The following is a 43,398-nucleotide window of genomic DNA, read 5'->3' on the forward strand; positions in this document are numbered from 1 at the left end:
CGCGACAGCGCGGCCCAAAGGGCTGGGTAATCTCCTACACAGGTGAGCGTGATCCCCTTTAGGAGCGGCCTCGCGCCGCGATGGGCTGCAAAGCAGCCCCCGGCAATCTCAAGCTTTGTTCAGTTTCCTGAGAAACACCGTCATCTCTTTCTCGGCCTGCTTGTCCCCATGCGCCTGCGCCGCCTCGATCCCCTCCTCCCAGGCCTTGCGCGCCCCAGCCACATCCCCCTGCAACTGATACGCCTTGCCCAGCAGCTTCCACGCCGCCGAATACTTCGGGTCCTGTTGCACGCAACTGGCCAGATGCAGCGCCGCTTCGGCGCCGTTGCCTTCGTCCAGCCAGGCTTTGCCCAGGCCGAAACGTAGCAGTGGGTTATCCACACCCTTGGCCAGCATCTTTTCCAGCGACTCGCGCATGGGGTTTCTCCTCAGAAGAAGCTCAGGCCGACGTGGAACAGCTTCTCCACATCGCGGATATGCTTTTTATCCACAACGAACAGGATCACATGGTCGCCTGACTCGATCAGCGTGTCGTCGTGGGCAATCAGCACCTCGTCCTCGCGGATGATCGCGCCAATGGTAGTGCCTGGCGGCAGGGCGATGTCCTCGATGGCCTTGCCCACCACTTTGCTCGACTTCGCGTCACCATGGGCCACTGCCTCGATGGCCTCGGCCGCACCGCGGCGCAGCGAGTGTACGCTGACGATATCACCGCGACGCACGTGGGCCAGCAAGGTGCCGATGGTGGCCAGCTGTGGGCTGATTGCGATGTCGATCTCGCCGCCCTGCACCAGGTCCACGTAGGCCGGGTTGTTGATGATGGTCATCACCTTGCGCGCACCCAGGCGCTTGGCCAGCAGCGATGACATGATGTTGGCCTCGTCGTCGTTGGTCAGGGCCAGGAAGATGTCGGCGTCGGCGATATTCTCTTCGAGCATCAGGTCCCGGTCCGAGGCGCTGCCCTGCAACACCACGGTGCTTTCGAGGGTGTCGGAAAGCTGGCGGCAGCGCGCCGGATTCATCTCGATGATCTTTACCTGGTAGCGGCTCTCGATGGCCTCGGCCAGGCGCTCGCCAATCTGTCCGCCACCGGCGATGACTACCCGCTTGTTGGTCTCGTCGATGCGCCGCAGTTCGCCCATCACGGCGCGGATATCCTTGCGCGCGGCAATGAAGAACACTTCGTCGTCGGCCTCTATCACCGTGTCGCCACGCGGCGTAATCGGTCGGTCGCGGCGGAAGATCGCCGCCACGCGGGTATCGACGTTCGGCATGTGGGCGCGGATCTGGCGCAGTTGCTGACCCACGAGCGGGCCGCCGTAGTAAGCCTTGACCGCCACCAGTTGAGCCTTGCCCTCGGCGAAGTCGATCACTTGCAGGGAGCCGGGGTGCTCGATCAGCCGCTTGATGTAGTTGGTCACCACCTGTTCGGGGCTGATCAGCACGTCCACAGGGATGTGGTCGTTGTCGAACAGCTCTTCGCGTGTGAGGTAGGCCGATTCGCGCACCCGGGCGATTTTGGTCGGGGTGTGGAACAGCGAATAGGCGACCTGGCAGGCCACCATGTTGGTCTCGTCGCTGTTGGTCACGGCCACCAGCATGTCGGCGTCGTCGGCCCCGGCCTGGCGCAGAACCGTCGGCAGTGAGCCGCGGCCTTGCACGGTGCGGATGTCCAGGCGATCGCCCAGGCCACGCAGACGGTCGCCATCGGTGTCGACCACGGTGATGTCGTTGGCCTCGCTGGCCAGGTGTTCTGCCAGCGTACCGCCCACCTGCCCTGCGCCGAGGATGATGATCTTCATCGGCTATTCCCTACCTTCTTGTTCTTATCCGCGCGAAGCGGCGATCTTGATCAGCTTGGCATAGTAGAAACCGTCGTGGCCGCCTTCCTGGGCCAGCAACTGGCGGCCATGCGGTTGGCGCAGGCCGGCGTCGGTGGCCAGGTCAAGCTCGCGGGCACCGGGGGTGCGGGCGAGAAACGCGTCGATCACTTCGGTGTTCTCCGTCGGCAGGCTCGAACAGGTGGCATACAGCAGCATGCCGCCCACTTCCAGGGTTGGCCACAGGGCATCGAGTAGTTCACCTTGCAATGCGGCCAGGGCCGGGATGTCCTCGGCCTGGCGGGTCAGCTTGATGTCCGGGTGACGACGAATAACCCCGGTGGCTGAACAGGGTGCGTCCAGCAAAATGCGTTGGAACGCCTTGCCATCCCACCAGCTGGCGGTGTCGCGGGCGTCGCAGGCGATCAGTTCGGCGTCCAGTTGCAGACGCTCGAGGTTCTCACGCACGCGTGTCAGGCGCTTGGCTTCCAGGTCGATGGCAACCAGATGCGCCAGGCCCGGTTCTGCTTCGAGCAAGTGGCACGTCTTGCCGCCAGGGGCACAGCAGGCGTCGAGCACGCGTTGGCCGGGAGCCAGTTCCAACAGGTCGGCAGACAGCTGCGCAGCTTCGTCCTGCACACTCACCCAGCCTTCTGCGAAGCCAGGCAGGCTGCGCACGTCGCAGGCTTCGGCGAGCACGATGCCGTCACGGCTGAACGAGCAGGCGCGGGCTTCGATAGCGGCCTCGGCCAGCAGCGCCAGGTAGGCGTCGCGGCTATGCTGGCGTCGGTTGACCCGCAGGATCATCGGCGGGTGGGCGTTGTTGGCCGCGCAAATGGCCTCCCATTGCTCGGGCCAGAAGGCCTTGAGAGACTTCTGCAGCCAACGTGGGTGGGCGGTGCGTACCACTGGGTCGCGCTGCATGTCGGCGAGCAGTGCTTCACCCTCGCGCTGGGCGCGGCGCAGCACGGCGTTGAGCAGGCCCTTGGCCCATGGCTTCTTCAGCTTGTCAGCGCAGCCGACGGTTTCGCCGATGGCCGCGTGCACGGGAATGCGGGTGTAGAACAACTGGTACAGACCCACCAGCAGCAACGCCTGAACATCGGCGTCAGCCGCTTTGAACGGCTTTTGCAGCAGTTGCGCGGCCAGCAGGTCCAGGCGCGGCTGCCAGCGGGCGGTGCCGAAGGCCAGGTCCTGGGTGAGGCCACGGTCGCGCTCATCGACCTTGTCCAGTTGCGCCGGCAATGAGCTGTTCAGCGAGGCCTTGCCGCTGAGCACAGCGGCAAGGGCACGGGCGGCGGCCAGGCGTGGGTTCATTGGCCGAGCACCTTGCCACTGGCGAACTTCTCGCGGCGGCTGTTGAACAGGTCGCTGAAGGCCAGGGCCTTGCCGCCAGGCAGTTGCAGACGGGTCAGGCTCAGGGCGCCCTCGCCACAGGCGACGACCAAGCCGTCCTTGCTGGCAGACAGGATCTCGCCCGGGGTGCCCTGGCCTGTGGACAAGTCGGCAGCCAGCACCTTCACGCTTTCACCGTCGAGGCTGCTATGGCACACCGGCCACGGGTTGAAGGCGCGCACCAGGCGCTCCAGCTCCACGGCCGGACGGCTCCAGTCGAGACGCGCTTCGTCCTTGTTCAGCTTGTGGGCGTAAGTGGCCAGAGCATCGTCCTGGACTTCGCCTTGCAGCGAACCCTCGGCAAGACCGGCGATGGCCTGTACCACGGCACTAGGGCCCATGGTCGCGAGGCGGTCGTGCAACGTGCCGCCGGTATCGTCGGCGTTGATCGGGGTGATCACCTTGAGCAACATGGGGCCGGTGTCCAGGCCCGCTTCCATGCGCATTACGGTTACGCCGCTCTCGGCGTCGCCGGCCTCCACGGCGCGCTGGATCGGCGCAGCACCGCGCCAACGCGGCAGCAGCGAGGCGTGGCTGTTGATGCAGCCCAGGCGCGGGATATCCAGCACCACCTGGGGCAGGATCAGGCCGTAGGCCACCACCACCATCAGGTCGGGCTTGAGTGCGGCAAGTTCGGCCTGAGCATCGACATTGCGCAGGGTCTGCGGCTGGTACACCGGGATGTCGTGGGCCACGGCCAGCGCCTTGACGGCGCTTGGCATGAGTTTCTGGCCACGTCCGGCGGGACGGTCCGGCTGGGTGTAGACGGCCACGATCTCGTACGGGCTGTCTAGCAGGGCCTTGAGGTGTTCGGCGGCAAACTCTGGAGTGCCTGCAAAGACGATGCGCATGGAGTTCTCGCTGCAAAAAGAAAAAGGCTTGCCGGAGCAAGCCTTTGGAAGGGGGCGATCAGGCTTGCTGGCGGTGCTGCTTTTCCAGCTTCTTCTTGATCCGGTCGCGTTTGAGTTGAGACAGGTAGTCGACGAACAGCTTGCCGTTCAGGTGATCGAACTCGTGCTGCACGCACACCGCCAACAGGCCTTCGCATTCCAGCTCGTAAGGCTTGCCGTCGCGGTCCTGGGCCTTGACCCGTACGCGCAGCGGGCGATCGACGTTCTCATAGAACCCCGGCACCGACAGGCAGCCTTCCTGGTACTGGCCCATGTCGTCGGTCAGTTCCTCGACCGTGGGGTTGATGAAGACGCGCGGTTCGCTGCGGTCTTCGCTCAGGTCCATGACCACCACCTGCTGGTGGACGTTCACCTGGGTGGCGGCCAGGCCAATGCCAGGAGCTTCGTACATGGTTTCGAACATGTCGTCGATCAGCTGGCGCAGGGCGTCGTCGAACACCGTGACCGGTTTGGCAATGGTGCGCAGGCGCGGATCGGGGAATTCGAGGATGTTCAAGATGGCCATAGGCGTCAGGCAGTCACTGTGCGGTCGGTTGAAAACTGAGCACACATAATAAAGGTAAACGCTTGGCAAGGCACCTGTGAAAGCTCGGCTAGGGTGTGAGAGGACCGTTCATAGCCCATTCGATGGACAGGTTTTCAAAGCGTTATCAACACAGTTATCCACAGCTTGTGCCGCAGGAGTGGCCGCTGTGCGATCAAGGAAGATGCCTATGCCAGCACACCATTCGTCGCCTTGCGCGCCAGCCGAACTGGAAGCGCGATTGCGTCTACATCGCCTGCCAGAAGTCGGTCTGCGGCGTTTCAACACCCTCATACACGCCTTCGGCAGTGCTTCGTCGGCCCTCAGCGCGCCGGCCAGCGCATGGCGTTCACTCGGTATACCGGCAGCCAGTATAGACGCCCGGCGCAGTGCGCAAGTGCGAGACGGTGCATTGGCTGCGATGGCCTGGATAGAGCGCCCGGGCCAGCATTTATTGATGTGGGACGGCCCTGGCTACCCACCTTTGCTGGGTGAAATCGACGATCTGCCACCCTTGTTGTTCGTGGCAGGCGACCCCTCATTACTGGAGCGTCCACAGTTGGCGATCGTTGGCAGCCGGCGTGCGTCACCCCCGGCACTGGACACCGCTGGCGCCTTCGCGCGACACCTCGCCCAGGCCGGCTTCACCATCACCAGCGGGCTCGCTCTGGGTGTGGATGGTGCCGCTCATCGGGGCGCCCTGAGCGCCGGTGGGCACACCATCGGGGTGCTCGGCACCGGCTTGCAAAAACTTTATCCACAGCGCCACCGTGACCTTGCGCGAGCGATGATCGACAGCGGCAGCGCGTTGGTTTCGGAGTACCCGCTCGATGCCGGGCCGCTGGCCGGCAACTTCCCTCGGCGTAACCGCATCATCAGCGGCATGTCCCTGGGTGTGCTGGTGGTCGAGGCGAGCCTGGCCAGCGGTTCGTTGATCACCGCCCGACTGGCAGCCGAGCAAGGGCGCGAGGTGTATGCGATTCCCGGGTCCATCCACCACCCCGGCGCCAAGGGCTGCCACCAGTTGATTCGTGACGGTGCACTGCTGGTCGAAAGCATCGAGCAGATCCTCGAAAGCCTGCGCGGCTGGCAGAACCTGCCAGCCGCGGCTGTGGACAACCCTGGCCATCCCCTGCTCGCGCTGTTGCACGCTGCCCCACAGACCAGCGAAGGCCTGGCTCACAGCAGTGGTCAGCCGCTGGCCCAGGTGCTGGCCAGCCTCACCGAACTGGAGCTTGAAGGGCGGGTCAGCAATGAAGGTGGACGTTGGTTTGCCAGGGCCGGCTAAGTACACTGCGCGCACGGTGTTTAAATGCGGAGAGACGCAAAATGGTGAGCAGTTTTCGTGTGCAACAAGCCGCACGTGAGATCCGGGCGGGCGCAGTCATCGCCTACCCAACGGAAGCGGTCTGGGGCCTGGGCTGCGACCCGTGGAACGAAGACGCGGTGTATCGCCTGTTGGCGCTAAAGTCGCGGCCTGTGGATAAAGGCCTGATTCTGGTCGCCGACAACATTCGCCAGTTCGATTTCTTGTTCGAGGACTTTCCCGAGGACTGGATCGAGCGCATGAGTGCTACCTGGCCAGGCCCCAACACCTGGCTGGTACCGCACCAGGACCTGTTGCCCGAGTGGGTGACTGGCCAGCACGACACCGTGGCGCTGCGGGTCAGCGATCACCCCCAGGTACGCGAGCTATGTGCATTGGTCGGGCCGCTGATCTCTACTTCCTGCAACCCCGGCGGGCGACCGGCGGCGAAAAGCCGCTTGCGGGTCGAGCAGTATTTCCATGGTCAGCTGGACATGGTGCTCGGCGGTGCGTTGGGCGGGCGCAAGAACCCGAGCTTGATTCGCAACCTGGCGACCGGTGAGGTTGTGCGACCGGGTTGATACTTATCCACAGTTCTGGACAGGGAGCGCTGAAAGGCGCGCCCTACAAGCTTTTACGTTTGTGCTTCAACCGGCTGACCGCCCCGAATGGGGATAAGAACAAGCCCAAAAAATAAAGGCCGCGTAAGCGGCCAAAGGGTAAGGATGCACTCGCCCGGATAACTTGAAACTCAGCCGGCGCACCAGCACAACCTCAGCTCAAAGAGCTACGCTTGCGAACCGGCTTGGTCAAGCTAGGAACCTTACTCTCGCAAACTCAAGGCAGCAAAACAGTCGACCCCACCGTGCGCCGCGCCGACAGCTCGCTCTGCGCCTTGGCCGCTTCGCTCAGCGGATACCGCTGCTGGATATCCACCACCAGCTTGCCACTGGCGATCATCGCGAACAGGTCATCGGCCATGGCCTGGGTGTTCTCGGCGTTGTTGGCGTAGGTCGCCAGCGTTGGCCGGGTGACGTACAGCGAGCCCTTCTGCGACAGGATGCCGAGGTTGACCCCAGTCACCGCGCCAGAGGCGTTGCCAAAGCTCACCATTAGCCCACGGGGTTTCAGGCAGTCTAGCGAGGTGAGCCAGGTATCGGCGCCAACGCCGTCATACACCACCGGGCATTTCTGGCCGTCGGTCAGTTCCAGCACACGCTTGGCGACGTCTTCACGGCTGTAGTCGATTGTGGCCCAGGCACCCAGCGCCTTGGCGCGCTCGGCTTTCTCGGGCGAGCTGACGGTACCGATCAGTTTCGCGCCGAGGGCCTTGGCCCACTGGCAGGCCAACGATCCGACGCCGCCGGCCGCTGCGTGGAACAGGATGAAGTCGCCCGGTTGCACCGCGTAGGTCTGCTTGAGCAGGTACTGGGTGGTCAGGCCCTTGAGCATCACCGCCGCTGCCTGCTCGAAGCTGATGCTGTCGGGCAGCTTGACCAGACTGGCCTCAGGCAGCGTGTGGACTTCGCTATAGGCGCCCAGCGGGCCGCCAGCGTGGGCCACACGGTCGCCCACCTTCAGACGGGTGACGCCCTCGCCCACCGCTTCGACGACCCCAGCGGCCTCGGTGCCCAGACCCGACGGCAGTGCGGGCGGTGCGTACAGCCCGCTGCGGAAATAGGTATCGATGAAGTTCAGGCCAATCGCATGGTTGCGCACACGCACCTGTTGCGGACCGGGTGGCGCCGGATCGAAGTCCACGAGCTGCAGTACTTCCGGGCCACCATGCTGGTTGAACTGGATTCGCTTGGCCATCACTCACTCCTGTCGTCGGCATTGGAAAGGCCTTCTATCGGACGCCTTTGCTTGATCGCCGTCAACTGCGGCGCGGGGTTTGCCGGTGGTATGCTGTGCGGCGAATTTTCCACGCTCCGTCCAGGTGATCCGATGACCAGCCGCACCGAGGCCGTAAAAGCCTACCTGCTCGACCTGCAAGACCGCATCTGTACAGCCCTCGAACACGAGGACGGCGGCGCCCGCTTCGTCGAGGACGCTTGGGTGCGTGAAGCGGGCGGCGGCGGGCGTACCCGGGTGATCGGTGACGGCAAGGTGATCGAGAAAGGCGGCGTGAACTTCAGTCACGTGTTCGGCGCAGGCCTGCCCCCTTCGGCCAGCGCGCACCGCCCGGAGCTGGCGGGGCGTGGTTTCGAGGCTCTGGGCGTGTCGCTGGTGATCCACCCGCACAACCCGCATGTGCCGACGTCCCACGCCAATGTGCGGTTCTTCATTGCCGAAAAAGAGGGTGAAGAGGCGGTGTGGTGGTTCGGCGGCGGCTTCGACCTGACCCCGTACTATGGCCATGAAGAGGACTGTGTGCACTGGCACCGCGTTGCCGAGCAGGCCTGCGCGCCGTTCGGCGCCGACGTGTACCCGCGCTACAAGGCCTGGTGCGATCGCTACTTCCACCTCAAGCACCGTGGCGAGCCGCGTGGCATTGGCGGGCTGTTCTTCGATGACCTGAACGAATGGGACTTCGACACCTGCTTCGCCTTCATCCGCGCCATCGGCGATGCCTATGTCGAGGCTTACCTGCCGATCGTCCAGCGCCGCAAAGATACCCCGTATACCCCGCAACAGCGCGAATTCCAGGAATACCGGCGCGGGCGCTACGTGGAATTCAACCTGGTCTATGACCGTGGCACCTTGTTCGGCTTGCAGTCCGGGGGGCGTACCGAGTCGATCCTGATGTCGCTGCCGCCGCAGGTCCGTTGGGGCTACGACTGGAAGGCCGAACCCGGCAGCGAGGAAGCGCGCCTGACTGAATACTTCCTGCAAGATCGCGACTGGCTGGCCCAGTAAGCCTGTGGATAACCAAGGAGTCGTCATGGACCAGTACGTCGTTTTCGGCAATCCCATTGGCCACAGCAAGTCGCCGTTGATCCACCGCTTGTTCGCCGAGCAGACCGGCGAGCAGCTTGAGTACGCCACGCTGCTGGCGCCGCTGGATGATTTCAGCGATTGTGCCCGGGGCTTCTTCAAGCAAGGCAGCGGTGCCAACGTCACCGTGCCGTTCAAGGAAGAGGCCTATCGCCTGTGTGACAGCCTCACCCCGCGGGCGCAGCGGGCAGGCGCTGTGAACACCCTGAGCAAGTTGGCCGACGGCACGCTGCAAGGCGACAACACCGATGGCGCGGGGCTGGTGCGCGACCTGACGGTGAACGCTGGGGTGTCGCTGGCCGGCAAGCGCATTCTGATTCTGGGTGCCGGCGGCGCGGTGCGCGGTGTGCTGGAGCCGATCCTGGCGCACCGACCGCAATCGCTGGTGATCGCCAACCGCACGGTGGAAAAAGCCGAGCAACTGGCGCGTGAGTTCGATGCCTTGGGGCCGGTGGTGGCCAGCGGGTTTGCCTGGTTGCAGGAACCGGTCGATGTGATCATCAACGCCACCTCGGCGAGCCTGTCCGGTGAGCTGCCGCCGATCGCCGACAGCTTGGTTGAGGCCGGGCGTACGGTGTGCTACGACATGATGTATGCCAAGACGCCTACGCCGTTTTGCGAATGGGCGACCCGGCTGGGTGCGGCCAAGGTGCTCGATGGGCTGGGGATGCTGGCCGAGCAGGCGGCTGAAGCGTTCTTCATCTGGCGCGGGGTGCGGCCTGAAACCGGGCCGGTGCTGGATGAGCTGCGCCGGCAGCTAGCGCGCGCCTAAGCAGACTTCTCAGGGCCGCTGTGCGGCCCTTCGCGAGCGGTCTCGATCAATCTGTAAAACGGATCGGGCAACCTTGCACCCCTTCCAGCTTCTGCAACTCTTCCACCACCTGCGCGCGTGCGCCCTGCAGCGTCAGGCTGCCGCCTTGGCGCATCAAGCGTCGCGCCTCGCGGTGCAGCATGTCCACGCCCGAGTAATCGATGAAGTTCACCTGCCGCGCATCGATCACCACATGTGGCCCCTCGCAACGCTGCAAACATACCTGCAAGTAATGTGCGGCGCCGAAGAAGATCGATCCACCCACGCGCAGCACATCCGCCTGCCCTTCCCGGCTCTGCTGCACCCGTGGCCGCGAGGTGCGCTTGAGGTAGAAGAACAGCGACGCCAGCACTCCGGCGTAGATCGCCGTTTGCAGCTCCAGTAGCAGGGTCGCGGCGGCGGTCAGTGCCATCACCACGAACTCCGAACGGCTGACCCGGAACAACGCGCGGATGCCGCGATGGTCGACCAGCCCCCAGCAGATCAGCAGGATGCTACCGGCCATCGCCGGGAGCGGCAGGTGGGCGATCAGCCCGGCGCCGACCAGCGCGAACAGCGCCACCCACAGTGCCGAGAACACCCCGGCCAGCGGAGAGCGTGCCCCGGCTTCCAAGCTAAGGCCCGAGCGGGTGAAGGACCCAGCGGACAGGTAGCCGGAAAAAAACGCCCCGGCGATATTCGACAGGCCCTGTGCGCGGATTTCCTGATCTGGATCGATCAGCTGTTCCGAACGCGCCGACAATGAGCGCGCGATCGACAGGCTCGTCACCAGCCCCAGCATACCCACCGCCACCGCGCTGGGCAGCAGGCGCAGTATCAGTTCCAGGTCCAGCAACGGCAGCGGGCTGAACGGCGGAAGCTGGCCGGTGAACGCCGCCACCCTGGGCACATGGCCGAAGTAACCCGGCAACAACCAGGCCCCCAGGCTTACCAGCAGCAAGCTGATCAACAGGCTCGGCCAGCGTGGACGCCAGAGCTTGAGGGCGACGCCGATCACCAGCGTGGCCAGGCCCAGCGCAAGCGACGGCAGGTCCACTTCGCCGACATGCCCGACCAGGTCCTGCACGGTTTTGAGCGCTGTGGCCTGGCTTGGCAGGTCCAGGCCCAGCAGATTGGGCAGTTGGCCAAGGGCGATGACGATCGCTGCGCCAAGGGTGAAGCCGAGCACTACCGAATGCGAGACGAAATTGACCAAGGCCCCGAAGCGCAGTAGCCCCAGCAGCAGTTGGAAGGCGCCGCCCAGCAAGGTCAGCAGCAGCACCAGCGTCACATAGTCGGCGCTGCCGGACACCGCCAGCGGGCTGATGCTGGCGTAGAGCACGATGGAGATGGCCGCCGTTGGCCCGCAGATCAGGTGCCAGGACGAGCCCCACAGGCAGGCGATCAGCACCGGCACGATGGCGGCGTACAGGCCGTATTCGGCGGGCAGGCCGGCGATCAGCGCGTAGGCGATCGATTGTGGCAGGGCCAGGATGGCGCCGCTCAGACCCACCAGCAGATCCTGGCGCAGGCTGCGGCCCGATTGACGGGGGAGCCAGGTGAGGAAGGGCAGCAGGTGGTCTAGACGTGGCATGGGTGTTCCTGGTTCGAGATCGCAGGCGAGGGCTCTGCCCTCGTTTCGCGGCACAAGGCCGCTCTCATAGAACTACACATAACTTGTTGATTTAGAAGGAATCTGTTGGAGCGGGCTTGCCCGCGAACACCGGCAAAGCCGGTGCCATCCACCGAGTCGCCTGCTTCGCGGGCAAGTCGGGGCGCCGAACCGCCGCTCCCACAGGGTACGCGGAGCGCTTGCGAAATCAGTTCTCTNTAATGCGCACACCTGTAGGAGGCCTAGCAGACGAAACTCAGATTTTGGCTTTTACTGCCGCTGTTGCATCGCCATCGGCCTTGGTCGTCACCCCGGCCAGCCAACCCTCCAGTACCTGTGGGTGCGCCTTGACCCAGGCCTTGGCCGCGTCGTCGAAACTCACTTTTTTATCCACAACCTCGGCCATGATGGCGTTTTCCATGTCCAGGGTGAACGTCAGGTTGCCCAGCAGCTTGGCGGCATTCGGGCAGGCTTGTGGATAACCCTTGCGGGTCAGGGTGTACACCTCACCCTGGCTGCCGAACCACTGCTCGCCGCCGGTCAGGTAGTGCATCTTCAGCTTCACGTTCATCGGGTGCGGGGTCCAGCCCAGGAACGTGATGAACTGCTGTTTCTTCACTGCCCGGTCCACCTGCGTCAGCATCGCCTGCTCACTGGACTCCACCAGCTTCCACTGGCCCAGCCCGAACTGATTGTTGTCGATGATCTCTTTCAACGATAGGTTGGCCGGCGCGCCGGAGCCGATACCGTAGAGCTTTTTGTCGAACTGTGCGGCGTATTTTTGTAGGTCGGCGAAGTCCTTCACCCCGGCGTCCCACACATAGTCCGGTACCGCGAGGGTGAATTCGGTACCCTTCAGATTGCGCGACAAGCGCTGCACATCGCCGGTGGCGACGAACTTGTCATGGAAGCCCTGCTGCGCCGGCATCCAGTTGCCGAGAAAAGCATCTACCCGGCCGTCTTTAAGGCCGCCATAGATGATCGGTACGGCGAGGCTGTCGACCTTCACCTGATAGCCCAGGCTTTCCAGAAGCAGGCGGGCTATGGCGTTGGTGCTGGCGATATCGCTCCAGCCGGGGTCGGCCAGCTTCACGGTGCTGCATTGCGCGTCGCTGTCGGCGGCATGGGCGGTGCCCAGGCCCAGGGCCAGGGCGATCACTGCGGTGGAGAACTTCTGCATGGCGGCCTCTCTGCTCAATCCAGGGGTGCGGGCTGTGGATAACGTGCCTTGCGCTCGAGGTCATCGAGATCGATATGGTTGCGCATGTACTGTTGGCTGGCGTCCACCAACGGTTGATGGTCCCAGCTTTTCAGCTTGCCGATGGCCAGTGCCTCGGCCACCAGGCGGCGGCGCCGTTGGCTTGCCAACACCTGCTGGCGCAGGCTGGGGATATCCCAGCGCTGGCGTGCCTCATCGACAAATGCCTGCAGCAGCGCCTGGTGGTCTGGGCTGCCGGTGAGGTTCTCCCGCTCGTGCGGGTCGCGGCTCAGGTCGAAGAGTAGGCATGGGTCGTCCTCGCTGTACACGAACTTGTAGGCGCCACGGCGGATCATCATCAGCGGGCCGAGCGTCCCCTCGGCCATGTACTCGCCAATCACCTCGTCATGCCCGCCCTGCCCTTGCATGTGACCGAGCAGCGAGCGGCCATCCAGGTGCAGTTGTTTATCCACAGCGCCGCCGGCCAGTTCCACCAGGGTGGGCAGCAGGTCGCAGGTGGACACGTTGGCGCTGACCCGCGCGGGTCTGAAGTGTTGCGGCGCGTGCACCAGCAGCGGCACCCGGGCCGACATCTCGAACCAGTGCATCTTGTACCAGAGCCCACGCTCGCCGAGCATGTCGCCGTGGTCGCCGGAGAACACGATCAGCGTATCGTCAGCCAGGCTGCATTCTTCGAGAGTGCGCAGCAACTGGCCGATGTTGTCGTCGATGTAGCTGCAGGCACCGAAGTAGGCGCGGCGGGCGTCGCGGATTTTATCCACAGGCAGGGCCTTGTCCCACAAGTCGTAGACCTTGAGCAGGCGTTTTGAATGCGGGTCTTGCTGGTGCTGGGGGATTTCGTCGCACGGTAGTGGAATATCCACAGCCTCGTACAAGTCCCAGTAGTGTTGGGGAATGCTGTACGGGTCATGGGGATGGGTCATCGACACGGTCAGGCAGAATGGCCGGTCATCGCCTTGGCGCACGTGGTCGTACAGGTACTGGCGAGCCTTGAACACCACCTCCTCGTCGAAATCCAGTTGGTTGGTGCGCACGCAGGGCCCGGCTTGCAGCACCGACGACATGTTGTGGTACCAGCTCGGGCGCACGTGTGGCTCATCCCAGCTCACCGCCCAGCCATAGTCGGCCGGGTAGATGTCGCTGGTCAGACGTTCTTCGTAGCCGTGCAACTGGTCGGGGCCGCAGAAGTGCATCTTGCCCGACAGCGCCGTGCGGTAGCCGAGGCGACGCAGGTAGTGGGCATAGGTGGGCACGTCGGCGGGAAAGTCGGCGGCATTGTCGTAGGCGCCGATGCGGCTTGGCAGTTGGCCGCTGACCAGGGTGAAGCGCGACGGCGCGCACAGGGGGCTGTTGCAGTAGGCGGCGTCAAATACTACCGCCTGCTCGGCAAGCCGGGCCAGATTAGGCATCTTGATCGGTGACGGGGCGTAGATCGGCAGCAGCGGCGCGGCCATCTGGTCGGCCATGATGAACAGGATGTTGGGTCGCTTCACTGGTGTGCCTTCCATCTTCGATTGTTATGGGGAGTGCTTGCAATCGAGCATGCTGCTGTGGATAAAGGCGGTAAAGCCCATGCCGGGCAATGAGTGGGATTAGCCCAGCTTATGTATGACCACCTCGCTGACTTGTCGCTCGACACCGTGCGCGTATTCGAAGCCGCCGCCCGCCTGCGTGGTTTCACCGCCGCTGCGCTCGAACTGGGCACCACACAGCCGGCGGTGAGCCAGCAGGTCAAGCGCCTGGAAGTGCAATTGGGTACCCGGCTGTTCGACCGCATCTACCGAGGCATCGAGCTGACCGAGGCAGGCCAGGTGCTGTTCGAGCAGGTGCAACAAGGCTTGCAGGCCCTGGACGAAGGGGTGGCGCAGGTCAGTGGGCGTGGCCAGCGCGAGGTATTGCAGGTGGCCACTGATTTCGCCTTCGCCGCGTTCTGGTTGATGCCCAGGCTGCAACGTTTTCACGCAGCCTATCCGCACGTGGATGTGAGTCTGGTGACCGGTGAGCGCAGCCAGGGCATGTTGCGCCCGGACATCGACGTGGCGGTGCTGTTCGGCGATGGGCGCTTTCACCAAGGTGAGCCCCGATGGCTGTTCGACGAAGAGGTGTTTCCCGTCTGCAGCCCGCGTCTGATCCGTGACAAACCCTTGTCAGCCGTGGCCTTGCAACGGTTGCCGTTGCTCCATCTGAAGGGCGAGCAGGCCAGCCGCTGGTTCGACTGGGCTGGGGTGTTTCGAGGGCTGGGTGTGGATAGCCCGCCGCCTGCCGGACAACTGCGGTTCGACAACTACACTCTGCTGATCCAGGCGGCAATCGCCGGACAAGGCGTGGCGATTGGCTGGGCACACCTGGTAGACGGCTTGGTTGAGCAAGGGCTGTTGTGCCGCCCGCTGGAGGGCAGTTTGCGCTCGACACGCGGGTATTACGCGGTGCTGCCGCCGCGTAAGCGGCGCGGGGCGTTGATCGAGCGGTTCGTGGATTGGCTGGAGCAGGAGCGTGGGTCGTAACTGGGGTTGCTGCGCAACCCACCGTCGGGACCGCGCCAGACTTTTCATGTGGGAGCGAGCTTGTCCGCGAAGCAGACAACGCCGATGCTAAGGCAAAACGCTGTCTAAACAGGAGCCACCGTGCAAAGGATCAAGGGTTACCACGCCCACGTGTACTACGACGCATCGACCATGGAGCAGGCCCGCGAGCTGTGCGAAGAGGCGACGCGGCTGTTTGGCGTGAGCATGGGGCGTATGCACCAGAAACCGGTCGGCCCGCACCCGGACTGGAGCTGTCAGCTGGCCTTCGGCCCGGAGTTGGTGGGCGTGGTGTTGCCGTGGCTGGCGCTGTATCGCAAAGGGCTGGTGGTGTTCTTGCACCCGCTGACGGGCGATGAGTTGGCCGATCACCGCGACCATGCGATCTGGATGGGCGCGGTCAGGCCGCTGGACCTGTCGATTTTTGCAGGTTAGGCCTACACCGGCCAGCCAGTTGCTTTGCGATGCTTCGCGGGCAAGCCCGCTTCCACAGAGGCGCGCCTAGCTTCAAGCTGGCGCTGCACGCGTGGGAGCGGGCTGGCGCTGCTAGCGCCGCGCGCCGCGCACACCTTCAGCCAGCGCCGAGCACAGGCTCAGCACGTCGTCGACAGCCTGGTCAGCGTCCTTGGCCTGGGCGATCTTGTCGACCAGCGCCGAACCCACCACCACGCCATCGGCCAGGCGCGCGATGGCCGCCGCTTGCTCGGGCGTACGGATACCAAAACCGACACTCACCGGCAGGTCGGTGTGGCGGCGCAGCCGGGTGATCGCTTCGGTTACCTGTTCGGTCGTTGCCGAGCCTGCACCGGTGACGCCTGCCACCGACACGTAGTAGACGAACCCGGAGCTACGCTCCAGCACACGCGGCAGTCGCGCGTCGTCAGTGGTCGGGGTGGTCAGACGGATGAAGTCGATACCAACGGCCTGGGCCGGGGTCGCCAGCTCGGCGTCGTGCTCCGGCGGCAGGTCGACGATGATCAGGCCATCGACGCCAGCGGCTTGCGCCTCGGCGACGAACGCTTGCACACCGAAACGGTGGATCGGGTTGTAGTAACCCATCAGCACGATCGGCGTGGTCTGGTTGTCGACGCGGAATTCACGCACCATTTTCAGGGTCTTGGCCAGCGTCTGGCCCGCTTCCAGGGCGCGCAGGGTGGCCAGTTGGATGGCCACGCCATCGGCCATCGGATCGGTGAAGGGCATGCCCAGCTCGATCACGTCGGCACCTGCGGCGGGCAGGCCCTTGAGCACGCGCAGCGAGGCGTCGTAGCCTGGGTCGCCGGCGGTGACGAAGGTGACCAGGGCCGCGCGGCCTTCGGCTTTCAGTTCGGCAAAGCGTTGTTCGAGACGGCTCATGCCTGTTTCTCCTGGGCGGCCATGTGGGTCATCACGGTTTGCATGTCCTTGTCGCCACGACCAGACAGGCAGATCACCATCAGGTGGTCCTTGGGCAGGGTCGGGGCGCGCTTGATCGCCTCGGCCAGGGCGTGGGCGCTTTCCAGCGCCGGGATGATGCCTTCGAGGCGGCAGCAGGTGTGGAAGGCGTCCAGGGCCTCGTCGTCGGTAATGCTGACGTACTCCACGCGCTTCACTTCATGCAGGTAGGCGTGTTCTGGGCCGATGCCGGGGTAGTCCAGGCCAGCGGAGATCGAATGCGCGTCGGTAATCTGGCCGTCGCCGTCTTGCAGCAGGTAGGTGCGATTGCCGTGCAGCACGCCAGGTACGCCACCGTTGAGGCTGGCCGCGTGCTTGTCGGTGCTCACGCCGTGGCCGCCGGCTTCGACGCCGATGATGCGCACGCTGGCGTCGTCGAGGAACTCATGGAACAGGCCCATGGCATTGGAGCCGCCGCCGACGCAGGCGATCAGGCTGTCGGGCAGCCGCCCTTCCTTCTCGTGCAACTGGGCGCGGGTTTCCTTGCCGATGATCGACTGGAAGTCGCGGACCATCGCCGGGTACGGGTGCGGGCCGGCCACGGTGCCGATCAGGTAGAAGGTGTCGTCGACGTTGGTGACCCAGTCGCGCAGGGCCTCGTTCATGGCGTCTTTCAGCGTGCCGGTGCCGGCGGTGACGGGCACGATCTCGGCGCCCAGCAGCTTCATGCGGAATACGTTGGCCTGTTGGCGCTCGATGTCGGTGGCGCCCATGTAGATCACGCAGGGCAGGCCGAAGCGCGCGGCCACGGTGGCGGTTGCGACACCGTGCATGCCGGCGCCGGTCTCGGCGATCAGGCGCTTCTTGCCCATGCGCTTGGCCAGCAGCACTTGGCCGATGCAGTTGTTCACCTTATGCGCGCCGGTGTGGTTGAGTTCTTCACGCTTGAAGAAGATCTTCGCGCCGCCGCAGTGTTCGGTCAGGCGTTCCGCGAAGTACAGCGGGTTGGGACGGCCAATGTAGTCGCGCTGGAAGTAGGCCAGTTCTTCGAGGAACGTAGGATCGGCCTTGGCAGCTTCGTACTCGCGGGCCAGGTCCAGCACCAGCGGCATCAGGGTTTCGGCCACGTAGCGGCCGCCGAACGCGCCGAACAGGCCGTTGGCATCTGGGCCGGCGCGATATTGGGTCTGGGTCATGGGACGCTCCATAGGCGGTGTAAGGGGTTGGTTGCGTGTTGGCTTCTTCGCGGGCAAGCCCGCTCCCACAGGATCGAGGTCATCCTCAGGTTTACACCTTCCCTGTGGGAGCGGGCTTGCCCGCGAAGAAACCAACACCGTCGATGGGCTTTACTCTAACTAGCGCACGCTGTCATGAAAACCGATAAGATTGCGCAAACCTGTCAGAAAAACTCACAAGTAAAATGGCCCACGACCTTCCCCCGCTCAACGCCTTGCGCGCCTTTGAGGCGACTGCCCGGCTCAACAGCGTCAGCCAAGCTGCCGAAGCGCTGCACGTGACCCATGGCGCGGTAAGCCGGCAGATCAAGGTCCTTGAAGAGCATCTGGGTGTGGCGCTGTTCGTCAAGGACGGGCGTGGCGTCAAACTCACAGATGCCGGTATTCGTCTGCGCGATGCCAGCTTCGAGGCGTTCGACCGCTTGCGCGGCGTCTGCGCCGAGCTATCGCGGGACGCGTTCGAGGCGCCCTTCGTGTTGGGCTGCTCTGGTAGCTTGCTGGCGCGCTGGTTCATACCCCGGCTCGGACGCTTGAAAGCCGACCTGCCAGAGTTGCGCCTGCACCTGTCAGCCGGCGAAGGCGACCTCGACCCGCGCCGCCCTGGCCTGGACGCGTTGCTGGTGTTCGCTGAGCCGCCGTGGCCGGCAGACATGCAGGTGCATGTGCTTGCCGAGGAACGTATCGGCCCAGTGCTGAGCCCGCACTTCGAAGGCTACGATCGTTTGAAAGCCGCGTCAGCCGAGGCATTGCAGCAAGAAGTGGTGCTTCATACCACGTCCCGGCCGCAAGCCTGGCCGACATGGGCAGAGCAGAATGGGTTGGCAGGCGATGTGCTCGAGTACGGCCAAACCTTCGAGCATCTGTACTACCTGTTGGAGGCAGCGGTCGCAGGCCTGGGGGTGGCCATCGCGCCACAGCCGCTGGTGGCGGACGACCTGAAGGCCGGGCGTTTGGCCGCGCCCTGGGGCTTTTCCCCTACCCGCGCGGCCTTGGCCCTGTGGGTGCCTCGGCGCGCTGCCGATGGGCGCGCAGAACGCCTGGCGCAGTGGCTGCGCCAGGCGCTTGCGCAGCAAGCTGGTTAGTTGCGGCGACACATCAGGTAGGCGGCCAACAGGCCTAGGGCGCCAACGGCCACACCTGCGGTGGTCCAGGGATGCTGCTGAGCATAGTCACGGGTGGCGATGCTGGTTTCGCGGGTGCGGGTCTTGACCTCTTCGTAGGCATCGCTGAGCAGGCTGCGCGAGTGCTTGAGGGCGTTCTCGGCATTGCCGCGCAGCGCCTTCATGGTTTTGTGGGACTCTTCCGAGGCGTCATGCTTGAGGTGCTCCAGTGCCTTGAGCAGGCTCTCGATCTCCGCTTCCATGCTTTCCAGCGAGGTCTTGCGCAGCGAGTTGTGGGCCATGGTGACTCTCCTTCGCAGTGAATGGGTGTAATGGTTGCGACTACACCGCCTGCCGAAAGTGCGATCGAACTTTGCAGGGCCAAGTGTGCTCGCAGGTAAACCAGGCCTGCGCTGCTAGGCTCAACTGACGGTTCACGCAAAAGGAGAGCGCTCATGTCCGATCATCACACCTACAAGAAAATCGAACTGGTGGGATCCTCGCCGACCAGCATCGAGGATGCGATCAACAATGCCCTGGCTGAGGCCGGCAAGAGCATCAAGCACCTTGAGTGGTTCGAAGTGGTCGATACGCGCGGGCACATCCGCGATAACAAGGCTGCGCATTTCCAGGTGACGCTGAAGGTGGGTTTCCGTATCGCCAACAGCTGATCGAGATCCGGGCTGGCTTTGCCCGGCGCGATGGGGTAATTAGCCAGAGGGGGGCGCAGCGGCTGCGCCCTTTTCGACTTTCTATCTGTACAAGGAATGCGCTAGATGAAGAAGTTGATCGTTGCGATGGGGCTGATGGCACTGGCGGGCGGGGCTTTGGCGGCGGGCAAGCCGTGCGAGGAACTCAAGGCGGAAATCGCCGCTAAGCTCGATGCCAAGGGGGTCACAGGGTATTCACTGAAGATCGTCAACAAGGGTGAAGTGGCCAAGGGTGAAGTGGCCAAGGGTGAAGTGGCGGGCAAGGTCGTCGGCACCTGCGAGGCAGGGACCAAGGAGATTGTCTACAAGCGCAGCTAAGCTGCTGCGTTCTTCGCGGGTATTCGCCCCCACAGGTGGCACCCGGCGCAACGCGCACGGTCGCTGTGGGGGCGGTTACCTGCGAGGCCTTTCACTCGGTTTTTAGCGCCTGCGCCATCAGTTCATAAGAGCGAATCCGGTCGGCGTGTTCGTACAGGTCGCTGGTGAAGATCAATTCATCGGCCCCTGTCTGCTCCAGCAACACCTCCACTTTTGCCCGCACCTTTTGCGGGCTGCCGATCATCGCCAAGCCCAGGAAACTGCTCACCGCTTCACGTTCGTGGGGTAGCCACAGGCCGTTCATGCTCTGCACCGGAGGGCGCTGCATCAAGCTCTGGCCGCGCATCAGGGCGAGGATGCGCTGGTACACCGACGTGGCCAGGTACTCGGCTTTCTCGTCGGTCTCGGCCACCACCATCGGCACCCCGAGCATCACGTAGGGTTTATCCAGGCTGGTCGACGGCTTGAAGTGGTCGCGGTAGATGCGGATCGCCTCGTGCATGTAGCGCGGTGCGAAGTGCGAGGCGAACGCATAGGGCATGCCGCGCATGCCTGCCAACTGCGCACTGAACAGACTGGAGCCGAGCAGCCACATCGGCACCTCGGTGTCGTGGCCTGGGACGGCGATCACTTTTTGATCATCGGTACGCGGACCGAGATAGCGTGACAGCTCCTCGACATCGTCTGGGAAGTCGTCAGCGCTGCCGGCGCGGTCGCGGCGCAGGGCATGCGCGGTCATTTGATCTGAGCCCGGCGCGCGGCCCAGCCCCAGGTCGATGCGACCCGGATACAAGCTGGCCAGGGTGCCGAACTGCTCGGCAATCACCAGCGGCGCGTGGTTGGGTAGCATCACGCCGCCAGAACCGATGCGGATGGTCGAGGTGCCGCCGGCCAGGTAGCCGATCAGTACCGCCGTGGCGGAGCTGGCGATGCCGTCCATGTTGTGGTGCTCGGCCACCCAGAAACGCTGGTAGCCGAAGCGCTCGACGTGTTGCGCCAGGTCCAGCGAATTACGCAGCGACTGTGCAGGGCCGCTGTCGGCGCGCACGGGCACCAGGTCGAGGGTGGAAATTTTCAGGTCTCGCAGGTGCGTCATTGGAGCCTCCGCAATGGATGGTTGGCCCGAAGGCCCTATGGACTGTGTATGGGCACATTCGATGGATTCAATGGCTGGCCTGGGATTGATCTGAACTTGGCGTCGACGCTGTCCTCACATTTCTAGGTAGTCAACCCAGTACCAGGAGGCAACATGAAGAAGACAGCATCGGCGATCTGGCAAGGTGGCCTGAAGGACGGCAAGGGCCTGTTGTCCACAGAAAGCGGGGCGCTCAAGCAAAACCCCTATGGCTTCAACACGCGCTTCGAGGGCACGCCGGGGACCAACCCCGAGGAGCTGATCGGCGCCGCCCATGCAGGGTGCTTTTCCATGGCGCTGTCGATGATGCTGGGCGAAGCGGGATTGACGCCCGAGCGTATCGACACCATCGCCGAGGTCAGCCTGGACAAGCAGCCTGACGGTTTCGCCATCACTGCGGTGCACCTGACCCTCAAGGCCAAGGTGCCCGGTGCGAGCGAGGCGAAGTTCCAGGAGATCGCCAACCAGGCCAAGGCCGGCTGCCCCGTGTCGAAGGTGCTCAACGCCTCGATCACGCTCGACGCGACCTTGCTGCAGTAGGGCGCAACGGCGGCGCGTTGCGGTAGTCTAACCAACGTCGGCAGCGCCGCCTGCCCTTTGAGGAAGCGTTCCATGATCCGCGTAGCAATCGCCGTGCTGGCATCGACTTTGGCCACGGCTGTTTTGGCGGCTCCCAAGCCGTGCGAGGAACTCAAGGCCGAGATCGAAACCAAGATCCAGGCCAGTGGAGTGACCTCCTACACCTTGGAAATCGTACCCAACGCTGACGTCAGCGATTCGAGCATGGTGGTGGGCAGCTGTGATGGCGGGACCAAGAAAATCATTTACCAGAAGAATGATCGGTAGATGCAACTGCCTTGACCAATGCCTGAAAACGGCTTGAACCGGACCACCGCGACGCGGTGGATGGTACCGGCTGCGCCGGTGTTCGCGGGGTAAGCCCGCTCCTACAACCTTCGCACTAGCCCGTGAATGTCGGCTTGCGCGGTCGGTGTAGGAGCGGCCTTATGCCGCGATGGGCTGCGAAGCAGGCCTGGGAGAGCAGCATTACGTTCCCACAGGGGCGTTATCACGGAATGCAAAACACCTCGCTGGGCTCGTCTACCACCACCTTGCGGCTGGCGTCGTACATCAGCAACTGCGGCTGCATCACCGGTGCCCGCGCTTCCAGGCGGTAGCGTTCACCTGCCTTGAAGTCGTTGAAGCGCACGGTGAGGTAGCAGGTCCGTTCCGTCGGCTCGGAGGTGAGCCCGCCGGAGTACACCTCGAAATCGAAGCGCACCACCAGTTCGTGCTTGCCGGGTGATACCTGGAAGTAACGGCCATCGTTGAGGCGTTGGCCATCCAGACGGTCGGCCATGATGGTTCGACCGGGGGTGGTGGTGGAGAGATCGACCCAGGCCTTGCCGGGGTCGACAGGAGGCAAAGGGCTTGCGCACGCCCCCAGCGCACTAAGGGCGATGAGCATCAAAGGCTGGCGCATGGTAGAACTCCGCTCGCGGTTCATAGGCTTTAAGCATAGCGCCGTTCATGATCTTCAGGTGCGTTGGCAGCCCGCAGGTTCACCCTGGCCAATCAGCTTGCGCTGTTGGTCGTAGAGTTTGATCCAGGGCCGAAAACCGATGCTGCCGGCCTGCATCTGGTAACGCTGGCCGGCGTTGAAGTCCTTGAACGTCAGGTTGAGCTGGCAATCGCGCCACAGCGGGTTTTGCACCGGGCCGATATTGCTCGGCGCAACGGCGAACTGATAGCGCACGGTCAGTTCGTGATTGCCGGGCGGTACTTCGAAGTAGCGGGTGTCTGCCCAGTCGCGTTCGTCCACTTGCAGGGCATGCAGTGAGGTGTCGTCGTGCGCGCTCAGGTCTATCCAGGCCTGGTTCGGGTCCGGGTCGGGCAACGTGGCACAACCTGACAGCAGCATGAGTGTGCCTACGGCAAACCGAGTACGCATGGCGAAGCTCCCCTTGGCGAGATAGTCTTGGTCGCATTCGGCCGACGAGCGAGATAGACAGCCTCTATGTATGGACGTGTGCTTTTCAGGCGCTGCAGCCGTCGGGCTCTGGACCGTGTTTTCACGCGCTTTGTTCCCCTCGCCCTGGGCGTTCTGCTGAGCGGTTGCTCAAGCCTTGGCTACTACGCACAGCTCGCCAACGGCCAGTGGCAGCTGCTGCGTGCCCGCGAGCCGGTGCAGCAAGTGATCGACGACCCGGCCACCGGCCCGGCGTTACGCCAGCGCCTGCTGCTCGCCGAACAGGCCCGGGCCTTTGCCAGTGCGCACCTGAAATTGCCGGACAACGGCAGCTACCGGGTGTACGTGGAGCTTGGTCGGCCTTACGTGGTGTGGAACGTGTTCGCTACCCCGGAGCTGTCGTTGCAGCCGCTGACCCACTGCTTCCCGATTGCCGGTTGCGTGGCCTACCGTGGCTACTACCAGCCGGGCGCCGCACGTGGCGCGGCGGCTTTGATGCGCCAGCAGGGGCTGGATGTGTACGTGGGCGGGGTGGAGGCCTATTCGACCCTGGGCTGGTTCGACGATCCAATTTTGTCGAGCATGACCGGCTGGGGCGATGAGCGCTTGGCCACGGTGATCTTCCACGAACTGGCGCATCAACGTTTCTACGTGAAGGACGATACCGCGTTCAACGAGTCGTTCGCCTCGTTCGTGGAGCAGGAAGGCACGCGGCAATGGCGTGCTGCCCGTGGGCTTGGGGCGATCGAGGATGGCAGCGCGGCGCAGCGCGAGCAGTTCATCCGCTTGGTACTGGCTAGCCGCGAGCGCTTGCAGGCGATCTATGCGGGACCATTGGACCAGGCCAGAAAGCGCGAGGCCAAACAAGCTGAGTTCGCGCGGCTGCGTGCTGAGTACCGTGAAGTGCGTGACCGAGACTGGCATGGTGATCGGCGTTTCGATGCGTGGATGTATGCGCCGTTGAACAATGCCAAGCTACTGCCGTTTGGACTTTATGACCAATGGGTGCCGGCGTTTTCCCAGCTGTTCGAGAATGCTGACAGGGATTGGCTGAAATTTTATGCACAGGTCGAAAAGTTGGGACGCATGCCGGCCTTGCAGCGCAAGGCTGCGCTTGGTGAGCTGATGCCGCGCCATTGATACCTTGTGAAGGGCCGCACAGCGGCCCTGATTCGTCAGCGCACGAACGCCTGGTGCAGCTCGGTCAGTGTCTGGAAGTGAAACGCCGGCGCCTCGGCCTCCAGCTCCTCGCGGCTGCCGAAGCCATAGCCCACCGCTACCGCTTGCAGGCCATTGCTGCGCGCACCGATCAGGTCGTGCTTGCGATCACCGATCATCAGCGTGTGTGCCGGATCCAGGCCCTCCTCGTCCAGTAGATGGCGGATCAGCTCGACCTTGTTGGTCCGGGTGCCGTCCAGCTCGCTGCCGTAGATCACCTTGAAATGCCGGTCGAAGGCGAAGTGCCGGGCGATTTCACGGGCGAACGCCCAGGGCTTGGACGTGGCGATGTACAGGGTGCGGCCTTGGTCGTTGAGTGCTTGCAACAGCTCGGGCACGCCGTCGAACACATGGTTCTCGTACAGGCCGGTGACCTTGAAGCGCTCGCGGTAGAAGTTGACCGCCTCCCAGGCCTTGGCTTCGTCGAAACCGTAGAACTGCATGAAGGCCTGCAGCAAGGGGGGACCGATGAAGTGTTCGAGGCGGGTCAGGTCGGGCTCGTCGATGCCCAGCTTGGCCAGGGCATACTGGATCGAACGGGTAATCCCCTGGCGCGGGTCGGTGAGTGTGCCGTCGAGGTCGAAGAGGATGTTTTGCTGGTGCATGGTCAACTCGTGTCTGGAAGTTTCTACGGGAGCGGCGGTGTGCCCTTGAGGGTTATTCGTCGTAGCCTTCTGCCAAATGCTGGTCCTTGAGCTTGACGTAGTTACCCGCGGTGTAGGGGAAGAACGCATGTTCCTGCTCGCTCAGCAGGCGTACCTGCTTCACCGGGCTGCCCATGTACAGGTAGCCGCTGACCAGGCGCTTGCCCGGCGGCACCAGGCTACCAGCGCCAATAATCACCTCGTCCTCGACGATGGCACCATCCATGATGGTGCTGCCCATACCCACCAGGATGCGATTGCCGAGGGTGCAGCCGTGCAGCATGACTTTATGGCCGATGGTCACTTCGTCGCCGATGACCAGCGCAAAACCGTCGGGGTTGAAGGGACTGGCGTGGGTGATGTGCAGCACGCTGCCATCCTGCACGCTGGTGCGCGCGCCGATGCGGATGCGGTGCATGTCGCCGCGCACCACCGTCAGCGGCCAGATCGAGCTGTCTTCACCGATCTCGACATCGCCGATGACCACCGCCGAACGGTCGACGAAGGCGCGTGGTCCAACTTTCGGCGTGTGTTCCTGGAACGTCCGGAGGGCCATGATAGTGTTCCTCTGCAATGCCGATAGGCAGGCTGCCTGCTGCGGTCGGCGTCGATTGTAATTAAGATGGTCGTGTGTTTCTCCTGCCAAGGTACCCGAACCGTGAGTGCGAACAACCCGCTGCTGCAGTCCCATGATCTGCCGCCCTTCTCGGCAATCCGCGCCGAGCATGTGCTGCCGGCGATCGAGCAGATCCTCGCCGACAACCGCAAGGCCATCGCCGAGATCCTCGAAAAGCAGGGCAAGAACCCTACCTGGGCCGGCTTGGTGCTGGCTATGGACGAACTCAACGACCGCCTGGGCGCTGCCTGGAGCCCGGTCAGCCACCTCAATGCGGTGTGCAACAGCAAGGAGCTGCGCGAGGCCTATGAAGCGTGCCTGCCGGCGCTGAGCGCCTATTCCACCGAACTGGGCCAGAACCGCGCCCTGTTCGAGGCCTACGAGGCCCTGGCCGCAAGCCCTGAAGCCGCCGGCTTCGACGTGGCGCAGAAGACCATCATCGACTACGCCTTACGCGATTTCCGCCTGTCGGGTATCGACCTGCCGGCTGACAAGCAGCGCCGCTACGCCGAGGTGCAGAGCAAGCTCAGCGAGTTGGGCAGCCGCTTCTCCAACCAGTTGCTTGATGCCACCCAGGCCTGGACCAAGCATGTCACCGACGAGGCTGCCTTGGATGGCCTGACCGACTCGGCCAAGGCGCAGATGGCCGCCGCCGCCCAAGCCAAAGGCCTCGACGGCTGGCTGATCACCCTGGAATTCCCCAGCTACTACGCGGTGATGACCTACGCCAGCGACCGCGCCCTGCGCGAAGAGCTGTATGCGGCCTACTGCACCCGCGCCTCCGACCAGGGTCCGAACGCCGGCCAGTTCGACAATGGTCCGGTGATGCAGCAGATCCTCGACTTGCGTCAGGAGCTGGCGGGCCTGCTGGGCTATGCGAACTTCGCCGAACTGAGCCTAGCCACCAAGATGGCCGAGTCCAGTGACCAGGTGCTGAGCTTCCTGCGCGACCTGGCCAAGCGCTCCAAACCGTTCGCCGCCCAGGACCTGGAGCAGCTCAAGGCGTATGCCGCCGAGCAAGGCACTGCGCAGCTGGCCAGTTGGGACGCCGGCTACTTCGGTGAGAAGCTGCGGGAGCAGCGCTACAGTGTGTCCCAGGAAACCCTGCGCGCCTACTTCCCGATCGACAAGGTGCTCGATGGTCTGTTCAGCATCGTGCAGCGCCTGTACGGCATCGAAATCGCCGAACTCAAGGGCTTCGACAGCTGGCACCCGGATGTGCGCCTGTTCGAGATCAGCGAAAACGGCCAGCATGTCGGGCGCTTCTTCTTCGACCTGTACGCCCGCGCCAACAAGCGCGGCGGCGCCTGGATGGACGGTGCGCGCGACCGCCGTCGTACCGCGTCCGGCAGCTTGCAAAGCCCGGTGGCCAACCTGGTGTGCAACTTCACTCCGGCGGCGCCCGGCAAGCCTGCATTGCTGACCCACGATGAGGTCACCACGTTGTTCCACGAGTTCGGCCATGGCCTGCACCACCTGCTGACCCGCATCGAGCATGCCGGGGTTTCCGGCATCAACGGTGTGGCCTGGGACGCGGTTGAGCTGCCGAGCCAGTTCATGGAGAACTGGTGCTGGGAGCCCGAGGGTCTGGCGCTGATCTCTGGTCACTACGAGACTGGCGAAGCCCTGCCTCAGGACCTGCTGGACAAGATGCTGGCGGCCAAGAACTTCCAGTCCGGCATGATGATGGTGCGTCAGCTGGAGTTCTCGCTGTTCGACTTCGAGTTGCACGCCACCCACGGCGATGGACGCAGCGTGCTGCAAGTGCTCGAAGGCGTGCGCGACGAAGTGTCGGTGATGCGTCCTCCCGTGTACAACCGCTTCCCCAACAGCTTCGCGCACATTTTCGCCGGGGGCTATGCGGCGGGCTACTACAGCTACAAGTGGGCTGAAGTGCTGTCGGCCGATGCCTTCTCGCGTTTCGAAGAAGAAGGCGTGCTCAATGCCGAGACCGGCCGCGCCTTCCGCGAGGCGATTCTGGCTCGTGGTGGCTCCCGCGAGCCGATGGTGCTGTTCGTCGACTTCCGGGGCCGTGAACCTTCCATCGATGCACTGTTGCGCCACAGTGGCCTCACCGAGGACGCGGCGGCATGAGTGAGGTAGCCGTGAGCAAGACCAAGCGACGCTTCATCGCCGGGGCCGTGTGCCCCGCGTGCAGCGAGATGGACAAGCTGATGATGTGGAACGAGGACGAGGTGCCGCACCGCGAGTGCGTGTCCTGTGGTTTCACCGACACCCTCAATGAGCAGGGACTGTCAGTGCCCAAGGAAATCGGCACTCGGGTCAACCAGCTGGCGCCGAAACCGGCGCCGGCCAAGGTACAGACGGTGCAGTTCTTCCCCAATCCGAAGTTGAAGAAACCCACTGAGTAACGCCAACAGGCGGCTTGGCGATGCTGGCCGGGCCGCCTGTTGCGCGTAGGTGGTAGCTATTCAACGCAGCGGCTAACCGCTGACAGGACATGCTCGCTCGCTCATTCATAGCGCGAGATTGCCTCATGTCCACCGATAATCCCCTTCTGCAGCCCAGTGCCACACCGATCGATTACGATGCGGTGACCCTGGACAATACCCGCGCGGCATTCGCCCACGCCCTCGATGCCCACCGTGAGGGTATTGCCCGAATCATCGCTGACCAAGGCGAACAACCCACCTGGGACGACCTGGTGCTTGCTGTCGATGCCCTCGATGCGACGCTGATCGCCGTCCTGATGGCGGCTTCGCCGCTGGCCTACAGAGGCGATGACTGGATCGACCTGGTCAACGAGCTGTATGGCCAACTGATGGCGCGCCTGGATGAAAAACTTGCCGATAGTGTGCTTCAGGGCCTGTACCAACGCCTTGCCGAGAGTCCGCAAGGCATGAGCCTGGATGCCCATGAACGCGCGGCCCTGAACGGGCACCGCGACGCGTTCTTGTTGCACGGTGCGGCGCTCGATCAGGCCGGCAAGGCCAGGCTGGTCACCTGTCAGGCACGCATTCTCGATCTGGTCGGGCAGTTTGGCGCGAACATGCAGTTGGACGGCCACCTCGTCACGGATGCCGCGCAACTGCTCGGCATGCCGGCGCGGGCCTTGGCGGAGTTGGCGGAAAAAGCCAAGGCAGAGGGGATGGACGGTTGGTTGATTGGTGCCGACAAGGACTCGACGCGCCTGATCCTCGAGGGGGCGAGCGATCGCGAGCTGCGCGAGACGACGTACCGCCGTCATCACCAGCGCGGCGTGGGGGACGCTGAACGTCAGGACAACGGCGCGGTGCTGCTGGCGCTGGCCCAGGCACGTGACGAGAAAGCCCGTTTGCTCGGTTTCGCCGATCATTCGACACTGAGCTTGAAGACCAAGAGCGCCGGCTCCCTGGCACAAGTCCAGGCCTTCCTGAACGGGCTGGCGGAGCGGATCCAGCCGATCATGACGCAGCGTCGCGCCGCTTTGGAAAGCCTGGCGAGTGATTTTGGGCTGGACTGTCTGCAACCGTGGGACCGGGCCTACGTGCAGCAGTTGGAGCGCCAGGCGGCCCAGTTGCCCGGCATGGATACCTTCAGCGAGTACTTTACCCTGGCCAAGGTGCTCGAAGCCTTGCAGTCCCTGGCGCAGCGAGTGTTTGGCGTACAACTGGTGCGCGCCCCGGCCAAGATGGCGGTCTGGCAGGCATCCGTCGAGGCGTTCGAGGTATGGCTCGATCATGCACGGGTTGGCTACCTCTACGTAGATGCGTTGCAGTACCCAGGTAAGGTCCCTGACCAAGTTGAGACCCGCTCTGTACATAACCGCCGAGTCGACGCCGAAGGACGCTTCCATCCTGCAGTGGCCATTGTGTTCAGCGATATTGCGCAGCCACCCGCTGGCAGCCCGCCGCTGCTGGATCACCTGGCCCTGCGCAAGCTGTTCCATGAGTTTGGGCATGCGTTGCACTATGTATTGGTACGCACCACCAACCAGCTGAACTCGGACATCAGGGGGCTGGGGGCCGACGGGGTGGAGGTGTTCGGTAATCTGTTCGAGCGCTGGGTATGGGACGCAGGTTTTCTGGCCGACATGTCGGCGCACAAGGACCACGGCGCCAGCCTGCCCCAGGCCGAGCTCGAGCGTTTGCTGGAGAACCTGCGCCTGGACCAGCTGGACAAGGCCGCGGAGAATCTATCGCTGGCCTTGTTCGACCTGGATTTGCACACCACGCCGAACGATGGCAGGCCCCTGCGCCAGCGCTTGTCCGATGCGCGTGCCCGTTGTGGGTACTGGCCGCTGGAGGCGTACGAGCACCCCGCGCACAGCTTCGATTACCTGTTGAGTTACTACGATGCGGGCTACTACGCGTATGTCTGGTCGGACGTGCACGCCTTCGACCTGTTCTCGCGCTTTCAGGCCAATGGCCTGACGGATCGCAACACCGGCCTGGCACTGCAAACGGCCTTGCTCGACCCCGGTGCCGCGCGACCGTTGCTCGACGGGATGCGTATGTTCCTGGGGCGCGAGCCGAACGATGAGGCCTACCTCGCCTATCATCGCTTGACCTGATCGAAGGTGCTGGAGGCGTCAGCATTATCGCGATACTGTATTTATATACAGTCAAGGTGCGACATCATGATTCCTCCAGCCCCGCAAAAAGGCCGTGGTACGGCGCATAATCCGCATAACCGCTTCGCTGCACGCGTTTCGGTGGTAGAGGACGATGGCTGGCACCATGAGGTCCCGTCCACTCAGGGTACCGAGGTGCGGATCGAGACGGCCAAGACCATCATCAGCCACAACACCTCGCCCGACCTGCCTTTCGACCGGTCCATCAATCCCTATCGCGGTTGCGAGCACGGCTGCATCTACTGCTACGCACGCCCCAGCCATGCCTACTGGGACCTCTCCCCTGGGCTGGATTTCGAGACCAAGCTGATTGCCAAGACCAACGCCGCCGAGGTGCTCGAACAACAGTTGAGCAAGCCGGGCTATGCCTGTGCGCCGATCAACCTGGGGGCCAACACCGACCCTTACCAGCCCATCGAGCGCGAACAGCGACTGACCCGGCGTCTGCTCGAGGTGCTGCTGCGTTACCGTCATCCGGTGACCATCGTCACCAAGGGCGCGTTGGTGCTGCGCGACCTCGACCTGCTGGCTGAACTGGCCAGCCAGCGCCTGGTGCGGGTGATGGTCAGCCTGACCACACTTGACGACCAGCTCAAGCGTACCTTGGAGCCCCGTGCGGCGGCGCCTAACGCACGTCTTCGAGCTATCCGTGTGCTGCGCGAGGCCGGGGTGCCGGTGGGGGTGCTGTGCGCGCCGATGATCCCGATGATCAACGACCGCGAGCTGGAGCACCTGCTGCAAGCCGCCCATGGTGCCGGCGCGCAGAGTGCCGCCTACATGCTGCTGCGTCTGCCGCTGGAGGTGGCGCCGCTGTTCGAGCAGTGGTTGCACGATCACTACCCGCAGCGCGCTGCCCATGTGCTGAGCTTGATCCGACAGAGCCGAGGGGGTGAGCTGTACGACAGCCGTTTTGGGGTGCGTATGCGCGGTGAAGGGGTGTTCGCCGAACTGCTTGAGCAGCGGTTTCGCAAGACCGCGCGGCAGTTGGGCTTTGCAGGGCGTGAAGCGCTGGCGCTGGACTGCACGGCGTTCTGCCCGCCGGGTGGGCAGATGGCGTTGTTCTGATCGGTCGCCACTGGCGTATCGGTGTGTTCGGCGAGTTACCCGGAATGTCACTCATGCCACCTCATAAAATCATTAGTGGCTATTGGCATTTGATGTTTTTTTGCTATTATCCGGTTCCCGCCTTTTTTATCTGGAACGCCCGTTCTAGAGCCTCCCAATTAAGTTTCAGTTAAGTTTTCTCCGCTAGCGTAGGAAATCAGTCCACCGCGGCTGTGATTAATTACCTGTGCGTGTCATCTAAATCCTCGCATAGCCATAATCTTTCCCCGGTAACATGGAACGTACCCACAACCGTCAAGAGGATGAATCATGCCCGTCAAGGACCCTTCCAAGGCCGTCCCGGCTGCACCCGCCGAAAGTGCCGATGCTGCCCTCAAGCATATCGTCGACGGCTTCCTGCGCTTCCACAACGACGTCTTCCCTGAGCAGCAAGAGCTGTTCAAGAAGCTCGCCACCGCGCAGAAGCCCCGCGCGATGTTCATTACCTGTGCCGACTCGCGCATCGTCCCTGAACTGATCACCCAGAGCTCGCCGGGCGACCTGTTCGTCACCCGCAACGTGGGTAACGTGGTTCCGCCTTATGGCCAGATGAACGGCGGCGTTTCCAGCGCTATCGAGTACGCCGTGCTGGCCCTGGGCGTGCACCACATCATCATCTGTGGCCACTCCGACTGCGGTGCGATGCGTGCGGTGCTCAACCCGCAATCGCTGGCCAAGATGCCGACCGTCTCTGCCTGGCTGCGCCACGCTGAAGTGGCTCGCACCGTGGTCGAGGACAACTGCAGCTGCGGTACCCCGCACGAGAGCATGCAGCTGGTGACCAAGGAAAACGTCATCGCCCAGTTGCATCACCTGCGCACTCACCCGTCGGTGGCCTCGCGCCTGGCGGCCGGTCAGTTGCACATCCACGGCTGGATCTACGACATCGAAACCAGCCAGATCGAAGCCTACGATGCCGCCAGCGACAGCTTCCTGCCGCTGACCTCGGGCGAATCGATCCCCTGCGCCACTCCGAGAGGCCGCTACTAAGCGACCCTGTCACGCTGAACAGACCTTGATAGCCGGCTGCACCCAATGGGTGCGGCGCGGCCTTCGCCTGCCTTGAATTTCCCTGACTCGCTTGCCGGCACGTCCGCTGGCGGCCTGCGCCTGCGCGCGATTCAGGGATCCCCGTGCCTGCGGCCAGCGGGATGGCCGTGATCGAGAAAGGAGCTTCATGGTGAACAAGACACAGATCAAAGCGGCCCTGCCGCGCGAATTACTGGCCTCAGTGGTGGTGTTTCTGGTGGCGCTGCCGCTGTGCATGGGCATCGCCATTGCCTCGGGTATGCCACCGGCCAAGGGCCTGATCACCGGCATCATCGGTGGCATCGTGGTGGGCTTTCTGGCGGGCTCGCCACTGCAAGTTAGCGGCCCGGCGGCTGGCCTGGCGGTGCTGGTGTTCGAGCTGGTACGTCAGCACGGCATGGCGATGCTCGGGCCGATCCTGTTGCTGGCAGGCGTGCTGCAACTGTTGGCGGGACGCTTTCGCCTGGGTTGCTGGTTCCGGGTCACTGCACCAGCGGTGGTGTACGGCATGCTGGCCGGTATCGGCGTGCTGATCGTGCTGTCGCAAGTGCATGTGATGTTCGACACAGCGCCGCAACCCTCGGGTATGGATAACTTGCTGGGCTTCCCGGCCACCCTGGCGGCGGCGCTGCCGCTGGAGAGCGCAGGCGCTGGCTGGCAGGCCGGAGCGCTGGGGCTGGGTACTATCGCGATCATGTGGGGCTGGGAGCGTTTTCGCCCGCAGCGCGTGCGCTTCATCCCCGGCGCCCTGCTGGGGGTCGCTGCGATGACGGCGGTCAGCCTGTGGCTGGCGTTGCCGGTGAACCGGGTGCAGGTGCCGGCCGACTTGTCCGAGGCCATCGACTGGCTGCGCCTGGACGACCTGCTCAAGCTGGCTGATCCGACCCTGCTGGTGGCGGCCTTCGCCCTGGCCTTCATCGCCAGTGCTGAGACGCTGCTGTCTGCCGCAGCCGTGGACCGCATGCACAGCGGCCAGCGTTCGGACTTCGACCGCGAGCTGTCGGCGCAGGGTATCGGCAACATGCTATGCGGCCTGCTTGGCGCATTGCCGATGACCGGGGTGATCGTGCGTAGCTCGGCCAACGTGCAGGCCGGTGCGCAGACCCGCGCTTCGGCGATCCTGCATGGGCTGTGGTTGCTGGCGTTCGTGGTGGCGTTGAGCAGCGTGTTGCAGCAGATTCCAGTGGCGAGCCTGGCGGGTGTGTTGGTGTACACCGGGGTGAAACTGGTGGACATCAAGGCCTTGCGCAGCCTTGGGCGCTACGGGCGCATGCCGATGCTCACCTATGCGGCCACCGCTCTGGCGATCATCTTCACCGACCTGTTGAGTGGCGTTTTGCTGGGCTTTGCCTTGACCTTGCTGACCCTGGCGCTGAAGGCGGCGCGGTTGAAGATCAACCTGTCGCAACGGACCGAGCCGGGACACATGGAACTGCGCATGAGCGGCGCGGCGACTTTCCTCAAGGTCCCGGCGTTGACCCAGGTGCTGGACAGCGTGCCGGCTGGGACCACCCTGCATGTACCGTTGGGCAACCTGAGCTACATCGACCATTCCTGCCTGGAATTGCTGGAGGATTGGGGGCGTAGCGGTGCGGCCCACGGTTCGCGGTTGGTGCTGGAGCAGCGGCGCTTGAAGCGGCGGGTTGAAGGAAGGTTGCGCACAACGGCGGGTGTTGGGGCTTGAACCCCGGTATCTCGCTCGCCTGATAGGGACCTGTCGCGAGCAAGTCGCATCGGTGCACCGCCGATGCGACTTGCCCGCGAAGAGGCCGGGACGGGAAGCGTCAAGTTCAGGCCGACTGGCCCAACTCCACACCCAGCCGGCGTGACAGGCACGGCCAGCGTTTCCAGGCGGCGCCGGTTTCCGGGCTACTGAGCCTGTCGCGATAGGCCTCCACCGACTCCACGGCGAAGCTGTCCTCGTCGAGCATCTCGTCAACCGAGTGGTGCACCACTTCATCGAGCTGGTTGGCGAAGGTTTCGCCGATCAGTTGGTGGGCGATCAGGTTGGCCACAGTGGTGTCCACCGGGATCAGCGGCTGCTGGAAGTGGCGGATATACAGGTCGTTGACTTCCTCCACCAGCCGGTGCGCCAGGTAGGCTTCATCGAGCAGGCAATCGAGGCCGACATGCCCGGCCATTACGCTTGGCGGTTGCAGGAAGTAGGCTTCGGCAATTTTCAGTACGGGCTTGATCTGCGATTCGATGCCCGCTTCGAGCGCTACGTTGTGCGCTGCTTCGAGTAATTCGGGGACTTCGTCGATGTAGGCGCTGACAAAACGCGCCAAGGTTCCCTGAGCATCCTGCTGTGGCAGTTGGATCGAGGGGTGCAGGTGAGGCACTTGCTGTTCGAGGCGGGATTTCAGTTGGCCTGTACGGCTCTCATGTTGATGGGCTTGGTGAATCTGCTCGCGTACCGCAGCGATGTTCATGACAACTCCAGGGACAAGGCGTTACAAACGGAAGACACTAAATTAGCGCGGTATACGGAATGTATAAGACGTATTTGGAATAAAAATTCCACGTCTTCGAAAGCTCGGCTATATCAAAGTGCCATCATCTTGCCCCAAGCCCGGTAGCATGCAGGTTTCGAGGCCGATATCGGATTCTGTGAAGATCATTTAATACTGTGCATTGCGCCGCAATGACCGCTGTCTATACTCCGCTTGAAACGTGATTCGTTGATGAGGCCCGACTGCCTTTAGCAGGGGGCTCGGTCGTCGAAGTCAGGCAGTCTTGGCCGCCGTTCCCCCCTTTGTCGTAGCAGGTCGTCCACGCCTCCGGGACAACAAGAACGATAAGGGGAACCCGCAATGATGCGACATCCACATGTCTGGATGGGCCTCCTGCTGTGGTCGGTGTTGGGTCGGGCGCACGCGGCCTGGACCGTGAACATGGCGCCCGGGGCGACGGATGTCTCCCACGCCGTGTTCGACCTGCACATGACCATCTTCTGGATCTGCGTGATCATCGGCATCGTGGTGTTCGGCGCGATGTTCTGGTCGATGGTCGTGCACCGCCGCTCCACCGGGCAGCAGCCTGCGCATTTCCACGAGCACACCTGGGTGGAAATCCTGTGGACGGTGGTCCCCTTCCTGATCCTGGTGGCCATGGCCATTCCCGCCACCAAGACCTTGATCGATATCTACGATGCGAGTGAGTCGGACATCGATATACAGGTCACCGGCTACCAGTGGAAATGGCACTACAAGTACCTCGGCCAGGACGTGGAGTTCTTCAGCAACCTGGCCACCCCCGCCGACCAGATCCACAACAAGGCGCCCAAGGACGAGCATTACCTGCTTGAAGTCGATCAGCCACTGGTGCTGCCGGTGGGGGCGAAAGTGCGCTTTCTGGTCACGGCAGCCGACGTGATCCATTCCTGGTGGGTGCCGGCTTTCGCGGTCAAGCGCGACGCGATCCCAGGCTTCGTCAACGAGGCCTGGACGCGCATCGAGAAGCCCGGCATCTACCGTGGCCAATGCACCGAGCTGTGCGGCAAGGACCATGGGTTCATGCCGGTGGTGGTAGAGGTCAAGTCCAAGGCCGACTACGACACCTGGCTGGGTGAGCGCAAGGCCGAGGCGGCCAAGCTCAAGGAGCTGACCAGCAAGCAATGGACCCTCGACGAGCTGGTCGAGCGTGGCGACAAGGTCTACCACACCACCTGCGTGGCCTGTCACCAGGCCGAAGGCCAGGGCCTGCCGCCGATGTTCCCGGCGCTCAAGGGCTCGAAAGTCGCCACCGGGCCCAAGGAGGAACACCTGAGCGTGGTCTTCCATGGCCGTCCGGGCACGGCCATGGCCGCCTTCGGCAAGCAGCTTTCGGAAGTCGATATCGCCGCCGTGGTCACCTACGAGCGCAACGCCTGGGGCAACAACAAAGGCGACATGGTGACACCACAGGATGTGCTGGCGCTCAAGCAGGCCGACGCGCAATGAACCGGTGCCAGATGGCAGGAGACAGGACATGAGTGCAGTGATCGACGACCACGCCCACGGCCAGGAGCACGCCCACGGCCCGGCCAAGGGCCTGATGCGCTGGGTGCTGACCACCAACCACAAGGATATCGGCACGATGTACCTGTGGTTCGCCTTTAGCATGTTCCTGCTGGGTGGTTCGTTCGCCATGGTGATCCGCGCCGAGCTATTCCAGCCAGGCCTGCAAATCGTGGAACCGGCGTTCTTCAACCAGATGACCACCATGCACGGGTTGATCATGGTGTTCGGCGCGGTGATGCCGGCGTTCGTGGGTTTGGCCAACTGGATGATCCCGCTGATGATTGGCGCCCCGGACATGGCCTTGCCCCGGATGAACAACTTCAGCTTCTGGCTGCTGCCGGCGGCGTTCCTGCTGCTGGTGTCGACCTTGTTCAGCCCAGGCGGCGGGCCGAACTTCGGCTGGACCTTCTATGCCCCCTTGTCGACCACCTACGCCCCGGCCAGCGTGACCTTCTTCATCTTCGCCATCCACTTGATGGGGATCAGCTCGATCATGGGCGCGATCAACGTGATCGCCACCATCCTCAATTTGCGTGCACCGGGCATGACCCTGATGAAGATGCCGCTGTTCGTCTGGACCTGGCTGATCACCGCATTCCTGTTGATTGCCGTGATGCCGGTGCTGGCAGGTGTGGTGACCATGATGCTGATGGACATCCACTTTGGCACCAGCTTCTTCAGCGCCGCAGGTGGCGGCGACCCGGTGTTGTTCCAGCATGTGTTCTGGTTCTTCGGCCATCCCGAGGTGTACATCATGATCCTGCCGGCCTTCGGCGCGGTCAGCTCGATCATCCCGGCGTTCTCGCGCAAGCCGCTGTTCGGCTACACCTCGATGGTGTACGCCACCGGCGCGATCGCTTTCCTGTCGTTCATCGTTTGGGCCCACCATATGTTCGTGGTCGGCATTCCGGTGGTGGGTGAGCTGTTCTTCATGTACGCCACCATGCTGATCGCCGTGCCCACAGGGGTGAAGGTGTTCAACTGGGTGAGCACCATGTGGGAAGGCGCGCTGACTTTCGAGACGCCGATGCTGTTCGCCATCGCCTTCGTCATCCTGTTCACCATCGGTGGTTTCTCTGGGTTGATGCTGGCCATCGCGCCGGCGGACTTCCAGTATCACGACACCTACTTCGTGGTCGCCCACTTCCACTACGTACTGGTGCCTGGCGCGATTTTCGGCATCTTCGCCTCGGCCTACTACTGGCTGCCGAAATGGACCGGGCACATGTACGACGAAACCCTTGGCAAGCTGCACTTCTGGTTGTCGTTCATCGGTATGAACCTGGCCTTCTTCCCCATGCACTTCGTAGGGCTGGCCGGTATGCCGCGACGTATTCCCGACTACAACCTGCAGTTCGCCGACTTCAACATGGTGTCGTCGATCGGTGCCTTCCTGTTCGGCACTACGCAGATTTTCTTCCTGTTCATCGTCATCAAGTGCATCCGCGGCGGCGCCCCGGCGCCTGCCAAGCCGTGGGATGGCGCTGACGGCCTGGAGTGGACGGTGCCGTCGCCGGCGCCCTACCACACCTTCCAGACCCCGCCGGACGTGAAGTAGGAGCGCGGCGATGGACGGCCTGTCGCTCAAACGCCTGGTCACCCGCCTGCTGCTGTTGACGGTGGTGATGTTCGCCTTCGGCTTTGCCCTGGTGCCGATCTACGACGTGATGTGCAAGGCGTTCGGCATCAACGGCAAGACTGGCGGGCAGTACGCAGGCACGCAGGTCAGCGACCCGTCGCGTTCGGTGCGGGTGCAGTTCATGTCGACCAATGCCGGAGACATGAGCTGGGAGTTCCACTCAACCGCCGACCAGATCGAGGTCAACCCTGGTGCGGTGAACCAGATGGTCTTCATCGCCCGCAACCCTACCCGGCATGCGATGAGCGCCCAGGCCATCCCCAGTATCACCCCGGCCGAGGCGGCCGCTTACTTCCACAAGACCGAGTGCTTCTGTTTCACCCAGCAAGTGTTGCAACCCGGCGAGCGCATCGAGATGCCGGTGCGTTTCATCGTCGACCGCGATCTGCCTGAGTCGGTGAAACACCTCACGCTGGCCTACACCCTGTTCGACATCACCGCTCGCCACCCGCCCGTCGCCCCTGCCGCGACCCAGGCCGCCCGTTGAGGGAAGGAGAAACGCCATGGCAAGCCACGAGCACTACTACGTCCCGGCGCAGAGCAAGTGGCCGATCATTGCCACGATCGGCCTGTTCATCACCGTGTTCGGCCTGGGCACCTGGTTCAACGACCTCAAGGCCGGCCACCCGGAGTCCCACGGGCCGCTGATCTTCTTCGTCGGCGGGCTGTTCCTGGCGTACATGTTGTTCGGCTGGTTCGGCGCGGTGGTCAAGGAAAGCCACGCTGGGCTGTACAGCGCGCAGATGGATCGCTCGTTCCGCTGGGGCATGAGCTGGTTCATCTTCTCTGAGGTGATGTTCTTCCTGGCCTTTTTCGGAGCACTGTTCTACGTGCGGGTGCTCGCCGGGCCATGGCTTGGGGGCGAGGGGCACAAGGGAGTGGCGCACATGCTGTGGCCCAACTTCGAGTTCGTCTGGCCGCTGCTGCATACCCCCGACCCGAAACTGTTCCCGCCGCCCAAGGAGGTGATCGATCCGTGGCATTTGCCGCTGATCAACACCCTCTTGCTGGTGAGTTCCAGCGTGACCGTGACCATTGCCCATCACGCCCTGCGCAGGGGGCATCGTGGGCCGCTGAAGCTCTGGTTGGGGCTGACCATCCTGCTGGGGCTGGCGTTCCTGGCGTTGCAAGCGTTCGAGTACCACGAGGCCTACACCAAGCTGGGGCTGACCCTGGGCTCGGGGATCTACGGCGCGACCTTCTTCATGCTTACCGGCTTCCACGGTGCGCACGTGACCCTGGGGACGTTGATCCTGTTCGTGATGTTCTGCCGGGTGATGCGCGGGCACTTCAACCCGGACAAGCACTTCGGTTTCGAAGCGGCCAGTTGGTACTGGCATTTCGTCGATGTGGTGTGGGTCGGGCTCTTCATCTTCGTGTACGTGCTTTGAAGGACAACCAAGACCCCTGTGGGAGCGGGCTTGCCCGCGAATGCGTCGGAACATGCAACATCGTATGCGCGGGCAAGCCCGCTCCCACAGGTTCAGATGACATCTTCAAAACGGCGCGTGGGACACCAGTTGCCCACTGATGAACCCCCAGGCCACCAGCCCGACGGTAAGGGTGGCAAGGGCAACGCGCACGGTGAGGGCCTTGAGCAGCCGGGTCGAGTGGTCTTCATCCTTGACCAGGAATACCAGGCCACTGAACAGGCTGGCGATGGTAGCCAGCAACATCAGGACGATCGCGGCCTTGAGCATGGCGAAACTCCGGGGGATGCGGTGATGAACACAAGTATAGCGTTCGCCCTGGCAGGCCCCCGATGAGGCCGTTCCGTCCGGGGCTGGTGCCAACCTTGGTAGTGCTCGCGCTGCTGCCCGGGCTGATCGCCCTTGGCTGCTGGCAACTGCGCCGTGCGGACGAAAAGCGCACGCTGATGGACACCTATGCGGTGCGCCAGCTGGAGGCCCCGGTGGCGGTTGCGCAATTGCAGCAGTTGCCTGATCCGGCTTTCTACCCTGTGCGCCTGCATGGCCACTTCGACAGCCAGCACAGCCTGTTGCTGGACAACCAAATGCGCGACGGCAAGGCCGGCGTCGAGTTGCTGCAACCCTTCTTCGATCAGCAGAGCGGTCAGTGGCTGCTGGTCAATCGCGGTTGGCTGCCCTGGCCTGATCGTCGGGTGCCCGTGCATTTCGACACCCCGGAGCAAGCCCTGGCATTGCAAGCGACGGTGTACGTAGCCCCCGGCAAGACCTTCCAACTGCACCCCGACCCTACCGGTGGCCAGTGGCCGCACCTGCTGACTGCCATCGAACCCAACGGGCTCTGGCAGCAGTTGGGGCGCGAAGGTTTCGCTCACGAGCTGCGCCTGCAGCCAGGCCCGGCCAGCTACCGGCTGGACTGGCCGGTGGTTGCCATGGGGCCGGAAAAACACCTGGGCTATGCCATGCAGTGGTTCGCCCTGGCCAGCACCCTGGTGCTGCTCTACCTGTATTTCGGATGGCACAGACACAACAAGGAGAACCCTCATGGCCGCCGCCACCTCCCCGCTGAACGTGCCTGAAGGCCGCAAGGCCCGTGGGCGCCTGCAACTGCTGCTGATCCTGCTGGTGGTGCTGGGGCCGATGATCCTCGCCACCAGCATGTACAAGCTCAACTTCTGGGTGCCGGACGGTCGCAGCTACCACGGCGAGATGATCGGCAACGGCCAGGGCCGCGCCGACATTGGCATCGATGCCCAGGACGCACGCTGGCAACTGCTGGTCAGCGCCCCGCAGGCGTGTGCCGATGACTGCCGCCAATTGGTGTACCTGGCCCGGCAGATCCAGATCGGCCTGGGCCGTGACGCCAGCCGTGCCAGCCATGCCCTGGCCGCCGCGCAGCCGCTGGCGACGGACTACCAGGCGCTGCTGGGGCGTGAATACCCGCAGTTGCAGCGCTACCCGCTGGATCTTCAGCGCTACCAGCACGCTGTCAGCGTGCCGGGGCCGCAGCTGTGGATCGTCGATCCGCACGGCAACCTAGTGCTGCGCTACGACGCTAAAGCCAACGGCAAGCAGGTGCTGGACGACCTGCGCCATCTGCTCAAGTTGTCCAACATCGGCTAGGAGCCTGCCATGGCTAGACCTGGATTCCGACTCGCGGTGTTCGCCACCTTGCTGGCGCTGCTGGTGGTACTGCTCGGCGCTTATACCCGGCTGACCCACGCCGGCCTCGGCTGTCCTGACTGGCCGGGCTGCTACGGCTTCATCAGCGTGCCCAAGACCGACGCGCAACTGGCGCATGCCGAGCGGCATTTCCCCGAGCACCCGGTCGAGGCGGCCAAAGGCTGGGCCGAGATGGTGCATCGTTACTTTGCCGGCACGCTTGCCCTGGTGATTGCCCTGCTGGCCGTCCAGGCCGTGCGCCGACATGCCCGGGACGGCCAGCCCTACCGTTTGCCGCTGCTGTTGCTGGGTGTGGTACTGGCCCAGGCGGCGTTCGGCATGTGGACCGTGACCCTGAAACTCTGGCCGCAGGTGGTCACCGCGCATTTGCTTGGCGGATTCACCACCCTGAGCCTCTTGTTCCTGTTATCCCTGCGTCTATCTCGGGCCTTTGCGCCATTGCCCAAGCTGCCGTTGAGTGTGCGCAGGATCGCGGCGCTGGCCTTGCTGGTGGTGATCGGGCAGATCGCCCTGGGCGGCTGGGTCAGTGCCAATTACGCTGCCGTCGCGTGTATCGACCTGCCCACCTGTCATGGCCAATGGTGGCCGGCAGCGGACTTCAGCAATGGCTTCCACCTCACCCAGCATGTGGGCCCCAACTACCTCGGCGGGCAGTTGGACAGTGATGCACGCACGGCAATCCACATCAGCCACCGACTGGGCGCCTTGATGGTCGTGGCAGTGCTGCTGACGCTCAGTTGGAAACTCCATCGTCACGGCCTCACGGGCCTGGCGCGCCTGGTGTTGCTGGCGCTGGCGGTACAGGTGGGGCTGGGCGTGAGCAACGTGGTATTGCACCTGCCGCTGGCGGTCGCGGTGGCGCATAACGCGGGCGGCGCCCTGCTGCTGCTAAGCATGGTGCTGGTGAACTACCGCATTCGCGTGGCGGACAAATTGCCTGTCGGGCTGGGCTGGCGCCTGCGCCCAGTAACCCACGCGGGTGCCTCACTGCACATGAGGAACGATTCGTGGCGACGCTTCTAGGCACGCAACGCCAGCGCGCGGGTTGGCGCGATTACCTGGAACTGACCAAGCCCAAGGTAGTGGTACTGATGCTCATCACTTCGCTGGTGGGCATGTTCCTCGCCACCCGCGCCGGGGTGTCCTGGAGCGTGCTGCTGTTTGGCAACTTGGGGATTGGCCTGTGCGCCGGCGCGGCGGCGGCAGTCAACCATGTGGTCGACCGGCGCATCGATGCGCTGATGGCACGCACCCACCAACGTCCGCTGGCCCAGGGGCGGGTCGCGCCACATGCGGCGCTGGGTTTCGCCCTGGTGCTGGGGCTGACGGGCATGGCCGTGTTGCTGGCTTTCACCAACGCCCTGACCGCCTGGCTTACGCTGGCCTCACTGTTGGGTTATGCGGTGCTCTATACCGGCTTTCTCAAGCGTGCCACGCCTCAGAACATCGTGATCGGCGGTTTGGCTGGCGCTGCCCCGCCGCTATTGGGCTGGGTCGCGGTCAGCGGACATGTGGGCGCCGAGCCGCTGTTGCTGGTGCTGATCATCTTCGCCTGGACCCCGCCGCATTTCTGGGCGTTGGCCATCCACCGCAAGGCCGAGTACGAAAAAGCGGATATTCCCATGCTGCCGGTGACCCATGGCGAGCGCTACACGGCCCTGCATATCTTGCTCTACACCTTGATCTTGCTGGCGGTGAGCCTGTTGCCGTTCGCCATCCACATGAGCGGGCCGCTGTATCTGGTGTGTGCATTGGTACTGGGGCTGCGCTTCCTGCACTGGGCGTGGGTGTTGTACCGTGGCAGCCGGCCGCACGCGGCGATCAAGACGTTCAAGTACTCTATCGGCTACCTGTTCGCCCTGTTCATCGCCCTGCTCGTTGATCACTACCTGTTGCTGAGCCTATGACCCGAACCCAGAAAACCGTCTTCATCCTCGTTGCCCTGGTCGCGCTGATCATGGGTTTGACCGTCAACAAGGTGCTCAACGACCGGGGGCAGTTGAACCCCACCGAGCTGATCGATGCCGGCATCATCCTGCTGCCCCAGAGCCGCACGGTGCCGGATGTGAAGATGACCGACCAGAACGGCCAGCCAATCGCGCTGGACCAGCTTAAGGGTAAGTGGTCGTTGCTGTTCTTCGGCTACACCTACTGCCCGGACATCTGCCCGACCACCCTTGCCCAACTGCGCCAGGTGAAGAGCGAGTTGCCCAAGGAAGCGGTCGAACGCTTGCAGGTGGTGCTGGTGAGCGTGGACCCGAACCGTGACACGCCAAATCAGCTCAAGCAGTACCTTGGCTATTTCGACAAGGATTTCGTCGGGGTCGCGGGAAGCATCGAGGACACCCAGAAGCTGGCCAACGGCCTGAGCATTCCGTTCATTCCGGCAGATACCAGCAAACCCGGCTACACCGTGGACCACAGCGGTAATCTAGCCGTGGTCGGGCCGGACGGGCGCCAGCGCGGCTTCATTCGCGCGCCGTTCAACAACCAGAAGCTGGTGGCGCAGTTGCCGGGGCTGGTCAAGCGCGATTGAGCGCGCGTGGACTTTGGACTGCCCCCAAGAAGTTGGACACCAATCCAACCCT

At 63.6% G+C, this 43,398-nt stretch carries 46 protein-coding genes; 27 read left to right on the forward strand and 19 right to left on the reverse strand.

Annotation, left to right across the window (positions count from 1 at the left end; translation table 11 throughout):
* Window positions 1-108 precede the first annotated feature (108 nt).
* Genes FEM01_RS22630 through def form a run of 5 tightly spaced genes read right to left on the reverse strand, consistent with a single transcriptional unit; the run spans window position 109 to window position 4,631 of the window.
* Complete coding sequence (locus tag FEM01_RS22630) at window positions 109-417, reverse strand: tetratricopeptide repeat protein (protein ID WP_138221675.1); 309 nt, start codon at window positions 415-417, stop codon at window positions 109-111.
* A gap of 11 nt (window positions 418-428) precedes the next feature.
* A complete protein-coding gene (trkA, locus tag FEM01_RS22635) occupies window positions 429-1,802 on the reverse strand; it encodes a Trk system potassium transporter TrkA (RefSeq protein ID WP_138221676.1) in 1,374 nt (457 codons plus the stop codon).
* A gap of 24 nt (window positions 1,803-1,826) precedes the next feature.
* Window positions 1,827-3,137 (reverse strand): 16S rRNA (cytosine(967)-C(5))-methyltransferase RsmB, encoded by a 1,311-nt coding sequence (rsmB, locus tag FEM01_RS22640; RefSeq protein WP_138221677.1) that lies wholly within the window; start codon window positions 3,135-3,137, stop codon window positions 1,827-1,829.
* Window positions 3,134-4,066, reverse strand: coding sequence for a methionyl-tRNA formyltransferase (gene fmt, locus FEM01_RS22645; protein WP_138221678.1), 933 nt, complete (start codon window positions 4,064-4,066; stop codon window positions 3,134-3,136). Before fmt ends, rsmB begins: the two co-directional genes overlap by 4 nt.
* 58 nt (window positions 4,067-4,124) lie before the next feature.
* Window positions 4,125-4,631, reverse strand: coding sequence for a peptide deformylase (def, locus tag FEM01_RS22650; protein WP_138221679.1), 507 nt, complete (start codon window positions 4,629-4,631; stop codon window positions 4,125-4,127).
* A gap of 208 nt (window positions 4,632-4,839) precedes the next feature.
* Here def and dprA point away from each other — a divergent pair, with 208 nt between their 5' ends.
* Both dprA and FEM01_RS22660 read left to right on the forward strand, forming a co-directional pair.
* Window positions 4,840-5,937: a DNA-processing protein DprA gene (gene dprA, locus FEM01_RS22655; protein WP_138221680.1), complete on the forward strand. Its 1,098-nt coding sequence runs from the start codon at window positions 4,840-4,842 to the stop codon at window positions 5,935-5,937.
* Between the two features lie 41 nt (window positions 5,938-5,978).
* A complete protein-coding gene (locus tag FEM01_RS22660; RefSeq protein WP_138221681.1) occupies window positions 5,979-6,536 on the forward strand; it encodes an L-threonylcarbamoyladenylate synthase in 558 nt (185 codons plus the stop codon).
* 256 nt (window positions 6,537-6,792) lie between these two features.
* On the opposite strand, the gene FEM01_RS22665 is transcribed toward FEM01_RS22660, so the two are convergent.
* A complete protein-coding gene (locus tag FEM01_RS22665) occupies window positions 6,793-7,770 on the reverse strand; it encodes an NADPH:quinone reductase (RefSeq protein ID WP_138221682.1) in 978 nt (325 codons plus the stop codon).
* A gap of 132 nt (window positions 7,771-7,902) precedes the next feature.
* On the opposite strand from FEM01_RS22665, the gene hemF reads away from it, so the two are divergent.
* On the forward strand, window positions 7,903-8,814 hold the full coding sequence (gene hemF / locus FEM01_RS22670) for an oxygen-dependent coproporphyrinogen oxidase (RefSeq protein WP_138221683.1): 912 nt from the start codon (window positions 7,903-7,905) through the stop codon (window positions 8,812-8,814).
* Between the two features lie 25 nt (window positions 8,815-8,839).
* Window positions 8,840-9,664 carry a shikimate dehydrogenase gene (gene aroE, locus FEM01_RS22675; RefSeq protein WP_138221684.1) on the forward strand — a complete coding sequence of 275 codons (825 nt, stop codon included), beginning with the start codon at window positions 8,840-8,842 and terminating at the stop codon, window positions 9,662-9,664.
* A 46-nt stretch (window positions 9,665-9,710) separates the two neighbouring features.
* Here aroE and FEM01_RS22680 read toward each other — a convergent pair whose 3' ends face one another.
* From FEM01_RS22680 to betC, 3 genes are all read right to left on the reverse strand, one after another.
* Window positions 9,711-11,276, reverse strand: coding sequence for a SulP family inorganic anion transporter (locus FEM01_RS22680; RefSeq protein ID WP_138221685.1), 1,566 nt, complete (start codon window positions 11,274-11,276; stop codon window positions 9,711-9,713).
* Between the two features lie 274 nt (window positions 11,277-11,550).
* On the reverse strand, window positions 11,551-12,474 hold the full coding sequence (gene choX, locus FEM01_RS22685) for a choline ABC transporter substrate-binding protein (RefSeq protein ID WP_138221686.1): 924 nt from the start codon (window positions 12,472-12,474) through the stop codon (window positions 11,551-11,553).
* Window positions 12,475-12,488: 14 nt separating this feature from the next.
* Window positions 12,489-14,021 carry a choline-sulfatase gene (betC, locus tag FEM01_RS22690; protein WP_171031015.1) on the reverse strand — a complete coding sequence of 511 codons (1,533 nt, stop codon included), beginning with the start codon at window positions 14,019-14,021 and terminating at the stop codon, window positions 12,489-12,491.
* Window positions 14,022-14,117: 96 nt separating this feature from the next.
* Here betC and FEM01_RS22695 point away from each other — a divergent pair, with 96 nt between their 5' ends.
* Together FEM01_RS22695 and FEM01_RS22700 are read left to right on the forward strand one after the other, a co-directional pair.
* Window positions 14,118-15,017, forward strand: a complete 900-nt coding sequence (locus FEM01_RS22695; protein ID WP_138221688.1) for a choline sulfate utilization transcriptional regulator — start codon at window positions 14,118-14,120, stop codon at window positions 15,015-15,017.
* A 120-nt stretch (window positions 15,018-15,137) separates the two neighbouring features.
* Window positions 15,138-15,470, forward strand: a complete 333-nt coding sequence (locus FEM01_RS22700; RefSeq protein ID WP_138221689.1) for a DOPA 4,5-dioxygenase family protein — start codon at window positions 15,138-15,140, stop codon at window positions 15,468-15,470.
* A gap of 111 nt (window positions 15,471-15,581) precedes the next feature.
* On the opposite strand, the gene trpA is transcribed toward FEM01_RS22700, so the two are convergent.
* On the reverse strand, window positions 15,582-16,391 hold the full coding sequence (trpA, locus tag FEM01_RS22705) for a tryptophan synthase subunit alpha (RefSeq protein ID WP_138221690.1): 810 nt from the start codon (window positions 16,389-16,391) through the stop codon (window positions 15,582-15,584).
* Window positions 16,388-17,605 carry a tryptophan synthase subunit beta gene (gene trpB, locus FEM01_RS22710; RefSeq protein WP_138221691.1) on the reverse strand — a complete coding sequence of 406 codons (1,218 nt, stop codon included), beginning with the start codon at window positions 17,603-17,605 and terminating at the stop codon, window positions 16,388-16,390. The genes trpA and trpB overlap by 4 nt, the downstream gene beginning before the upstream one ends.
* A 224-nt stretch (window positions 17,606-17,829) precedes the next feature.
* Here trpB and FEM01_RS22715 point away from each other — a divergent pair, with 224 nt between their 5' ends.
* The gene (locus FEM01_RS22715) at window positions 17,830-18,726 is read left to right on the forward strand and encodes a LysR family transcriptional regulator (RefSeq protein WP_138221692.1); all 897 of its coding nucleotides are present in this window, start codon (window positions 17,830-17,832) and stop codon (window positions 18,724-18,726) included.
* On the opposite strand, the gene FEM01_RS22720 is transcribed toward FEM01_RS22715, so the two are convergent.
* Complete coding sequence (locus tag FEM01_RS22720; protein ID WP_138221693.1) at window positions 18,723-19,046, reverse strand: DUF883 family protein; 324 nt, start codon at window positions 19,044-19,046, stop codon at window positions 18,723-18,725. The two genes, FEM01_RS22715 and FEM01_RS22720, sit on opposite strands and share 4 nt — an antisense overlap.
* Window positions 19,047-19,199: 153 nt before the next feature.
* On the opposite strand from FEM01_RS22720, the gene FEM01_RS22725 reads away from it, so the two are divergent.
* Together FEM01_RS22725 and FEM01_RS22730 are read left to right on the forward strand one after the other, a co-directional pair.
* On the forward strand, window positions 19,200-19,415 hold the full coding sequence (locus FEM01_RS22725) for a dodecin (protein WP_042121737.1): 216 nt from the start codon (window positions 19,200-19,202) through the stop codon (window positions 19,413-19,415).
* A 105-nt stretch (window positions 19,416-19,520) separates the two neighbouring features.
* Window positions 19,521-19,772 carry a DUF1161 domain-containing protein gene (locus FEM01_RS22730; RefSeq protein ID WP_138221694.1) on the forward strand — a complete coding sequence of 84 codons (252 nt, stop codon included), beginning with the start codon at window positions 19,521-19,523 and terminating at the stop codon, window positions 19,770-19,772.
* Between the two features lie 91 nt (window positions 19,773-19,863).
* Here FEM01_RS22730 and FEM01_RS22735 read toward each other — a convergent pair whose 3' ends face one another.
* Window positions 19,864-20,868, reverse strand: a complete 1,005-nt coding sequence (locus FEM01_RS22735; RefSeq protein WP_138221695.1) for an LLM class flavin-dependent oxidoreductase — start codon at window positions 20,866-20,868, stop codon at window positions 19,864-19,866.
* A 153-nt stretch (window positions 20,869-21,021) separates the two neighbouring features.
* Between FEM01_RS22735 and FEM01_RS22740 the strand changes: the two genes are divergently transcribed.
* Entirely contained in the window at window positions 21,022-21,447 is a 426-nt protein-coding gene (locus FEM01_RS22740; RefSeq protein ID WP_138221696.1) for an OsmC family protein, read from the forward strand.
* A gap of 72 nt (window positions 21,448-21,519) precedes the next feature.
* The gene (locus FEM01_RS22745) at window positions 21,520-21,753 is read left to right on the forward strand and encodes a DUF1161 domain-containing protein (RefSeq protein WP_138221697.1); all 234 of its coding nucleotides are present in this window, start codon (window positions 21,520-21,522) and stop codon (window positions 21,751-21,753) included.
* Window positions 21,754-21,976: 223 nt separating this feature from the next.
* Here the strand turns inward: FEM01_RS22745 and FEM01_RS22750 are convergent, their stop codons facing one another.
* Together FEM01_RS22750 and FEM01_RS22755 are read right to left on the reverse strand one after the other, a co-directional pair.
* Complete coding sequence (locus FEM01_RS22750) at window positions 21,977-22,390, reverse strand: DUF2057 domain-containing protein (protein WP_138221698.1); 414 nt, start codon at window positions 22,388-22,390, stop codon at window positions 21,977-21,979.
* A gap of 54 nt (window positions 22,391-22,444) precedes the next feature.
* Window positions 22,445-22,858 carry a hypothetical protein gene (locus FEM01_RS22755; protein WP_138221699.1) on the reverse strand — a complete coding sequence of 138 codons (414 nt, stop codon included), beginning with the start codon at window positions 22,856-22,858 and terminating at the stop codon, window positions 22,445-22,447.
* 78 nt (window positions 22,859-22,936) lie between these two features.
* Between FEM01_RS22755 and FEM01_RS22760 the strand changes: the two genes are divergently transcribed.
* The gene (locus FEM01_RS22760) at window positions 22,937-24,016 is read left to right on the forward strand and encodes an aminopeptidase (protein WP_240791786.1); all 1,080 of its coding nucleotides are present in this window, start codon (window positions 22,937-22,939) and stop codon (window positions 24,014-24,016) included.
* 35 nt (window positions 24,017-24,051) lie between these two features.
* Here the strand turns inward: FEM01_RS22760 and FEM01_RS22765 are convergent, their stop codons facing one another.
* Both FEM01_RS22765 and FEM01_RS22770 read right to left on the reverse strand, forming a co-directional pair.
* Window positions 24,052-24,699, reverse strand: coding sequence for an HAD family hydrolase (locus FEM01_RS22765; protein ID WP_138221701.1), 648 nt, complete (start codon window positions 24,697-24,699; stop codon window positions 24,052-24,054).
* Between the two features lie 52 nt (window positions 24,700-24,751).
* A complete protein-coding gene (locus FEM01_RS22770) occupies window positions 24,752-25,294 on the reverse strand; it encodes a gamma carbonic anhydrase family protein (RefSeq protein ID WP_138221702.1) in 543 nt (180 codons plus the stop codon).
* Between the two features lie 66 nt (window positions 25,295-25,360).
* On the opposite strand from FEM01_RS22770, the gene prlC reads away from it, so the two are divergent.
* The 6 genes from prlC to FEM01_RS22800 all read left to right on the forward strand — a co-directional run bounded on the left by prlC (window position 25,361) and on the right by FEM01_RS22800 (window position 33,744).
* A complete protein-coding gene (prlC, locus tag FEM01_RS22775) occupies window positions 25,361-27,448 on the forward strand; it encodes an oligopeptidase A (protein WP_138221703.1) in 2,088 nt (695 codons plus the stop codon).
* Window positions 27,445-27,726 (forward strand): YheV family putative zinc ribbon protein, encoded by a 282-nt coding sequence (locus FEM01_RS22780; protein ID WP_138221704.1) that lies wholly within the window; start codon window positions 27,445-27,447, stop codon window positions 27,724-27,726. The genes prlC and FEM01_RS22780 overlap by 4 nt, the downstream gene beginning before the upstream one ends.
* A gap of 125 nt (window positions 27,727-27,851) precedes the next feature.
* A complete protein-coding gene (locus FEM01_RS22785; RefSeq protein WP_138221705.1) occupies window positions 27,852-29,867 on the forward strand; it encodes a M3 family metallopeptidase in 2,016 nt (671 codons plus the stop codon).
* 66 nt (window positions 29,868-29,933) lie between these two features.
* Window positions 29,934-30,992: a PA0069 family radical SAM protein gene (locus tag FEM01_RS22790; RefSeq protein WP_138221706.1), complete on the forward strand. Its 1,059-nt coding sequence runs from the start codon at window positions 29,934-29,936 to the stop codon at window positions 30,990-30,992.
* A 309-nt stretch (window positions 30,993-31,301) separates the two neighbouring features.
* Window positions 31,302-32,021 (forward strand): carbonic anhydrase, encoded by a 720-nt coding sequence (locus tag FEM01_RS22795; protein ID WP_138221707.1) that lies wholly within the window; start codon window positions 31,302-31,304, stop codon window positions 32,019-32,021.
* A 187-nt stretch (window positions 32,022-32,208) separates the two neighbouring features.
* Window positions 32,209-33,744, forward strand: a complete 1,536-nt coding sequence (locus FEM01_RS22800) for a SulP family inorganic anion transporter (RefSeq protein ID WP_171031016.1) — start codon at window positions 32,209-32,211, stop codon at window positions 33,742-33,744.
* Window positions 33,745-33,850: 106 nt separating this feature from the next.
* On the opposite strand, the gene FEM01_RS22805 is transcribed toward FEM01_RS22800, so the two are convergent.
* Entirely contained in the window at window positions 33,851-34,492 is a 642-nt protein-coding gene (locus FEM01_RS22805) for a hypothetical protein (protein ID WP_138221708.1), read from the reverse strand.
* A 381-nt stretch (window positions 34,493-34,873) separates the two neighbouring features.
* Here FEM01_RS22805 and coxB point away from each other — a divergent pair, with 381 nt between their 5' ends.
* Genes coxB through FEM01_RS22825 form a run of 4 tightly spaced genes read left to right on the forward strand, consistent with a single transcriptional unit; the run spans window position 34,874 to window position 39,091 of the window.
* Window positions 34,874-36,001, forward strand: a complete 1,128-nt coding sequence (coxB, locus tag FEM01_RS22810) for a cytochrome c oxidase subunit II (protein WP_138221709.1) — start codon at window positions 34,874-34,876, stop codon at window positions 35,999-36,001.
* Window positions 36,002-36,029: 28 nt separating this feature from the next.
* Window positions 36,030-37,619 (forward strand): cytochrome c oxidase subunit I, encoded by a 1,590-nt coding sequence (gene ctaD, locus FEM01_RS22815; RefSeq protein ID WP_138221710.1) that lies wholly within the window; start codon window positions 36,030-36,032, stop codon window positions 37,617-37,619.
* 10 nt (window positions 37,620-37,629) lie between these two features.
* Window positions 37,630-38,187 (forward strand): cytochrome c oxidase assembly protein, encoded by a 558-nt coding sequence (locus FEM01_RS22820; RefSeq protein ID WP_138221711.1) that lies wholly within the window; start codon window positions 37,630-37,632, stop codon window positions 38,185-38,187.
* A 16-nt stretch (window positions 38,188-38,203) separates the two neighbouring features.
* Window positions 38,204-39,091, forward strand: a complete 888-nt coding sequence (locus FEM01_RS22825) for a cytochrome c oxidase subunit 3 (protein WP_138221712.1) — start codon at window positions 38,204-38,206, stop codon at window positions 39,089-39,091.
* A gap of 105 nt (window positions 39,092-39,196) precedes the next feature.
* Here the strand turns inward: FEM01_RS22825 and FEM01_RS22830 are convergent, their stop codons facing one another.
* Entirely contained in the window at window positions 39,197-39,400 is a 204-nt protein-coding gene (locus FEM01_RS22830) for a twin transmembrane helix small protein (RefSeq protein ID WP_138221713.1), read from the reverse strand.
* A 62-nt stretch (window positions 39,401-39,462) separates the two neighbouring features.
* On the opposite strand from FEM01_RS22830, the gene FEM01_RS22835 reads away from it, so the two are divergent.
* The 5 genes from FEM01_RS22835 to FEM01_RS22855 are packed head-to-tail and all read left to right on the forward strand — an operon-like array spanning window position 39,463 to window position 43,346.
* Window positions 39,463-40,206, forward strand: coding sequence for an SURF1 family protein (locus FEM01_RS22835; protein ID WP_138221714.1), 744 nt, complete (start codon window positions 39,463-39,465; stop codon window positions 40,204-40,206).
* On the forward strand, window positions 40,172-40,750 hold the full coding sequence (locus FEM01_RS22840) for a hypothetical protein (RefSeq protein ID WP_138221715.1): 579 nt from the start codon (window positions 40,172-40,174) through the stop codon (window positions 40,748-40,750). Before FEM01_RS22835 ends, FEM01_RS22840 begins: the two co-directional genes overlap by 35 nt.
* Window positions 40,751-40,759: 9 nt before the next feature.
* Window positions 40,760-41,833, forward strand: a complete 1,074-nt coding sequence (locus FEM01_RS22845; protein ID WP_138221716.1) for a COX15/CtaA family protein — start codon at window positions 40,760-40,762, stop codon at window positions 41,831-41,833.
* Window positions 41,818-42,717, forward strand: coding sequence for a heme o synthase (gene cyoE, locus FEM01_RS22850; protein ID WP_138221717.1), 900 nt, complete (start codon window positions 41,818-41,820; stop codon window positions 42,715-42,717). Before FEM01_RS22845 ends, cyoE begins: the two co-directional genes overlap by 16 nt.
* Window positions 42,714-43,346: an SCO family protein gene (locus FEM01_RS22855; protein WP_138221718.1), complete on the forward strand. Its 633-nt coding sequence runs from the start codon at window positions 42,714-42,716 to the stop codon at window positions 43,344-43,346. The genes cyoE and FEM01_RS22855 overlap by 4 nt, the downstream gene beginning before the upstream one ends.
* Window positions 43,347-43,398: the final 52 nt, after the last annotated feature.

Source organism: Pseudomonas mosselii (assembly GCF_005796105.1).
In the GTDB taxonomy this organism is placed as follows: Bacteria; Pseudomonadota; Gammaproteobacteria; order Pseudomonadales; family Pseudomonadaceae; genus Aquipseudomonas; species Aquipseudomonas mosselii_C.

Bases quoted from the DNA above. Each gene is read 5' to 3' on its own strand.
- FEM01_RS22630 (WP_138221675.1), bottom strand. From the start codon at position 417: ATGCGCGAGTCGCTGGAAAAGATGCTGGCCAAGGGTGTGGATAACCCA.
- trkA (WP_138221676.1), bottom strand. From the start codon at position 1,802: ATGAAGATCATCATCCTCGGCGCAGGGCAGGTGGGCGGTACGCTGGCA.
- rsmB (WP_138221677.1), bottom strand. From the start codon at position 3,137: ATGAACCCACGCCTGGCCGCCGCCCGTGCCCTTGCCGCTGTGCTCAGC.
- fmt (WP_138221678.1), bottom strand. From the start codon at position 4,066: ATGCGCATCGTCTTTGCAGGCACTCCAGAGTTTGCCGCCGAACACCTC.
- def (WP_138221679.1), bottom strand. From the start codon at position 4,631: ATGGCCATCTTGAACATCCTCGAATTCCCCGATCCGCGCCTGCGCACC.
- dprA (WP_138221680.1), top strand. From the start codon at position 4,840: ATGCCAGCACACCATTCGTCGCCTTGCGCGCCAGCCGAACTGGAAGCG.
- FEM01_RS22660 (WP_138221681.1), top strand. From the start codon at position 5,979: ATGGTGAGCAGTTTTCGTGTGCAACAAGCCGCACGTGAGATCCGGGCG.
- FEM01_RS22665 (WP_138221682.1), bottom strand. From the start codon at position 7,770: ATGGCCAAGCGAATCCAGTTCAACCAGCATGGTGGCCCGGAAGTACTG.
- hemF (WP_138221683.1), top strand. From the start codon at position 7,903: ATGACCAGCCGCACCGAGGCCGTAAAAGCCTACCTGCTCGACCTGCAA.
- aroE (WP_138221684.1), top strand. From the start codon at position 8,840: ATGGACCAGTACGTCGTTTTCGGCAATCCCATTGGCCACAGCAAGTCG.
- FEM01_RS22680 (WP_138221685.1), bottom strand. From the start codon at position 11,276: ATGCCACGTCTAGACCACCTGCTGCCCTTCCTCACCTGGCTCCCCCGT.
- choX (WP_138221686.1), bottom strand. From the start codon at position 12,474: ATGCAGAAGTTCTCCACCGCAGTGATCGCCCTGGCCCTGGGCCTGGGC.
- betC (WP_171031015.1), bottom strand. From the start codon at position 14,021: ATGGAAGGCACACCAGTGAAGCGACCCAACATCCTGTTCATCATGGCC.
- FEM01_RS22695 (WP_138221688.1), top strand. From the start codon at position 14,118: ATGTATGACCACCTCGCTGACTTGTCGCTCGACACCGTGCGCGTATTC.
- trpA (WP_138221690.1), bottom strand. From the start codon at position 16,391: ATGAGCCGTCTCGAACAACGCTTTGCCGAACTGAAAGCCGAAGGCCGC.
- trpB (WP_138221691.1), bottom strand. From the start codon at position 17,605: ATGACCCAGACCCAATATCGCGCCGGCCCAGATGCCAACGGCCTGTTC.
- FEM01_RS22715 (WP_138221692.1), top strand. From the start codon at position 17,830: ATGGCCCACGACCTTCCCCCGCTCAACGCCTTGCGCGCCTTTGAGGCG.
- FEM01_RS22720 (WP_138221693.1), bottom strand. From the start codon at position 19,046: ATGGCCCACAACTCGCTGCGCAAGACCTCGCTGGAAAGCATGGAAGCG.
- FEM01_RS22725 (WP_042121737.1), top strand. From the start codon at position 19,200: ATGTCCGATCATCACACCTACAAGAAAATCGAACTGGTGGGATCCTCG.
- FEM01_RS22730 (WP_138221694.1), top strand. From the start codon at position 19,521: ATGAAGAAGTTGATCGTTGCGATGGGGCTGATGGCACTGGCGGGCGGG.
- FEM01_RS22735 (WP_138221695.1), bottom strand. From the start codon at position 20,868: ATGACGCACCTGCGAGACCTGAAAATTTCCACCCTCGACCTGGTGCCC.
- FEM01_RS22740 (WP_138221696.1), top strand. From the start codon at position 21,022: ATGAAGAAGACAGCATCGGCGATCTGGCAAGGTGGCCTGAAGGACGGC.
- FEM01_RS22745 (WP_138221697.1), top strand. From the start codon at position 21,520: ATGATCCGCGTAGCAATCGCCGTGCTGGCATCGACTTTGGCCACGGCT.
- FEM01_RS22750 (WP_138221698.1), bottom strand. From the start codon at position 22,390: ATGCGCCAGCCTTTGATGCTCATCGCCCTTAGTGCGCTGGGGGCGTGC.
- FEM01_RS22755 (WP_138221699.1), bottom strand. From the start codon at position 22,858: ATGCGTACTCGGTTTGCCGTAGGCACACTCATGCTGCTGTCAGGTTGT.
- FEM01_RS22765 (WP_138221701.1), bottom strand. From the start codon at position 24,699: ATGCACCAGCAAAACATCCTCTTCGACCTCGACGGCACACTCACCGAC.
- FEM01_RS22770 (WP_138221702.1), bottom strand. From the start codon at position 25,294: ATGGCCCTCCGGACGTTCCAGGAACACACGCCGAAAGTTGGACCACGC.
- prlC (WP_138221703.1), top strand. From the start codon at position 25,361: ATGGTCGTGTGTTTCTCCTGCCAAGGTACCCGAACCGTGAGTGCGAAC.
- FEM01_RS22780 (WP_138221704.1), top strand. From the start codon at position 27,445: ATGAGTGAGGTAGCCGTGAGCAAGACCAAGCGACGCTTCATCGCCGGG.
- FEM01_RS22785 (WP_138221705.1), top strand. From the start codon at position 27,852: ATGTCCACCGATAATCCCCTTCTGCAGCCCAGTGCCACACCGATCGAT.
- FEM01_RS22790 (WP_138221706.1), top strand. From the start codon at position 29,934: ATGATTCCTCCAGCCCCGCAAAAAGGCCGTGGTACGGCGCATAATCCG.
- FEM01_RS22795 (WP_138221707.1), top strand. From the start codon at position 31,302: ATGCCCGTCAAGGACCCTTCCAAGGCCGTCCCGGCTGCACCCGCCGAA.
- FEM01_RS22800 (WP_171031016.1), top strand. From the start codon at position 32,209: ATGGTGAACAAGACACAGATCAAAGCGGCCCTGCCGCGCGAATTACTG.
- FEM01_RS22805 (WP_138221708.1), bottom strand. From the start codon at position 34,492: ATGAACATCGCTGCGGTACGCGAGCAGATTCACCAAGCCCATCAACAT.
- coxB (WP_138221709.1), top strand. From the start codon at position 34,874: ATGATGCGACATCCACATGTCTGGATGGGCCTCCTGCTGTGGTCGGTG.
- ctaD (WP_138221710.1), top strand. From the start codon at position 36,030: ATGAGTGCAGTGATCGACGACCACGCCCACGGCCAGGAGCACGCCCAC.
- FEM01_RS22820 (WP_138221711.1), top strand. From the start codon at position 37,630: ATGGACGGCCTGTCGCTCAAACGCCTGGTCACCCGCCTGCTGCTGTTG.
- FEM01_RS22825 (WP_138221712.1), top strand. From the start codon at position 38,204: ATGGCAAGCCACGAGCACTACTACGTCCCGGCGCAGAGCAAGTGGCCG.
- FEM01_RS22830 (WP_138221713.1), bottom strand. From the start codon at position 39,400: ATGCTCAAGGCCGCGATCGTCCTGATGTTGCTGGCTACCATCGCCAGC.
- FEM01_RS22835 (WP_138221714.1), top strand. From the start codon at position 39,463: ATGAGGCCGTTCCGTCCGGGGCTGGTGCCAACCTTGGTAGTGCTCGCG.
- FEM01_RS22840 (WP_138221715.1), top strand. From the start codon at position 40,172: ATGGCCGCCGCCACCTCCCCGCTGAACGTGCCTGAAGGCCGCAAGGCC.
- FEM01_RS22845 (WP_138221716.1), top strand. From the start codon at position 40,760: ATGGCTAGACCTGGATTCCGACTCGCGGTGTTCGCCACCTTGCTGGCG.
- FEM01_RS22855 (WP_138221718.1), top strand. From the start codon at position 42,714: ATGACCCGAACCCAGAAAACCGTCTTCATCCTCGTTGCCCTGGTCGCG.